A 57671-nucleotide genomic window follows, 5' to 3' on the forward strand; every position below is an offset into this window, starting at 1 on the left:
CGGCCGATCCGAGCATGGATCCGACTGCCCCGGCCGATCCTGCCACCCCGGCCGATCCTGCCGCCCCGGCAGACCCGGCGGCACCCGCCGATCCGGCAGACCCGGGGGCACCGGCCGATCCGAGCATGGATCCGACTGCCCCGGCCGATCCGGCCGCACCGGGGGAGGCCGCACCGTCCGATGAGCCCGGCTTCGGCGATGGCGGCGAGCCCATGCCGAGTCCCGATGCCGGCGCGCAGAGCGATCCCGCGAACGATCCGATGATCGAGGAAGAGAACGAGGAAGAGGAGTGGGAAAACCCCGCAGAGGATGACGAGGACAGCAGCTGGTAACTGGTAAGCGGCTGTAGGGAGCACGCCCCGGTGGTCGCCACCGGGGCACTCCAGGGAAGGAGGCTTCAGGGAAGAGGCTTTTCTTGACGAAACCTCTTGGCGTCGCATGGCGCGGTCGGCGGTCCCGCCGCAATCCCCTCAGCCAACCGCTGACCGAGTTGACGCCCCTGTCGGCCCTTGCTCCCCGCAAGGGCCTTTTTTGGTTCCGGGCGGGCAGGCACCACGCGGGCCGGCCGTCTTACTCTTCCTCTTCCAGGCGGCGATAGAGGGTGCGCCGGGCGATGCCGAGGATATCGGCCGTGCGGCGCTTGTTGCCGCCGGTGGCCTCGAGCACCTTGCGGATATAGCGCTTCTCGACGTCTTCCAGGCTCGGCCAGCCCTGTTGCGCGGCGCTCGGGGCCAGGGCCTGGCTGGCCTGGGCCTCGCTGGCGCTGCGGCGCTGCTCTGCGCCATGGCCACGGATGCGTTCGGGCAGGTCGGCGTGGCTGAGCCGGCCACCTTCGGCGAGTGTCACGGCGCGCATGATGGCGTTCTCCAGCTCGCGCACATTGCCCGGGTAGGGGTAGGAGAGCAGCGCCTGGAGCGCGGTGGGGTCGACCTTGTCGATGGTCTTGCCCTGGGCCTCGGCATGCTTGTCGATCAGCGCCGCGACCAGGCGATCGATGTCGCCGTTGCGCTCACGCAGCGGCGGGATGCGCAGCGAGAAGGTTTCCAGGCGGTAGAAGAGGTCGCTTCTGAAGTTGCCGTCCTCGATCTCCTGCTCGAGGTTGCGGTGGGTGGCGGCGATGATGCGTACGTCCACCGGCTCCTCCCGCTCGGCGCCCACCGGGCGTACGGTCTTCTCCTGCAGGGCGCGCAGCAGCTTGGCCTGCAGCCCGGGTGACATCTCGCCGATCTCGTCGAGGAACAGGCTGCCGCCATGGGCGGCCTGGAACAGCCCCTGGCGGGAGTCGCCGGCACCAGTGAAGGCGCCCTTCACATGGCCGAAGAACTCGCTCTCCATCAGTTCCGCGGGGATGCTGGCACAGTTCACCCCGATGAAGGGGGCATCGGCGCGGGGGCTCTCGGCATGGATGGCCCGGGCCAGCAGCTCCTTGCCGGTGCCGCTCTCGCCGAGTATCAGGATGGGGGCATCGCTTCTGGCCAGGCGGGCGGCGTCGTGAAACAGCGTCTGCATCGTCTCGCTCTCGCCGACGATGCCGTGGAAGTGGTCGGGGGGAGCATCCTGACGGAAGCGGGCGGCCAGTCGGCGATGCTCGAGTACCCGGTAGACCGCCTCGCGCACCCCCTCCAGGTCGAGCGGCTTGGTCAGGAAATCGTCGGCGCCGATCTTCAGTGCCTCTACCGCCTGGTCGATGGTGCCGAAGGCGGTGATCACGATGAAGCCCACTGGGTTGCCGTCCGCCCGTAACTGCTCCAGCAACTGCATGCCGCTCATGCCGGGCAGGCGCACGTCGCTGATCACCAGGGCCACCTCACTGTGGCTGAGGGTGGCGATGGCCTCTTCGGCGCTGCCTGCGCCGAGGGTCGGATGACCGGCGTCCTGTAACTCTTCCTCGAGCAGCTCGAGGATTGCCGGATCGTCCTCGACGATCAGGATGGGGACCGGGGGGGGAGAGGCGTCCTTCCGCGTCACGTCACACTTCCTCGTTCGGTGGTCTCGCTGTGCATGGTGTCGTCCAGCGGCAGGCCGATCTCGAAACCGGCACCGCCCAGTTCGCTGTCGAATACGCCAATGGTACCGCCATGGTCGTTGATGATTCGATGGACCATGGAGAGCCCGAGCCCGCTGCCCTGGCCCACCGGCTTGGTGGTGAAGAAGGGATCGAACACCTTCGACTTGTCGGTATCGAGGATGCCGGGGCCATCGTCTTCGAGCCACAGGCGCAGCTCATCGCCTTCCACCCGAGCGCGAAGCCACACCCGGTGGACTTCGTCGGCCTGGGTCGCATTGCGAAGCAGGTTGGTCAGCACCTGGATCAGCTGCTGGCCGTTGACCAGCAACTGCGGCGTGGGCTCCGGCAGGTCCACCTCCAGGCGAATGGCCCGTCTTTCCAGATCCTCCTCGACCAGCTCCCGCGCCGACTCGATCAGGGCATCCAGCGGCAGGCGCTCCTTCTCGACGTTGTGGCGACGCCCGAGCTCCATCAGTTGACGCACGATCTCGACGATGCGGTCCACTTCGCCGCGGATGCGATCGAGACGGGTACGCTCGTCGTCGCCGATCGCCTCGTGGCGCGCGAGGCGCTGGGCCTGGCCATTGATCACGGTGAGCGGGGCGCCGATCTCGTGGGCCACACCGGCGGCCAGCACGCCCAGCTCGGCGAGCTTGCGGGACTTGCGCAGCCGCTTCTCGAGTTCGATCTCCTTGAGCCGGCGCGCCTCGATATCGGTGTCCTTCTCGGCCATGGCATCGAGCATGCCGTTGAGGGCGCCGGCCAGGCGACGGTACTCCTGGGGGCCGCCGATCACGGCCCGCTGGCTGCGGTCGCCTTCCTCGACCCGGGCCATCACCGCCAGCAGACGGTTGAGGGGTTGCTCGATATGGTGGCGGAAGCCCCACCAGATGCTGAACACGATACCGGCGGCACCGATGATGAAGACCAGCACCGCCAGCAGGCTGATGAAGCCAGTATAGTTCTCGATGCCGGTGTTGAGCCGGTTGACCTGCAACACGCCGCGGATTTCGCCGTTGGGCGTGGTCAATGGCAGCAGGGCCGAGTAGTAGGTCCAGCCTTCGTGCTGGCGGTAGTGGCCGGAGAGCTCGCCGGAGTCGACCACGGCGCGGATGTCCTCGGCGTCGAACAGTGCCCGGCCGAGGCCCAGGCCATAGATCTCCTCGCCCTCGATGTCGAAGACATAGGCGCCGTAGATGCGGTGGAAGGAGAAGGCCGAGTGCAGCGACTCCTGCAGTGATTCCGGGGTGTCGCGTTCCATGGCATAGCCCAGCGAGGTACCGATGGCGTGGGTGATGATCTGGACCTCGGTCTGCAGCTTGGAGCGTACGTTGTCCTCCAGTGACTTGATCGCTACCAGGCTGAAGACGACCAGAATGAAGAACAGCGGCACGATGACCGTGAGGATGATGATGTTGCGCAGGCGCATGGCAGTTTCCGATCGAGTGGGCGGGAGCGGGGCGCGCGGATGCCGGCGGGCAGGCTAGCGGTACGTCGATGGTCAGTCGGCAGGCACCAGCCGGTAGAGGCCGCCGCGCGGATCGTCCTCGAGCAGGTAGAGATAGCCATCATGACCCTGGCGCACGTCGCGGATGCGGCCGATACGGCCGTCCAGGATTACCTCGCTGCCGGTGACGGCGCCCTCTTCCAGATCGAGGCGGATGAGCCGTTCGCTGAGCAGGCCGCCGGCCAGCAGGTCGCCCTGCCACACGGGAAAGGCATCACCGGTTACCTCGGCCAGCCCGGACGGCGCGAAACGTCCCTCGAAGACATGCACCGGATCGCGCATGCCGGGCAGCGAGTCCTCACCGATGGGGGCGCGGGTGGCATAGTCGACCCCGCGGCTCACCTCGGGCCAGCCGTAATTCTCCCCGGGCTCGATCAGGTTGAGCTCGTCGCCGGTGAGTGGACCATGTTCCGTCGACCAGATGGTGCCGTCGGCGGCCACCGTCAACCCCTGGGGGTTGCGATTGCCCAGGGTGTAGAGCTCGTCGAGGGTTTCGTCGTCGTCGACGAAGGGGTTGTCCCCGGGTACGCCTCCGGTCTCGGTCAGGCGCAGTATGCTGCCGGCATGGTCGCTGCCGTGCTGGGCCCTGGGCGGCTCACTGCCTCGATCGCCGATGCTCATCAACAGGGTGCCGTCGGAGAGCCAGGCGAGCCGCGAGCCATAGTGGCGGCCCGGGCCGGAATAGCGGCTCTGGACGAACAGCTCCTCGACCTCGGCCAGTGCCTCGCCATCGAGCCTGGCACGACTCAGGGTGGTGGCGGTGCCGCCGTCGCCGGCCTGGCTCCAGGTGAAGTAGATCCAGTCATGATCGCCATCCCCGTACTGCGGATGCAGCACCACGTCCAGCAGCCCGCCCTGGCCATGGGCATTGACCTCGGGGACGCCGTCGAGGTGGGTGATCTCGCCGTCCTCGTCGATCAGCGCCAGGCGACCGGGGCGTTCGCTGACCAGGTAGCGGCCATCGGGCAGCATCGCCATGGCCCAGGGGTGTTCGAGGCCGGAGGCGATACGCTCCAGGCGCAGGTCATGGTGGTCGGTGGCGATGCGCTCCTCGAGCACCTCGACGGCCTGGGCCGGGGCGGCCAGCAGGGCGCCGGATAGCAGCAGGGCGGCCGACAGTGATGTGGTCGACGGCAACAAGCTCCGCGGCGGCTTCACTGACCTCTCCATTCCGTTCTCCCTTTGCGTGATTTCCATGGCAGCGCGGCGTGCCCCTACCAGCATAGGGACTCCCTTGGGGGCGTGGTGTTCCCGGCTGCCGTCGAGCGGCGGAGCCGGGTCCGCCGGGCGCGCTTCACCGCCGAGCCGAACAGCGACTACCGGGCCCAGGCGGCGCCACCGGGATAGGCGTGGCGCGAGAGCGACTCCGGGTGCATGGTGATGCCGTAGCCGGGGGCTCGCGGGGCCTGGTAGCGGCCGTTGTGGATCACCACGGGATCCACGAAGTGCTCGTGCAGGTGGTCGACGTACTCGAGGATCCGCCCCTCCAGGGAGCCGGAGACGGCGATGTAGTCGAACAGCGAGACATGCTGCACGTACTCGCACAGGCCCACGCCGCCGGCATGAGGGCAGACCGGCACGCGATACTTGGCCGCCATCAGCAGCACCACGATGACCTCGTTGAGCCCGCCCAGGCGGGCGGCGTCGATCTGGCAGTAGTCGATGGCACCCGCCTGCAGCAGCTGCTTGAACATCACCCGGTTGTGGCAGTGCTCCCCGGTGGCGACGCCGATCGGCGCCAGCCGGCGGCGGATCTCGGCGTGTCCCAGGATGTCGTCCGGGCTGGTCGGCTCCTCGATCCACAGCGGGTCGAACTCGGCCAGCTCGCGCATGTTGGCGATCGCCTCGTCGACGTCCCACACCTGGTTGGCGTCCATCATCAGCGGGCGTTCCCAGCCGATCTCCTCGCGCAGGATTCGAGCGCGACGGCGGTCCTCCTCGAGGTCGCCTCCCACCTTCTGCTTGAAGTGGGTCCAGCCCTCCGCCAGGGCCTCGCGGGCCAGGCGCCGGACCTTGTCGTCGGGGTAGCCGAGCCAGCCGGCCGAGGTGGTGTAGGCGGGGTAGCCATGCTCGAGCATCTCCCGCTCCCGCGCTGCCTTGCCGGCGGCATGGCGCCTGAGCAGGGCCAGGGCCTCGCCCGGTGTCAGGGCGTCGGTGACGAAGCTGAAGTCGAGGCAGCTCACCAGCTGCTCGGGCGACATGTCGACGAGCAGCTTCCAGACCGGCTTGCCTTCCGACTTGGCCCACAGGTCCCAGATGGCATTGACGATGGCCGCCGTGGCCAGGTGGATGGCTCCCTTCTCGGGGCCGATCCAGCGCAGCTGGCTGTCGCCGCTGGTCAGGTGGTGCCAGAAGTCCCCCATGTCCCGCGTGATCGAGGCCAGGGTGCGCCCCTCGATCAGCGGCGCCAGCGACTCCACCGCCTTGACGCAGATCTCGTTGCCGCGGCCGATGGTGAAGGTGAGGCCATGGCCCTCGAGGCCTGCCTCGGTGTGCAGCGTGACGTAGGTGGCGGAGTAGTCGGGGGCCGCGTTCATGGCATCCGACCCGTCCAGCGAGCGTGAGGTGGGGAAACGGATGTCCTGTACGTCCAGGCGGGTGATCGAAGTCATCGCGGTTGGCTTCCTTGGTGGTGGCGTCATGGTGACAGCCTAGAAGGGAGGGGTGATAACCCTCCACTCGAAAGTTGTGGCACGCTGCTCGACGAGCGTCGCCGTCGGGTGGCCCGTGAACCTGGCCGGGATGCTCTCCCTTCCACCGTCATGACAGGAGCCACCATGCAAGCCATCACCCCGCGCGACTGCCTGCCCGAGGACCTCGACCGCGCCCTGCTGGTCGGCCGGGTGTGGCGCGACACCCCCACCCCCGGGCCGGCCATCGTGGTGGTCCGCGACGGTCGGGTGCATGACATCTCGGCCCGCGTCGCCACCATGGCGGACCTGCTCGACCGTGACGACGCCGCCGCCTTCGCCGCCGGAGCCGAAGGCGAGGACCTGGGGCCGGTCGAGACCCTGCTGGCCAACTCCCTGGCCGAACCCAGGAGCGCCCCCCGGCTGCTGGCCCCCTGTGACCTCCAGGCGATCAAGGCCTGCGGGGTGACGTTCGCCGTCAGCCTGCTCGAGCGCGTGATCGAGGAGCAGGCCGCCGGCAGCCCCCGGCGCGCCCATGAGCTCCGCCAGGAGATCCAGGCGCTGATCGGCGGCGACCTGTCGCAGATCCGTCCCGGCTCGCCGGAGGCCATGGCGCTCAAGGCCGAGCTGCAGGCCAAGGGGGCCTGGTCCCAGTACATGGAGGTGGGCATCGGGCCCGATGCCGAGGTGTTCTCCAAGGCCCAGCCGCTCTCGTCCATGGGCCTCGGCGACCGGGTCGGCCTGCACCCGGCATCACAATGGAACAACCCCGAGCCGGAGATCGTGCTGGCGGTGGACCCCGGCGGCACGCCGCGTGGTGCCAGCCTCGGCAACGACGTCAACCTGCGCGATATCGAGGGGCGCAGCGCCCTGCTGCTGGGCAAGGCCAAGGACAACAACGCCTCCTGCGCCATCGGCCCCTTCATCCGCCTGTTCGACGACCATTTCACCCTCGACAGCGTGCGCCAGGCGCGGGTCGCGCTACGCATCGAGGGCGCCGACGACGGCTTCGTGCTCGAGGACGCCAGCGACATGCGCGAGATCAGCCGCGACCCCCTGGAATTGGTCGAACAGACCATCGGCGCCCACCATCAGTACCCGGACGGCCTCATGCTGTTCCTCGGCACCATGTTCTCGCCGATCGAGGACCGCGATGGCCGGGGGCAGGGCTTCACCCACCATCTGCACGATCGGGTGACCATCGCCACCCCGAGCCTCGGCGCCCTGGTCAACGTCGTCGATCGCAGCGATCGGCTGCCGCCCTGGACCTTCGGGGTGCGCGCGCTTCTCGCCCACCTGGCCCGCCGCCAGGGTTGAGGCTGCCGGGCGGCGCATGGGCGCTCAGGTCTCCGGCGGCCTCGGGTGCCCGGTCGGGCCGTTTTCGCGCTTAGTACATCAGCAGCGCCAGCAGGGCCGGCAGATAGAGCAGCGAGAGCAGGGTCGAGCAGAACACCAGGCTGGCGGTATAGGCGGCCCCCTGGCCGGCGCGCAGCGCGAAGAGGTAGTTGAACACCGCCACCGGCATGCTCATCTGCAGGATCAGGATGCTCTGGGCCAGCGGCGGCAGGCCGAGCAGCGTGCCGATGCCCCAGGCCACCAGGGCGGCGACGGGAATGCGGATCAGGCTGAAGCCGATGCCCGATTTCAGCCCCTTCACCTGGATGCTGGCCAGCGAGACCCCGAGGGTGATCAACATCAGCGGCACCGTGAAGCCGGAGATCAGGTCGACGCTGTTGTCGAGCCACAGTGGCAGCGCGGTGTCGGTGATCAGCAGGCCCAGCGAGATCAGGATGGCGTAGACCGTAGGCGTCCTGACCAGCACCTTCAGCGGGTTGCCGTGGCTGGCGAGCATGCTGCCGACGGTGAACTGGAACAGCGAGACGGTGACCATGACCGCGATGCCGAAGGCGAAGCCGGCGCTGCCGAAGGCGTAGAGCACCACCGGCAGGCCCATGTTGCCGGTATTGGGGTACATGGTGGGCGCCAGCAGCACCCGCCAGTCGCGCCTGAGCAGCTTCGCCAGCACGAAGGCCGCGCCCGCCATGACGATGAGGACCAGGGCCGTGGCCAGCATGATGCGGCCGAAGCTGCCGGCATCGACCTCGGCACCGGAGAGCGAGGCGAGCACCAGGGCCGGGGTGCCGATGTTGAAGACCAGCCGGGTGACGAACTCCACCGGATAGGGCTGCCCGAGACGGATCCAGGTGAAACCCAGGCCGGCACCGGCCAGTACGGGGGCCATGACGGCAAAGAGTTCGGCGAGCATCGAGCGTCCTTGCGAGAGGGGGAAGCCCATCATTGTCGTGAATCGGCGAGTGGCGATGCAAGCGCCGGGCCGCGCCCGGAAGCCGAAGCGGCGCGCGGCATTGGTGGAGGCGGGCGACTCTCCGGTAAGCTGGTCTCCTTGTCGACAAGGAAACATTCATGCCCTCTACCGCTTCCGCCAACAGCTTCCAGGCGCTGGTGCGCCTGTTGCGCTATGCCCGGGGTTACCGTCGTCGCATCGTCGCGGCGACGACCTGCTCGATCATCAACAAGCTCTTCGACATCGCTCCGGAGATCCTCATCGGGGTGGCCATCGACGTGGTGGTCAACCAGGAGCGCAGCTTCGTCGCCCGGCTCGGTTTCGACACGCCCCAGGAGCAGATCCTGATCCTGGCCGTGCTCACCTTCTTTATCTGGGCCGGCGAATCGATCTTCGAATACCTCTACAAGATCCTGTGGCGCAACCTGGCCCAGCGGCTGCAGGCCGACATGCGCCTGGACACCTACGAGCACGCCCAGCGCCTCGACATGGCCTTCTTCGAGTCGAAGAGTTCCGGACAGCTCGTCGCCACCATGAACGACGACGTCAACCAGCTCGAGCGCTTCCTCGACGGCGGGGCCAACTCGCTGATCCAGGTGGGGGTCACCGTGGTGGCGGTGGGCGCGGTGTTCTTCGTCATCTCGCCGCTGATCGCGCTGCTCGCCTTCACGCCGATCCCGCTGATCATCTGGGGCGCCTTCTTCTTCCAGCGCAAGGCGGGGCCGCTCTACGCCGACGTGCGCGAGAAGGTCGGCGATCTCGCCAGCCGGCTCTCCAACAACCTGGCCGGCATCGCCACCATCAAGAGTTTCACCAGCGAGGCCCGCGAGGCCGAGCGGCTGCGCGCCACCAGCGAGGCCTACGTGGAGGCCAACCGCCGCGCGATCCGGGTCAGCTCGGCCTTCATCCCGGTGATCCGCATGGCGATCCTCGCCGGCTTCCTCGCCACCTTCACCGTGGGCGGCATGCTGGCGCTGCGCGGCGACCTCAATGTCGGCGCCTACGGCGTGCTGGTGTTCCTCACCCAGCGCCTGCTGTGGCCGCTGACGGGCCTGGCCGAGGTGATCGACCTCTTCGAGCGCGCCATGGCCAGTACCCGGCGCATTCTCGACCTGCTGGCGGTACCGATCACCGTGCGCGACAACCACGGCCGGTCGCTCGCGGCGCCGGTGCGCGGCGAGGTGAGCTTCGAGGCGGTGCGCTTCCACTATGCGGCCAGCGGGGTGGGGGTCGACGATGTCAGCCTGCGGGTGCCGGCGGGCCATACCCTGGCGCTGGTGGGCGCCACCGGCTCCGGCAAGTCGACGCTGATCAAGCTGTTGCTGCGCTTCTACGACCCGAGCGCGGGGCGGGTGTGCATCGACGGCCAGCCGATCGATGAGGTGAGCCTGGTCTCGCTGCGCGGGGCCATCGGCCTGGTCAGCCAGGACGTCTACCTGTTCGAGGGCTCGATCCGCGACAACATCGCCTATGGGCGACCGGACGCCGGCGAAGCCGAGATCGTCGAGGCGGCCAGGACCGCCGAGGCGTGGGAGTTTATCCAGGCGCTGCCCCAGGGGCTCGACACTCCGGTGGGCGAGCGCGGCGTGCGCCTCTCCGGCGGCCAGCGCCAGCGTCTGTCGCTGGCCCGGGCGCTGCTCAAGGACCCGCCGATCCTGGTGCTCGACGAGGCCACCAGCGCCGTGGACAACGAGACCGAGGCGGCGATCCAGCGCTCGCTGCGCAAGATCGGCCACGGCCGCACGGTGATCATGATCGCCCACCGGCTCTCGACCATCGTGCACGCCGACGAGATCGTGGTGATCGACGCCGGCCGGGTGGTGGAGCAGGGCACCCACGCCGCCCTGCTCGCCCGGGATGGTCGCTACGCCGCCCAGTGGCGGGTGCAGACCGGCGCGCTGGAGGTGGGGGAGGCGGCTCTTTGAGGCCCTGTGGGGTCAGACCCCGGCGGTGTCGAATCCGCTCGCCCCGTGCCTATGACAGGCCCGACAACTCGGCCGGGGTCTGACCCCATAGGGGCAGGCCTCGGCGTCATTTTCTGCGAACGTGCCGCCATCATCGAGATATTCGGGTCCCATAGGGGCAGGCCTCGGCGTCTCTTGCAGCGACGTGCCGCCATCATCGAGATATTCGTGGGAAGGCCGCAGGCTCGAGGAAGCTATTGCCGAACCAGCATGGCATCGAGACTGACCGGTACCTCGTCGCCGATCCGCTCGTAGCCGAGCAGCAGCAGCACCGAGCGCAGAGTGGGGTCGGCCATCAGCTCCTGGCCGTCCAGCGCCACCCGCTCGGCGTTGGTCACCCGGATCCGGTTGGCGGATTCCCGGGTGAAGCGCACCGCCAGCGGCTCCATGCGCGTGGCATTGCCCGACTGCACCGAGAGCTCGAGCACCTCCACCAGCGACTCGCCCACGGCCAGCTGCTCCAGGCGCTCGGGCGGAAAGCGGGTGGTCAGGGTGGCCATGGGGCGTTCGGTGAGGCCCGAGAGCCAGGGCGGCAGCGGGCCGAGCTTCTCGATCACGTCGCTCTGGTTCAGCCGCAGCGGCAGCTCCAGGGCGCCGCTGGCATCGGCGCTGCCGGCCAGCCGGCGCACCTCGTGATGGCGGGGGACCGGCCCGTCGGGGCCGATCTGCACCACCGTCGCTGCCACCCGCGACTGCGCCGGGTCCAGCTCCCACGCCGCCACGGCCGGCAGCGCCAGCAGCAATACCGCACCGAGCCCCATGCCGAGGCCAAGAAGTCGTTTCGTCACCAGCAAATCTCCAGAGGGGCCATGTCCTGGCATGAAGACACGGGAACTGGCCGGAAGTGCCCGAAGGGGGCGAGAAGGGCGGCCACGGCACCGAGGTTCTGGCCTCGCGCATCGGCATTCGCTATCATACGGCAGCGCTGTTCAGCGCTTTCCGGAAGGGCCTATAGCTCAGTTGGTTAGAGCAGGGGACTCATAATCCTTTGGTCGCTGGTTCGAGTCCAGCTGGGCCCACCAATGAAATCAGTAAGTTATATAGCATTAATGACTTGTTGTCTCTCTCCATGAGATTTGATGTAAGCCTCGTGTAAGCAGATTTCTTCAAACCCCTTTCTTCCTCACTATCCCATCCAAGCCACCAACTGTGCCTAGCTGTAGCGCGTCGCTCAACTTGCGCCGGCGGTTCGCGTAGTTTGCGCCAACCGAGAAGAGGCATTTAACCTCCATTACGACCCTGCCCGTCCCCTCCAGCGTGGAGCGACTCCATGGTATGGAAGGTGCCGGGCCTCATACCTAGGTACCGGCCATCCTTCATCGCCTCCCTGAGCGCGGAGGGTGGGAGCCTGTAATACTTGCGGACCAGGTGGTGAGTACGGGTATTGCGAAACACGACCTTTAGGCCGCTCCCCTCCGACTCAACGGCGACGCTTCTCCACTCATCCTCGGATAACTCCACACCCACCTCCTTGCCCTGTCAGAGACCGAGTTCCGCCTTGAGCCGCTCAAGGGTCGCTTGATTTTCCGGGTCGTCGACCTCGATCAGCAGGATCGCCGGGGTCATGTCGGTACCGGGATGATCGCGGGAGACAATAGGCGGCAACCTCCTATCCGGCTTCACCTCGACGTAGGTGGGGTCCGACTCCAACACCTGACATCGCGCGATGACGCCGATGACGTTATAGCTGGAGGGGTCAATGGTGGAGAGCTTGGCTTCAGAGATCCGGGTGGCCGAATTGATGGTGTTCATGGGATCGATCCTCCGCTGGGTTGGACTAACACTATAGCCGCTCCACGCCGCTCCTTTAGTGAATGACAAACGATGCACAAAACGCCCAGCGGGGGGCCGACGAGGCATCTCAGGTTGGTCGGTGCAGAGGGTAACCTTCCATGGCCGATCCGCTCCCTGCGTGACGCGTGGTGCCATCCGGGCGGCGTTCCCGTTGGGCATGCTGTGTGCGACGTCACCCTCCCGGCGTAGCCTCCAGCGATCGGCGGAGCCCGACGAGAACGCCGCTGCTTCATGTGAGAAATCACTGATGCCAAGGGAGCGACTCATATCACCCTCGCAAGACGAGACCTGACGAGGCTGTCCGTAGTCGTAGCGGCACCGTCCAGGTTCAGATACCACAGCCCGGCATCGCTGCCGTTGGAACAGACGCCACCGCAATGGTCGACACGTTCACCGCTGCCGTTCCAGAGGTGGAAATCCGGCACAGTGGCACCCGCCTCCGAACCCTGCCAGGTCGAGGCGACTAACAGATCAGCAATGGCGGCATCGGCCCTCACCGTATCCATGTAGACAAGCGAGGTGTTCGGGCGATTGATGCCGGTGCTGCCCCACATGCCGTCGTAGCCGCACCGCTCGATGAGTTCATCGGTGTGTCGCAGCCCGTCGGTCCATTCCGAGACGTTGCCCCACAGGGCGTAGATAACGCGATAGCTCGCTGCGGCGCTGTCGGTGAGCTGCACGCTACCGCTGGTGGAGTCGACGATGATGCCCGCGCGCATGACAGGCCCTGCTCAACCAGGCTGGCGTTGATCTCCTCGAGGATCCGCTGGGTCAGCGCATGCTTTTCCAGCAGGTGGCGGAAGCGCAGCAGCGTGGTCGCGTCCTACATGATCTCGATGGCAAGATCGATACCCACGAAGTCGTGCATCGCCCGGCTGACGTAGATAGCATTCTCCAGCGCTTCATCGGCTAGGGCTTACCACTGCTGGAGGAAGTAGAGGCGCAGCATGCGCTCCAGGCGGAATGGCGGTCTGCCCCGCTTACTGGCGGCATTCGGAAAGTAGAACGGCGACAGCGCGTCGATCAGCCGTTGCCAAAGCACCAGGGTCTCCATCTGGGCCAGGAACCGCTCGCAGCGGGTGATCTTCTTTTTGTTCTGGTGCTCAGCCTGGGCAAACGAGATTTGCTTCATCGGATGGCCTTGGTCAGACAGTGGTAGGAGGGCCATCTACCCCGCCAGTGGCTGCCAGGCAGCTGTGGCGGGATTTATGCAGCACTTCATAAGCGCTATAGTGGTGTGATCAGTATTTCTGTGCTCACTTCGATAATGAGTACAAGAAGTATGAAATGATGCAAAAAGGCGGTTACCTTAACATTCTATGAGTAGGTGGGTGTTATGAGCATGGAACTAAAAGTAGAATATCAACTACTAGAAGCCCCCAACAACCACATCATCAAGATCAGCACGGATGGCTACCAGCTTCGTCACACAAAAAAGAAATACGAACTCAATATTACTATCACAAACCTCACAAAAAATAAAAGCTTCAAAATCGATGTAGAGGTTCTGTACGGCTTTAACGACCGTCCGATTTCGGAGCTACTTCCGAGAGAAATAGCTATCGTCAAAAAATGGTTCGTATTCCAAGAAGAACTGCGCGACAACAGCAAGCTTTACGGCATTCATCCAGTCCCCGTAATCAATTGCGTCAAGTCATTCTGTTCGCACTTTGATAATGAATATGAGCTATACGAAATGCCCTAACACGCATTGCCACCAACCTGGGCGAGATCTATCGGCCTCTATTGCCCACAACAATCAAAAATGTACACAAAACCGAAATGAGCACATATTATCCATACCCCGCACCAAACATATTGGACCTTGGGGAATTAGCGACGGTTTTGTAAGGCTGGTGACGATTATGTTTGCATATGTGAGTTGTGTACATCGAGAGGGGGTTGGTTGGGGTAATAAAAAGCCCCGTATAGTGACAGGGCTAGGAGGGTTGGTGGTGATGCTATAGAGACATACCGGGATCTTTATTATAATCTCTGTTCCTTATTGCTTGTCCGATGTCAAAGTTTTCACCTCTTGTCTTGCCGAAGCGCTCACCTATATCATCCTTAACCTTAGAAATGGTTTCTTCGTCAACGCTCGGAATATTAGCACTGACATTTCCTGAGCGGAAGTGACCATAGCTTGATATGCTCGACGTATTCTTGTGACCCATTATAGCCGCTGCAATGATCCTGCCGCCCTCGGTTTCGTATAGCTGACGCTTAAGATTGGAACCGAAAGTGTAGCGAAGAGAGTATAGGCAGAAGTGCTTCACAGTATTGTTGAACATCTTGCGAGACGCCCTGTGAATACGCATTTGTGCTGCCTTTATACGTAGCTCGTCTAGGCCCTTTGACCTCGTCAAGGCATCGTGCAGAGACTTGTTGTACGAGACCGTCAAAATTCTGTCTAATCCGCGAGCCTTGAATTTTTGCTTCTCGCCAATGAGGGTCTTTTTGCTGCCTTTGATCTTGACAGTAATTTCCTCATCTTCGAATGCACTCAAAACCTCAAGGTGTTCTGCCTCACTTGGACGAATTCCCAAAGACTTTCCTAATACGATGAGATCGAGAGAGTCTTGGTCCTTATGCTCAATTCTATCCTTGACGATAACTCTCATAACATCATCTGTTACCTTAACTAGTCTACGACTCTTCTTCGTATTATGAGATCGCTCAGAGACAGGGGCAGGGTTATCTATAGCGCGGATCTCGTCACCGTACTTGCTCTTCCCGGCAGCCTTGTACATGATCGTCAAGGCCCTACGTAGCTTTCTCCATGAATCACTTGTTTTACTATGCGCAGTAGCTTTCAATGACAACATGACAAGAGCGTGATTCTCGGCAAGCATGGCTTTGAATTCTTTTTTGGTCCTTATGCTTGCAATGTTCGTGACGATGACTTTGTTCAGAAACGCTGACGCATCACCAAGGTAGTTGTAGTATGTGGTTTCTTTTAAGATGTCCTTTTTATGGTCCTTGCAGAATTTGTTATAAGTCTTGAATAACTTCTCGTTAAATCTGGTGTGAGTCATAGGTCGTTTAGGATTATATATTTATTATATCATAAATACAATCGTCATGGCTGTTACTAGCAAAAAGGGAATAAGTCAGTGGTCCATTAAGTTAAAATCAAACCTTTAAGCAGATGGGGCAGATATGACCCAGGGTGGTCCAGTAATGACCCAGATTGGGCAAAAGTTGACCCAACAAATTCACTTATATCCTGAAATCTTTGGAATCCCCCATGGATACTAGCTTTTTCGCACTCTGGTAGTGCGACACCTTCTCATGCACGCTCTCGGTGAAAGTGAATCCTGAGCCATATGCTCCCAGCTAGTGCGAACCCTCCCGACCTTCACTCTCTATGCTTGCGACCTTCTACGCATAGCGCTCTCGGCGGGAGCGACCCCTCTGCATCTTCACTTACTCGCCCTGCGCAAAACCCCGCTTGGGCTGCGTCGTTCAGATCCCTCACGGTCGCGGCTCGGTCATCGGAATTGCCAGACTCGCTGACGCTCACTGAATTCCTCGTAGCTTGTCGTCCCTTTTTATTGACACATTCTCGACTCGCTACGCTCGCTCGAACTGAGTCAACAAAAAGCTCCTAAAGCTAACCCCTCGCCATACTCCCACGGTAGTGGGAGTATGGTACCCGCTAACACCATCGCCATTCGTCATCCACCCGGTCTCGCCGCAGCTCGCCGGGGGATTCCTCTTGGCGAGGCTGACGCCCTACACTCGCTTACGCTCGGCAGACCTTTCAGCCAAAACCTTTTGTTAATTGCAAGATCATTGCCACGTGAAATTTTTGAGCGAGTGTGCAATAATGGTGTAAATAGTTGGTACTTTCTGTGAGTGAGCTGAAAATAAATTTAACGAAAGATTTAATTAGAACATCCATGGAGCTTAAAAAGCTATATGATGCTATTGGGCTGTTAAAAGAGGCGCGTATAAAGTGTGAATGTAGCTTAGATTATTGCTTCATGTTGATGCGCCGAGGGGCATTAGGTGATGATGTTGCTGTTAATGCACTTGAGTATGCTATAAAGCAAGCAGCGCTACAGGCGAGGTTGAGTATCATGGCTAGGCCACGGTGGAGAAAAAGGATAGAGGATATCCAGTGTGGTCGTGAGCGAGTAAAAACAATGAGAGTCCTCACTTATCAAGCACTGTACCCATTTGCTATGAAAGAGCTTGAGTGAAGAAAGCCAATCAGTATGTCATAAAAACTGACTCTATTTCATGTGTGGAGATAGCATTCCCTAGTCATCGTGATATAGGAGATGCATTCAGAGCCTAAAGGGTTGCATTTGAACAGAGTCGGATGCTGTGGTTATCTATAAGTGAAACTTTATAGCCATACTCCGGCTCTGTGTCATTAATTCAGAGTTCTGCCCAGCTGGGGATTATTTCTTGGCCTCCTTGTTTTCCGAGTTCAATAATATGAACTGCTGTATGGCAAGTACGACCAATTCAGCAAGCTGTTTGTTTATATCGACACTGTTTATGTCAATGCCTTTCTGTGCTAAATAGGCTAGAAGAGGTTTGGCGTAACCCTCTATCCTAATAGGGCTGTGTTGCCCCCTTTCTACAAAAGCGTATGGGGACATCCCGCTTCTTTCGATGTTTCCATCAGAGTCTGTAAGTTCTATGCTGACATAGCAACAAAATATGGTGTATCTCTTGGTTCCATGAAATGCTCTAACGCCAGCTACCAATGATGTGTTGTATTTTGCCTTCAAGGCCCTAGGGGATGGTGATAATTCATTGAGATATTGGTTAATTCTTACGGACTGTAGTTTGCTCATTTCTGTTTCCTTACTATGCGTTGGTATGGCTTTACTATAGAAGGCTAGGCAGACTTGGCAAGCTAGAATCAAAAAAAATACCTGTCATAATTATTATTGCGAAAATTAAATCAGTCCGGTGTCATCACTATCTTGGTGTAATGTGAGCCCTGTAGTTTAGCTGGTTAGTCCCAGGGCTCTTAGATATACGCGCAAGCTCGCCTTAGGCTTCGGAGCATCTGCCTGGAAAGGGGATAATCATAGCTCGAGAACTTGGCTCAAGGCTCAGGCCCAGCATGGATTTCAGATATTTTGAGCACATACGTAGGGCGTGATGGGGTTCTTCCAGAAAGGCTTCGACTGCCGAGGGATTGACAGCGAGTTTCTCGGACGCTTCTTGCACAGATGGCACTGAGCGCATATTGCTTGCATCTGCACCGGATAGATTCACAGCAGTCTCCACACTCATTTCGAGTAGGTTTTGGATGGGCTCCCCGCGACGAAGGGCCCCATCCTTTGCTGTCAGTTCAACGGCATCTTGTTCCTGTACGATCCAGCTTCCGGCCATGCGGACGCGCTGCTCCTCAGTTACCTCGTGGGGCAGCATGATCCGATCCTCGCCAATGGCATACTGAAAAGCAGGGGATGTCAGGTGAGGCCAGTTGGCTAAGCACACTCTGTTGAATGACGCTATAAACTGTGCCTTGGTGTAGCATGATAAATGCGCATGGTCGTTTTCTCGCATAGCTTCATACAAGTCCTCTGGCCCTTCTGAGAGTGACATGCGGAATTCGTCAGGATAGAGGTCATCATCTCTAGTGAAGAACGAGATAATCCGGGCGTCGAGAAGGGAGATCAGTTGTGCCATGTGGTCGCTCCTGAAGCGTGAAGATATGGGCTGCCCGAAGAGGGCGGCCTGCCGATGTCGTTGGGGTGGCGTTTACGCAGTCTGGTTCGGACTAGAACCAACCAGATAGCTTGCTAGATCGCCAATAATGAATTCGATGGCGGCGACCAACACGACAGAACGGCTGTACAGCCGCAGTCGCTTATCGGTTACAGCTTCAGGTAGTGAACCTTGAAGGTCCTCTTGCCTAGTCACGTTTTGACGCTTCATCATGCAGCGAATAGCGCTGGCATGTGCCTGATCCTGGCGACCAGAGGCAATGCGCTCAAGAATGCGGCGGACGCGACGGTACTCAATGTCGAGAGCAATCAGTTCAGATTCCTCGTCTTGCGTCAGGAGTAGTCCGCGATTGGCGTACAGCAACAGTAGAAGGCGTTCCCGCGATAAGTGCAGGTCGCTATATATCCCGAATAGGGCATCGTTCGAGGCATCCCCAGTGGAAAATTCACGGGGAATAGTCGTCGCTACAGGATGAGAGACGAGGGTGTGCTGCTCCGCTTGCTGTGACGGATGCATGAGCGATCTCCTTTGCTCGTTGTGTTGTGTAGCCTGCCAAGGCTGAACTGTCATGCCAAATGAGAAAGGCTCCTATCTTGTTGGCATGTGGCTGTTGATGGATGAGTTAATTTCTAACGATGCCAAGTCATGGAGGCATCAATGCAACGAGCGTCCCGGTGGAGATCATCCGGGAGGGCATTGTGGGTACAGCAGACCCGGCCCTGTGCTTCTAATAAAAAATTCAATAATAGGTTGCAAAGCCGAGGATCATGCTCTCGTATTAAGCAACGATAAGAACTTTACTCTACATTAGTAATGATTGCAAGAATTTTCGTTGACGTAGCGAAATTTCTCTGCTGCGTGGTTGTGACGTCAGTCGGTGATGGCTCTCGTGTAGCTACTATTCTAGCCAAAGGGCAGGGTAGTGGCGGCTGGACTGGATGAGTGCAATGGCACCGAATCCGTGCGTCATTGCCGATGATGCAGTTTCCAGCTTGCGCCATGGCGTTATCTTGGCTAGAGTCTCTGCATCATAGGCGATGACGTACACATTGGAGCCAGATGAATACCTCCAAGCCCCATCAAGCTCTCTTGAAGGCCCTGGCGGATATCAAGCCAGGCTATCCCTTCCGAGGGGCAATCAGGCACGACCCCAAGGGTGAGGTAAGCGTGGTGCAGGTACGCCATCTCGACCCGGAATACGGCTTCGGTGAGGGCTGTCAGGCAGCTTCGCTCGATCGTGTGACCTTAGAAGGCCGGCGTAAGCCGGATTATCTGCAATCCGGTGACATCCTGTTCGTCTCTCGTGGCGCGCGTTTTTTTTCCGCTGTGGTGCCTCAGGCTATCCCTGAGCACACTGTCTGCACCCCGCCCTTTTTCCTGATTCGGCTCAGCGAATCTGGGAAAGCTGTCATCACGCCGGAATTCCTCGCGTGGCAGATCAACCATCATGAAGCGCAGTCGTACCTGACCAGGCTTGGGCAGGGAACACTGCAACACAGCATCAGCAAGTCCCAGCTCAAGGGTCTGCCTGTGACCATTCCATCGCTTCATCGACAGTCCCTGGTCACCTCACTCCACCGTGCCGCGCTGGATGAGGCTGAGCAGTTAAGGGCGCTGATCGCCAATCGTGAACAGGAAATGCGCGCCCTGGGCATGGCCGTGCTCTCGGAAGCGCGGGCATCCGAACAGGCTCCCGTCCCCGCCCAGAACGACCAGGCCGCAGCTGGCCACCCCTGATTAAGGAGAACACCCATGAGCAACGACGCTACTCACAACGTGGCCATCAAGCAGGAGCGGATCAACAAGGCCGTCTGGAATGCCTGCGACACCTTCCGGGGCACCGTCGATCCCAGCATCTACAAGGACTACGTGCTGACCATGCTGTTTGTGAAGTACCTGTCGGATGTCTGGCAGGATCACTACGACCAGTACAAGGCCGAGCACGGCGACTTCCCCGCGCTGATACATGAGTTGATGCAGAACGAACGCTTCGTGCTGCCTCCAGACGCCAATTTCTACTCGATGTATGAAGCCCGTCATGAGCCGGGCAACGGCGAGCGCATCGACAAGGCCCTTCACGCCATCGAAGAGGCCAACACCGGCAAGCTGGCCGATGTCTTCCAGGACATCAGCTTCAACTCCACGAAGCTGGGCGACGAGAGACAGAAGAACGAGATCCTCAAGGCGCTGCTGGAGGACTTCGCCAAGGATGATCTGAACCTGCGGCCGAGCCGCGTAGGCAAGCTCGACATCATCGGCAACGCCTACGAGTACCTGATCAAGCAGTTTGCGGCGTCCTCGGGCAAGAAGGCGGGTGAGTTCTATACCCCGCCCGAGGTGTCCGAGTTGATTGCCGAGCTGGTGGCACCTATCGAGGGTGATGAAATCAGCGATCCTGCCTGTGGTTCCGCCTCATTGCTGCTGAAGTGTGCCAACCAGGTTCGCAATGCCTATGACGGCTCCAAGCGCTTCGCCCTGTATGGGCAGGAGGCCATTGGCAGCACCTGGGCGCTGGCCAAAATGAACATGTTCCTGCACGGCATCGACAACCACAAGATCGAGTGGGGCGATACCCTGCGCAACCCCAAGCTGCTCGATGGCGAAGGCAAGCTGATGCACTTTGACGTGGTGGTGGCCAATCCGCCGTTCTCATTGGAGAAATGGGGACATGAGGCCGCAAGCCACGATCCCTATGGCCGATTCCGGCGCGGCGTACCGCCCAAGACCAAGGGGGACTACGCCTTCATCCTCCACATGATCGAGACCCTCAAGCCGCGTACCGGGCGCATGGGCGTGGTGGTGCCGCATGGCGTGCTGTTTAGGGGTTCCAGTGAGGGCAAGATCCGCAAGGAGCTGATCGACGAGGGCTTGCTGGATGCGGTGATCGGCCTGCCGGAGAAGCTCTTCTATGGTACCGGCATCCCGGCGGCGATCCTGGTGTTCCGCAAGGACAAGATCGATAGCAAGGTGCTGTTCATTGACGCCAGCAGGGACTTCGTGGCGGGTAAGAACCAGAACCAGCTCAGCGACGAGAACGTGGCCAAGGTCGTGAGCACTTACCAAAAGCGTGAGACAGTCGACAAGTACAGCTACCTGGCCTCCCTGGAGGACATCCAGGAGAACGACTACAACCTTAACATCCCTCGCTACGTCGACACCTTCGAGGAAGAGGAAGAGATCGACCTGATGGCGGTTCGTGCAGAGCGACAGAAGCTCAAGTCACGGCTCGATGAGCTGGACCGCGAGATGGAGGGATACCTCAAGGAATTGGGCTATGTCTCGTGAGCCGGGCGGAAGCGCTCCGCGCGGGCAGGTGAGTCCTCAGCTGGTGGCGGATATCCGCCAGCTGGTCGAGACGGCGCGCCGTGAGGTGGTGCAGGCCGTCAACAGCACGATGGTGCAGACCTACTGGCACATCGGTTGCCTGATCGTCGAGGACGAACAGCGGGGAGAGGCGCGCGCGGCATACGGCAAGCGGCAGCTTCAGCAGCTTTCTCAGACGCTCACCGAGGAGTTCGGCAAGGGCTTCGACGTCACCAACCTGCGTACCATGCGACGCTTCTACCAGACGTTTCCCATTCGAGACGCAGTGCGTCTCGAATTGAGATGGACGCACTACCGCGTCCTGTTGCGGGTGGAGAGCGAGGAGGCGCGGCGCTGGTACCAACAGGAAGCCATCGAGCAAGGGTGGAGCGCACGGGCCCTGGAGCGGCAGATCAGCAAGCTCTACTACGAGCGGCTACTGAGCAGCCATGACCGGCCAGCGGTACAGCAGGAGGCGCAAGAGCGCACTCAGGAGCTGACTGGGCCTGACCCCAAGCACTACCTGCGCGACCCGTACTTGCTCGACTTTTTGAACCTGCCCGGTGAGCGCTATCTGGAAGCCGACCTCGAGCGGGGGCTGATCGACAATCTTCAGTCCTTCCTGCTGGAGCTGGGTAAGGGGTTTGCCTTTGTCGCACGGCAGCAGCGCATCAGCACCGAGGACCAAGACTTCTTCATCGACCTGGTCTTCTACAACTTTAAGCTTAAGTGCTTCCTGCTAGTCGACCTCAAGCTGGGTAAGCTCACCCATCAAGATGTGGGCCAGATGGACAGCTACGTGCGTATTTACGACCAGTACCGCAAGGAGAGCAACGACAACCCCACTATCGGCCTGATCCTTTGCAGTCAGAAAAGTGAGGCGGTGGTGAAGTACTCGGTGCTCACTGACAGCGAACAGATGTTTGCCGCCAAGTATCTGCCGTATCTGCCCTCCGAAGAGGAGCTACGGCGTGAGCTGAAGCGCGAGCGGGCGTTGGTGCAGCAGCAGATTGAACAGGGAATTGATAAGGAGATGGATAATGGTTCCTGAGGGGTGGGATAAAAAGAATCTTCAAGATATAGCCAAAGTAACCTCAGGAGGAACCCCCTCTAAAAGAAATGAGGAATATTGGGGGGGGGATATCCCTTGGGTAAGGACTACTGAGGTTCAGAATTGCATCATCAACTCAGGTGATGTTGAGGTTTTTCTCACGAAAGAAGGTGTCAAGAATTCATCCGCAAAGCTTCTTCCAGAAAAAACTATATTGCTTGCGATGATTGGTCAGGGTAAAACACGAGGCCAAGTTGCTTTGTCAAAAATTAAAATAACGACCAATCAAAACTGTGCGGCAATTATTTTGAGTGAGGGCTTTCATCCAGAATTTTACTATAATTTTCTTTTGTCTCAGTATCAGCAGATAAGAAATTTCAGCAACTCTGCTGGACAAAGTAACTTGAGTGGAGCCTTGGTGAAAAGCATCAAGGTACCTGTTCCTCCATTAGTGGAGCAGCAAAAAATCGCCCGCATCCTCTCCACATGGGATGAGGCCATCACCACCACAGAGCACCTGATTGAGGCAAGTCGGAAGCAGAAGCTCGCCCTGATGCAGCAGCTGCTGACTGGAAAGCGGCGGCTGTCAGGGTTTGAAGGAGAGTGGCTGGAGCACAAGCTTGGCGATCTATTTAATGAAAGAAATGAAAGTGGATGGACGGAGCTTCCACTTCTGGCCGTCACAGGTAGCGCAGGCGTTATTGATCGCGACGACCTGGCTCGGCGTGACACTTCTAGCGAAGATAAAGGGAAGTACAAGCGTCTATGCGTGGGTGATATAGGATATAATACCATGCGCATGTGGCAGGGCGTCTCTGGCTTGTCAGACAAGGAAGGGCTTATCAGTCCTGCCTACACGGTCATAACGCCAACCAGCAAAGTGCGAAGCCTGTTTGCAGCATATCTTTTTAAATTCCCTCGCATGATTCATGAGTTCTACAAACACTCACAGGGGCTTGTATCAGATACCTGGAACTTGAAGTACAAGTACTTTGCCGAAATCAAGGTAAAAGTGCCTGGCATAGATGAACAAAATGCCATAGCGAAGGTGCTTTCACGCGCAGATAACGAGATAGAAACTCTCCAGAATAAGCTCGATTGCCTGAAACAGGAGAAGAAAGCCCTGATGCAGCAGCTGCTTACCGGTCAGCGACGGGTCAATGTGGAAGAAGAGGCGGTCGCGTAGTCGATTCCAGCCAACCGGCAGAACGGGGTGTGGCTGCCCCGTTGGACACCACAATGCCAACAGGAGCAGGCGATGACGTCACATACGCGACTCACCCCCAATACCACGGAGCTGTACGCCTCCCATATCCCAGCACTGGCCACTCTGATCAACGCCGGCTGGGGATATCTGCCACCGTCGCAGGTTACGGAGCTGCGACGCTCCAATCGGGAGGTGGTGATCAAGCCGTTGTTGCACCGGTGGCTCCAGAAGCACCGCTTCGAGTATCGGGGAGAGTGGTACCCACTATCGGCAGACGGTATCCAGCAGGTGATCAACGCGGTGACGTCGCTGGGGCTTGGCGAAGGCTTGATGGTGGCCAATCAACGCCTGCACGATCGCCTGACACTGGGGGTGACGGTCACCGAGTTTATGCCCAGCGGTCAAAAGTATGCCGTCACCGTGCCGCTGGTCGATTGGCATGACGTCCAGGAGAACGACTTCCGGGTGACCGAAGAGTTCGAGGTGCTGTCTGTGCACGGTACTCATACGCGCCGCCCGGATGTGGTGGGCTTCCTGAACGGTATCCCTGTGGTGATCATCGAGGCCAAGCAGGCCGCCTCCGGCAATCCCAACAAGTCGATGATCGAAGAGGGCGTCAGCCAGACGCTGCGCAACCAGAAGGTCGACGAGATCCCGCTGCTGTTTGCCTATAGCCAGCTGGTGATGGCCATCAGCCTCACGGACGGCCGCTACGCCACGACCGGCACCCCGGCCAAGTTCTGGATGCGCTGGATTGAAGAGCAACTCCCTGAGCCTGAATTCGAGCGGCTCAAAAACCGCTCGCTTCCGGTGAAGACCAAGGACGCGCTGTTTACCGACAAGAAGCCCGGCGTCCGCGAGCACTTTGAAACCCTTTGGACGCAGTCGGTTCTGCCCACCGAGCAGGACCGAATGTTGGTCAGCCTCCTGCGCCCGGATCGACTGTTGAAGATGATCCGGTTCTACATCCTGTTCAGCAAGGGCACCAAGATTGTCGCGCGCTACCCGCAGTTCTTTGCCATAGAGGCATTGATCGAGCAGATCACCCAATTCGAGGCCGACGGCACGCGCAAGGGCGGTGTGGTATGGCACACCACGGGATCGGGGAAGTCGTTCACCATGGTGTTTCTCAGCCAGGCGCTCATCCTGCACGATGCCCTCAAGGCCTGTCGGATACTGGTCGTCACTGACCGAGTCGATCTGGAGAAACAGCTTTCCAACACCTTTGCAGAGGGCGGCGCCCTGGGGCTACAGGGTGTTGGTGGTGGCCAGATCGCCAACCGTGCGCGAGCCAGCAGCGGCAAGGAGCTGGCTCGGGAGATCGGCCAAGGCAACCAGCGCGTGCTGTTCACGCTGATCGACAAGTTCCGCTCGGCGGTGAAAGACCCTGCTTGCTACAACCCCAGCGAGAACTTCCTGGTCCTGGTCGACGAGGGGCATCGCGGTCACGGTGGGGAGAACCACGTTCGAATGCGCAATGCATTGCCACGTGCCTCGTTCATCGCCTTCACCGGGACACCGCTGATCAAGCGCGACAAGACCACCACGGCAGAGCGCTTTGGCCCGATCGTTCATGCCTACACCATGCGCAAGGCGGTCGAGGACGGCACCGTGACGCCCCTGCTATACGAAGAGCGGCGTCCCGAGTTGGATGTCAACGAGACCTCGATCGACGCGTGGTTCGAGAAGATCACCCAGGGGCTCTCAGATAAGCAGAAGGCCGACCTCAAGAAGAAGTATGCCAAACGCGGCGCCGTCTACGGAGCGAAGCGGCGGATCCAGCTCATCGCGTGGGACATCTCGCTGCACTTCGAGCAGCACATCAAGCAATACGACAACGGACTCAAGGCGCAGTTAGCCTGCGACAGCAAGCTCTCGGCAATCCGTTATAAGCGCGAGCTGGATGAGATCGGCAAGGTCACCTCTCGGGTAGTCATCTCATCTCCGGACACTCGAGAAGGCCATGAAGACATCGACGAGTCGACGCTGCCGGAGGTGCAAAAGTGGTGGAAAGACAACGTCCCCGGTGACCCGCAGGCATACGAGCGGAAGGCTATCGAGGATTTTGGTACTGAAGGTGAGCCTGACCTACTGATCGTCGTCGACAAGCTGCTGACAGGCTTCGACGAGCCCCGCAATGCGGTGTTGTACATCGACAAGCCGCTCAAGGGGCACAACCTGATTCAGGCCATTGCCCGCGTGAACCGTCTGCACGAGGAGAAGCCGTTCGGCCTGTTGGTCGACTACCGAGGCATCCTCAAGGAACTGGACACCGCGATTCAGGACTATCAGGACCTAGAAGACCAGACGCAGGGTGGCTATGACATAGAGGACATCGACGGCCTCTACGCCAACGTCGACACCGAGTATAAGCGCCTACCGGCATTGCACGAACGCCTTTGGAGCTTTTTCTCATCGGTTAAGAACACCGGGGACCAGGAGGCTTTCCGGCGCGTGCTGATGCCCCACTACGAGCAGGATGGGGATGGGCACGACTACGATGCCAACCAAGCGCTGCGTGAGGATTTCTACGCAGCACTGACCGAGTTCGGTATGTGCCTGAAGCTAGCCTTGTCGTCGCGGAGCTTCTTCGAGGACAAGTCGTTCTCAGAGGCGACCATCAACAGCTACAAGCGAGACCTTCGCTGGTTTGTGAAACTCCGTCAGGTCGCCAAGCAGGATGCCCAAGAGACCATCGACTACTCGGTCTATGAGAAACAAATTCGCAAGTTAGTCGATGACGACGTCACGGCGACCGACATCCAGGTGGGGGATGGCCTGTATGCCGTGGATCAGCTGGGCCAGCAACCTGAAGACGAGTGGAGCGATGAGAAGAAGCGGAACGAGGCCGATCGCATCCGTACTCGGACCAAGAAGACCATCGAGCAGGACCTGGGTAACGACCCCTATGCTCAGATGGTCTTCTCCGAGCTGCTGAAGCAGGCTATCGCCGAGGCGGATGCCCTGTTCGACTACCCCGGCAAGCAGTACGCCCTGCTTAAGGAAGTTGAGGAACAGGTGCAGCAGCGCGAGGTGCCGGGCATACCGTCAGTGCTGAAGGACAACCCGCACGCGCGGGCCTACTACGGTGTCTTCCGTCTCCAACTGGGTGACGAAGCGTTTGAGGCGATGTCGGAAGAGGAGCATCAGGATCTCGTCGACGAGGCAATTGCCATCGACAAGCTGGTTGATCAGCAGGTCGCGGAAAACACGCTCAATCCACAGGGTATTGAGTCTGGGATTCGTAAGGGGCTTTTGCCATCTCTATTCAAGCGGTTTGGCCTTGAGCAGGCCAAGGCCATCATCGACGATGTGATCCATATCGTCCGTGTGGGGCGTCAGCGCGCATGAGCGACATCCAGCACAAGCAGGAGGTGGCCCGTTACTCGGTCCGCTATGGCCAGCGTTCGCTGTCGTTCACTTGGACTCAGGTGGAATCACCGGAGCAACAAGGGAAGAAGCCACGTAAGGCGGTGATCCACGTCCACCCCAATGGTGAGGTCGAGGTGCAGACCCCGGCCGAGACGCCGCTGGCCGAGGTCAAGCAGGCGCTGCTCAAGCGCGCACGCTGGGTTACCGAGCATATGGACGAAATCCGCGAACGTCGGCGACACATCTTGTCGCGTGAGTATGTTAGCGGCGAGACCCTCTTCTATCTGGGCCGTCGTTACGTGCTGAAGCGGATAACCAGCGATACCGAGCATCACGTGAAGCTGCTTCGCGGCCAGATCCAAGTGACTGGACCTGACCTGACCCGTGAACAGGTTAAAGCCAATTTGCGAGCTTGGTATCGGCATCGAGCCCAAGAGGTCTTCCATCGACGCCTGAAGCACGTGGAAGATCGACTGCACTGGCTGGATGAGCGCCCCGACTGGCGGCTACTGGAGATGAAGACTCAGTGGGGTAGCTGTTCGCCCAAGGGTGACGTGCTGCTAAACCCGCACCTGGTGAAGGCGCCGACTGAGTGCATCGATTACGTCATCCTCCATGAGCTATGCCATTTGGAGGAGCACAATCATAGCCAGCGCTTCTATGACCTCCTCAGCTACGCCATGCCTCGCTGGGAGGTTGTGAAGAGCCGGTTGGACGGGATGTCGGAGATGCTGCTGAACGAGTAAGTAATCAGATCCCTAAGTTGAGAAAAAAGATAGAAAAATTAAAGAGATGGCTAATCTTTTCCACTTGCTACACTCATAGGTGCTCTCCATGATAGAATTAGATTTATCAAATCTCACGGAACTCACTCCAATACCATAGGTCATAGCATATGATTGGCTTAGGCCACCTGCCGGCCAGCCGCACTTACTCTATAGACAACCTTCTCAATCTACTGGATCCTGAGTCAGGTCTCAGGGAAGGACGGGATGATGTTGGGTGGGAAGCTATTTCGCACGACAATCGAAATTGATTCTAAACAAAAAGATCGTCAGAATGATCATGTAGTCGGTTGCAATTTGCCACCCTTCCTCCAATCCATGTTGGAACGATTTTTGTGAAGGAACACTATGTCTACAGAGAATGCCATCTCTCAGAAGCTCGTGCCATGGGACCCGGAGAAAGACTTTTGGATACTTTCTCTATCTGGCGGGGGTTATCGTGGGCTGTTCAGTGCTGATATTCTGGAGGAGCTTGAGCGTCTAGCTGGTGAGACGCTAGCCAACAAATTCGATCTCATTGCTGGGACCTCGGTTGGTAGCATCCTTGCATCCGCTGTGGCCAAGGAAATTCCTACTGAAGATCTACCGCCACTCTTCACTGCGCATGGCAAAGAGATTTTCGACCGGAGAAAGCTTTTTGGTGCCTTATGGGGAGGATTAGCCTCAAGATATCGTGCCAATGCGCTACGTGAACTGTTGGAGCATGAAGACCGCCTATCTTCTACGACCTTCGATGACCTGAAGCACCGCCTCATCATTCCAACGGTGAATTTGAGCAAGGGTGGCCCTCAGTATTTTAAAACTCAACACCATCCCAGGTTTTCTCAGGATGGTCGCCGCCAGGTTGTGGAGGCTGTCCTAGCCTCATCAGCTGCTCCGACCTACTTCCCTGTTCACAAGTTCGAGGACAACCGGTACGCTGATGGGGGGCTGATAGCGAACTCTCCTTTGCTGGCAGCCATTCATGAAGCTGTTTACATTTTGAAGGTGCCTCCTGAGAAAGTACATGCTATCTCAATTGGCACCATGGGAAGCCGATTGACGATAGACCCCAAAATGAAGCTTGGAGCTGGGCTGTGGCAGTGGAACATAAAACTTGTTGAAATTCCTATGGCTGCTCAGGAAGACATGCAGGATTACATGGCAGGTCATGTCATCGAAGACCGCCTTATCAAGCTTGATAGAATACAAACGAAGCAACAGTCCAAAAGGGTAGGGCTCGATAGCGTCGATCAACACGCGCAGGAGGTGCTCAGAGGTAACGCTCGCACCGTCATTCAGGAGGATCTATATAATCCACTCATCGAGAAGTGGAAGAATCACAACGCAGTCGAACCAGTTTTCTACAATCGAGGGTAACTGAAGATGGCAAATCTCAATCAGGTATTTCATAAAAAAGCAGAGCCAAAGTGTTATCTGAAACAGCTTGATCCAAGCGAGCAAGACGAAAGGGCGCTTAAGGAAGCGAAATTCAAAGTTCGTGAGGCTTTGCGTGAAGGACTTCATGTTGCGACGGAAATGAAGTTCGGGCCAGGGAAGGGCGTGCGTCCTAGGTTCTTTACGCAAGGTTCGTGGGCATACAAGACTTGCAATGCTCCTTGTCAGCCACATCAGGAAATGGATCTGGATATCGGTGTCTATCTCCCAATGGAGAACTGGGAGGATGAAGAAGTCACTCCTTCTGAAGCGGCTTATATATATTTTAAAATGGTGGAAGAGAGCTTAAAGCCATTAGCAAAACGGGAGGGATGGACGTTTGACAACAAGCCTACCTGTGTCCGGCTTAAACTGAATAACGGCATCAAGGCTCATATTGATGTTCCTCTCTATGTTGCTCCCAAGAAAGAATTTGAGCAAATCAAGGAGGAATATGAACAGCGTGCTGTGCTAAAAAGTTTGAATGTAGCCGATGCCTCAGTGGAATTCTCTGAGCAGGAGTGGTCCGATCTTAACCACATTGCCCTCGCTACGCGGGATGATGGTTGGAAGCTGTCTGATCCAAGGAGAGTGGCAAACTACTTCAAGGCTCGTTATTCCCAAGATAATGGTGCACAGTTACGCAGAATCTGCCGGTACTTGAAGGGGGCTAGAGACCATAGATTTGCAAATGGAGGTCCCTCATCCATCCTGCTGATGGTATGTGCCTCCTGGGATTGGAAAAATCAATCAGATAGAGATGATATCGCCTTACTGAATGTATTGGAGAAGCTAGGTGATCGCCTTCAAGGCGCGGTAATTGAGCCTTCCATAGATCCGGGAGAGGATCTCAACCGCATCCCATCTGATGAAAGAGCCGCTGTGAAGCAATGGGCGAATGGGTTATATCATGCTCTTAAAGGGGTTATCATGAATAGAGAACCCGATAATGCTGCAAGCGACTTGTCCTTGCTCCAAGGCTATCTGGATCATCGCATACCTGATGAAGTGTCATTGATTGTCTGGCTGCCTGACGCTCCAGAGATAATTAGTACACCGTCACGAGTACGCCCTCAGCCCCAGAATCACGAAGTCACGTCAGGATAGATGTCACATGGAAGTACAGATAGCAATAGAAAGATATTTGCTGCGCTGTGGCTTTACTGCTGATCTCAAATCCGGCTCCGAAGGGGGCCGGGTCTTCAGGGGTGTTCTTGATCGGGCAGGTATTGACCCCATCATGGTACTCATATGGATATATGATTGGTCTTTATCGAAGTATCCAGTCATTTATCTGAAAGAGGGCGAGAGGTACTACAATACTGTAAGTGCTCATATTAATTGGGATCGGAGTTTATGCTATATCGCACCAGGAGAGGTCGTGTTAAATGCATTCGCTCCTGAAAGTGCAATTGAGCTTTGCCTTGAGACTGCGTCCAGGCTAATATCACGGTTTGATGCGTGCGATCCTACTTTGTTGACTGATTATCGTGACGAGTTTAATGCGTATTGGTCTAATGATCGTAGTCGAATCTATGCCGTTGATGGGCTTGTCAAATCTCATTACCATCTCCACATTGATAATGTGAAAGAGCGTGGAGTGTGGCTAGTTTCACCAAATCGAAAGGAACACAATCATTTATATGAGTATTTTTCAAATGGGAATGAATGCTTCACGGCATTTAGTGGTGCGTTTGTTATTACTAGTGAAGAGAATTGGCCTAAGGATATAAAGCTCCCGCTTCCTGAAAACTTAAAAGAGTTTTTAGAGTGGGTGAGGATAAATAGCCCAAAAAGCCTGCTGAGTTTAGTTAGACTTTTGTCTCTTTCAATATTTTGGGAGCGGGCTTATCCCACTGTGATATTTAAGACCCAAAATCATTCTTTGGCTGCGATTTTTAAGTTGGATATGGAGTTCATTGAATCGAAAAAGTTGACCGTTGGCTCACTACATGCTCTAGGTGGTTTCAGGCTTTACGTTGATGGTAATCCTTTGGTTAAGCTCCCTATGATAAGATGTAATGTTGAGGACGCAAGTGTGGACGCTGTATATGCAAGAAACGGGAGCCCCTCCTTCCAAGGTAAAAATATTCTTGTTATTGGTGCTGGGTCAATAGGTGGTTTCTTGGTAGAATCCTTAGCCATGGTCGGGGCCGGGTTGGAAGAGGGATGTATCACAATTATTGATGAAGATTATTTGGAGATAGGGAATCTGACTCGCCATGTGCTAGGAGTTGATGATCTTAATCGCTATAAATCGGAAGCGCTTCAAGAAAAAATCGAAAGAGAAATGCCATATACAGGTATCAATGGTATCGTTGGTGATGCACAACAGAATCTCAATTTTGAGTATGACATGATTATTGACGCCACTGGGCAGGAAGCATTTTCCCGTTGGCTTAACCGAGAACATCTGTCCCACCTCATGAAGGGGGGCAATACTCCTATCCTCTATGCCTGGCTCGAAGGAGAGGGCACAGCATGGCGCACGTTGCTGGTCGACAGCCTCGATGATCATGCATGCTGGGAGTGTCTATACATCCATGGAAAGGATGGAGATCGCGCACTCAGGTTCCCGCACAGCAATGAGCCGGTGAACTATCGACATGTCGGCTGCAAAACGATTGTGCCCTATGCGGCCACAGCAGCCATGCAGGCAGCAGCCCTAGCCTGTGAGGCAGCTGTAGATTGGTACCAAGGGCAGCCATCACCACGCTTCCGGGGAGGACATCGATCAGGTAGGGTATATGAGGCTTTCTCCAATCGTGACCTAGAGAAACAGGAGGGGTGTCTAGCGTGCAGCAAGACGTGATACTCCTTCCTCAGGATGAGTGCGCAGTAGAGGCCGTCCTCATCCCAGGTGCATTGTTAGTCGCCTTGCGTAGATACCAGCAGGTTACGACTTCAGATCCTGAGTCAGGCGGTATGATTCTCGGGAGAATTCGGGATCCCTTCTTGGATGTGTCCAACGTAACGTTTCCTGCTTCTGGAGACCGAAAATCGCGACACCTTTTTGTTAGGAAAGATCGTACTCATCACGAAGCGGCTGTATACCTCTGGGAGCATTCAAATCATGAGGTAGGGTATCTAGGTGAGTGGCATACTCATCCAGAGGATCACCCCAAGCCTTCATCAACCGATCTAAAGGGGTGGATGAAGGTCATTCGGGATGGGCACAGCCCTTTCTGCCTCTTTATTATCGTAGGCAAGAAGACGTCTTATTATTGTGTTGGCTATTCATGTGAAGATAAGGTTATCACATTCTTTGAGTTTGGTATGGATGATGCGTCTGCTCAGGTGCTCAGATAGAAATTTTGTTTTCAGTTACAGGCTCATCCGGAAGGAACTCTTCGACCAGAGTTGTTTCACAAGCAGGTAATTAATCGCATGGGCCCGGCAGCTAGCTCTGTTCTGAGTTATAGAAAATTTTCATTTCCGGCAACAACACTTGCGTCATGCTAATTTCGTCATATATTTGATGCAGAAGTTCGTGGGATGACGTGTCGAAACTATCGAATGTATCAATGACGAAGAAGTTGTTGTGTTCCTTGTTAAATATAAGTCTTACTCCTCCGATGTCTAGGGTATCTCCTATATCTGCGGACATTACATCAAATGATATCAGGCTGCCGCAATAGAACAGACCCATTGAATCATGTTCAACGCAACATCTAATAAAATTGTAATCAAGTGTCTCTCCTTTGAATGTTATTGCCTCATATTTTCTAATGGTAATTTCTCTCATATCTCTGCCTATTTGAGTATTGTGAGTTTATGTCTTTTGATAGGTATGTTGTATAAATATCTTCAACTCTCTCCGATTAAGTTTTTCAGTGCTCAATAGTAATGTCAAAGAAATTTATGAATTGAATTTTTCAATGGTTTTATAGCGTGTATAATGATTGCATGGTAATAGCGTCGCAGCAGTATTTATTTTTTGGGATATTAAACTCTCGAAAGCAAGATGCATAAGCAGGCCATGTGCGAGGACGTGGCTTTTCTGTCAGCGGCCGACTGTCAGGTAGATACCATCACACCTCAGACAGTAGGTGACCCCAGATTTAAAAAGGCGACCGACAAAAGCTGTGACGGTAGCAACGACCACGACTATTCCTGTACCGATGGCTAGCGGCCTCCAGAAACACGTCCCTGAGTCGCACGTTGGCAACGATCCTTGCCATCTCCAGTTATAATTGCTCGATCATTGCTTGGTTGCTCAGCTGAGACCAATTCAGTCATTCCGTTCCTGGTCGTTTCGGATCTGGTGGTCTTTGTCCTTGCATTCCCACAAGGCTTTACCCCTCTTTATGCACTCAACCCATTCGATGTCCATTGATGGACAAGCTGGGAGAAGGGTGGTCATCACGTGGCGAGCTACTCAGTAAGGGACAAAGGAGGAGTTCACGCTTCTCACGAGAACTCGCCGTATTCAATCTTCCCCAACACATCACGAATCCAGTCACGACCACAAAAAGTATCGAGGAGGTCGACTGGCTTGGCCCCCGACAACGCTGGCACTTGGCACCGCAGCCACTCATGGGCCACCTTGCTATCACCAAATACGAGGATGGCATAGTTAAGGACACGAAGTGCATCGAGGATCCCTTCGCTCTGAGAGCGGCTCAGAGCTTCGCGTTTGTAGAAGCGATGTAAGTTCCCTGGCGTAGTCTCGAGCAGTCTGACGAACATCTCTCGATCTCCATCGAAGGCCCCAATGGCTTCGACCAGCACCTGGCCGGGGATACCCTTCCTCACTTGTTTGATGAACGCGACGCTGTCCGTGAAGACCTCTTTTGGCAGGCTCAGCTCTGCCAGTAAGCCAGGATCAACGGCTTCGTTGCGATCGTACACTTGACTCAAGTCGTCACCTCTTCCCATTCCAATACTCTCACCAAAAACTCTACATCAAAACTATAATCTGTGCACTGAAATAATGCAGGGTGTAAATGATACTATAATTACTTGATGTCATCTGGCTCGGGATAGCTATCCAACGATAGTCTTTCCGAGATGAGCGTTATGGGTGTTATCTTTTGATGGTGACATCTCGACATACGCTATCTGTGGCTGGTCATGATCAACCATGTGATCTGTGACATGGAGAAGTGAAACCTCCCCAATGCAGACGACGGCGACCCTCGCACCATGAGGCCATCCTCCAGCCCGGTAGGACTGGATAGCCAAGAAATCCACGGCTATTTCACGCTACTACTTCCATTCCCATGCACACCTTAGCCCTCACAGACGAGGCAGTACAGGATAATTCCTTTGTAATCAAATGCATGGAATAGACATGGTCCGCGTGATGCCCCCCACTGATCACACCTTTTCCTGCCTTGTTACCCTAAATTTGACTATGCAAAGCTCAGGATTCTTGTCTAGGCTCCATTGTAATGGTATGTATCAGAATGTATCGATACCGTTCCTATATGGCAACGGTTGTCATTCGCAGATGACCAAAATTGCGGAGTCAGTCGTGACATCGCCTGGCGGTAGCGTGGCGGCAGGGAAAGTCAGTGGGGGGATCCGTGAGCTTGAGGCCATGTGCTGAACCTTTATACAGCGAGCTTAGGCCTCTGACAAAAGGCAATAGTGATGTGTCTCGCCGGGGCAGGACTCGGATACACGGAACTTCATCCCCATCATGGAGCACGTACATCTACCAGGATCGACGGCGCGGCCTCCGTGACACGGCGCCTCCTAGAGTAGGCATGGACGCCATGACCAGCCAGGAGACAAAAACTTAAAGGAGATGCGAGGTCCTTTGTAGCCTTAGGCAACGGGCGACAGCGCACCCCATAGAGCTATCAAAAGGACCAGCTCAAAGAAATACATAAGATCAGATATTTATACATTGATTGCCAACCCATCTCAAACGCATGGATCCGGATCATGTAGGGAATCAAGGCTACCTTAAATACCCATGCATCCAGCCTTTTTGAGGACTGACTGACCTTTATCGACCACGATGTTAGATCAAATCGCTTTTACCCTGATGCTGGCAAGGGATATAAGACCAACAACACTCCATCGATTCAAGCAGGGGAATGACATGAAAGAATTAAAATCTATCCTTATCTTCTCTATCATCATCCTGGCGGGATGTGCGACGGATTACGGAAAGCAAGACAGTTCGTCAGTGGCTAGTGCGGTAGAGATTTTGAGTTCTGACTTTGATAAAGGTACGACCTATGTAGGCCCCAAGATCCTTAATAGTCATCTTTTAAGCTCTGAGAGCATTCGCCTAGCACGAAAAATCGGATCGGGTGAGGGCAGCTCAGAAACCATCCTCGTAGTCGATTTTATGAACACAGGAGGCGGGTGGGACTTCTATCAAAGTGTAAGCTTCCTGGGTGGTGATCTGAAGGAACTCTACGATGTTCATCGGAAAGTTCTCGGTTGCACTTCAGCAGCATGCACGCATCTTGAAGAAACCATTCTGATCCTACCCCATGGATATATTGAATCGAAAGCCAGCAGTGGTTTTGATATTAGGTACAATTCAAGGAACTCTGGAGGGAAAGTTATCAGCATCCCAGCGAACTATATACAAGGTTTCCTTGCGGCGGTCCCTGATTGACATTTTGTGTGGTCCCCGCACATGCGGGGCCTTGCATTTTCGATAAATAAATAAGGTAGTTACCCGGTTTTGCCGGAGGACTTCTCGAGGTTTGACCGTGTGATGCGGTCAAAGGGAATCTCCAGTCTCGACCTAGAGGAGGGATGTTCCCAATGAGAGAGTGCCAGAGTCTTTCCCATACAACATGGAATTACAGGTAGCATGTTGTTTTTATATCAAAAAAGAGAAAGAAATTGATTCTCGAAGGGATAAGCAAGCACCTTGGGGAAGTGTTCCATAAGCTAGCAAGGAAGAAGGAGTGCCAGATCGTGGAAAGCCAACTGATGCACGGTTATGTCCACATGTGCATCAGCATTCCACCAAAGCATTCTTTGTCACACGTGGTTGGCTACATCATGGGAAAAAGCGCGATGAAGTTAGCCGGAGTATTATGGGTAGGACGAAGAACTTTCAGGCGAGTTTAATGAGGCCTGCATGGTCAAGCGAAGAGCTGCTTCGTCTATGTTTAACTACTGGGGTAATAACAATGAAAGCAATTCAGTTTCTGCCTATTGCAGCAGTATTGTTAGCAGGCTGCGCGACTTCTCCATTACCATCAGAAATGGCCAGTCCGGTGCCCAAAGCCCGTCTAGTCGCTTTCCAAGATGCTAACCATGGTGCGTCACGACTTGTGATCACTAGGGATAAAGGAGTTACCGGTTCCGGATGTAGAACTAATACGTTTATAAATGGTGTTCATGCTGCTGAGATCGGAGCCGCCGAAAGCGCTAGCTTCTTTCTCCCTCCGGGCCGTCATTTTATTGGGATAAACACACGTGGTATTTGCTCAAGTGGGATGAAGGAAGCCGAAATAAGTCTGGTGGAAGATGAGGAAGTGCGCTACCGAATTTCAATTGACAATACTGGCAGTCTTCATCTTTCACCCACCGCTTTCTAAGGGGAATTGAGGTGTTTTCAACGTGTAGATAGTTTAAGCTGTAATGGATGCTTGCGTTCTCCTTGGTACTGGGAATATCAGGCTTTTTAGGATATAGATTTGCTTCTGTTCTATGGCCTCAATCTTGAAGCTATCTGCATTAATAAAATTAAAGATTGGAGGTGTGTTGATGAACGCCAAAAATGTACTGGTTTCAGCTTTTTTCATCAGTTTGCTTGGTTGTGCCACTACCCCGGTTCCCACTGATTCAGCACGTGAAGTTTCAAGCACGAAGATCATTAATTCTACCTTTCTGGAGTATAAAGATGGCCTTGGTCAAGTAATAATAAAAAGAGACAAAGGCTTGTCTGCTTCGGCATGCAATTCTCGAGTTTATGCAAATGGCAGCCCTGTTGCAGACATCGCACCAGGTGAAAAGGTTACCTTTTATTTGCCAGAGGGTCAGCAGATGCTTGCTGCTAAGTCAGCGGGTATCTGTATTGGAGGACTGGTGGAAACTGTGGCGCTTGTGCACCGAACCACTCCCGCTGTATTTCGCATCAGTTACGGAAGTAGCGGCGAGTTTTCTATCCATCCAACAGCATTTTAAAAGACCATCGAATTTTCCATGTGGGGGCTAGGTTCAGGAGATTGCGATCTGATATAGCATTGCACAGTTTAAAAATTATGATAGCAGGTATCATATGAAAACAAAGTTCTTTTTTAAACCGGTAACTTTAGGCCTGTTAAGCGCGTTTGTCTTAGTTGGTTGTGCCGAGTCAGCGGAACTTCAAGATTATTCGGAATATACCGCAAGGTGCCATGATAACGTACAAGCTTCAGCAATGTACCAAGCTGAGGTGTTAAGCACTTCAGTAGAGAGAGTTAATAAGCAAGGAGGCCCATATAAGGATAGCCCTTACAAACGTATACAAGTGAGCGGAAGGGCTAAGCTCCAGAATGGCTTTGGTGCTTGGAGCAACTATAGATACAAATGCGTAATGGTTACGGAATGGTCGAGTGACGTCGTGCTTTTGGAGGGTTATCGATAATAAATAACGTTTAAGTGCCGGCGCATCAATGAGCTTCGGCAACGTACGCGCTTACTAGTAACTACTACGAGTCAGGGTCGTTTTTTTCATTCGCATTAAAGCGATGAATCCATTTGGGTAGTGTATGAGTGCTGCTGCGGTTTGTGCGGTGTGTTTTCGCTGGAGCATGTTATGATCGAAACTTAATTCCACGTTCAAGAAGTCTATATGTACGATCTCATCGGCGACATCCACGGCTACGCTACGTCCCTCAAACATCTATTGGAAAAGCTCGGCTACAAGGAGAAGCGTGGTGTTTGGTCTCATCCTGAGCGTAAGGTGATCTTTCTCGGTGACTTCGTCGATCGCGGACCCGAGCAGGTGGAGACCGTCCGTATGGCCCGGTCCATGGTCGAAGCCGGCCAAGCCCTTGCCGTCATGGGCAACCACGAGTTCAACGCCGTGGTCTGGGCCACCGAGGACCCTGATCATCCAGGCGGCTATCTACGGGCCCACAACGAAAGGAATCATCGTCAGCACCAGGCCTATCTAGAGCAGGTGGGGGAGGGCAGTGCGCTGCACCAGTCACATATTGCCTGGTTCAAGACCCTGCCGCTCTATTACGACCTCGAAGGCCTACGCGTCATTCATGCGTGCTGGCACCGACCGTCACTGGCTGTCCTGTCCGACTACCTGGACGATCGGCAGTGCATTCGTGCGAATGCCTGGCCGTCCCTGGCTCGCGAGGACACAGCTGCCTTCGATGCCCTTGAAACCGTGCTCAAGGGGTTGGAGATACCCTTACCCAGCGGGGCGGAGTTCGCTGACAAGGACGGCAATGTGCGACGTCATGTCCGCGCCCGCTGGTGGGAGCTGGAGAGGTTCACCTACCGAGACTTGGCGATGGTGCCCGCCGAGGCCATCGAAGCGATGCCTCATGTTCCCATTCCCGACGATGTGTTGCCCGGCTACGAGGCCGACAAGCCGCTATTCGTCGGCCATTACTGGCTCACTGGAACACCCGAGCCATTGACCCCCCACATCGCCTGCCTGGATTACAGCATTGCTGCCGGCCACATCGGGGGTGGCGGAAACGGCAAGCTGTGTGCCTATCGCTGGGACGGCGAAACCGAGTTGGGTGCCGATAAATTCGTGTGGGTCGAATGAATCACTTCCCGCGAGGCGGTGTAGGCGGGTCAACAAGGAGTCGCGTCATGAATGGCACCCTCACCATTGAGGAACGATTTACCGGCTGCCTGTTGGGCGGCGCCGTGGGCGATGCGTTGGGAGCGCCCGTGGAATTCCTCTCCCGCCGGCAGATCCTCGATCGGTTCGGGGCGAAGGGGATCAGCGAGTATGCCCCGTCTTATGGCGGCCTGGGTTGGATCACCGACGACACCCAGATGACCCTGTTCACCGCCGAAGGCCTGCTGCGCAGCTGGGTGCGGAGTACCATACGGGGTATCACGCACTATCCCAGCATCATTTGCCATGCCTATATGCGCTGGCTGCTCACCCAGGGCGAAAAGCCTGCCCCGGAGATGCGACAGCTCATGGCAGATAGCATCGAACAATCCTCCGGCTGGTTGTTCCAGCAGCGGGCGCTGCATGATCGCCGTGCGCCCGGCAATACCTGCCTGAGTGCGCTGCGGTCCGTGAAGGGGCTGGGAGATATTGCCAAGAACGACAGCAAGGGCTGTGGCGGGGTGATGCGTGTGGCGCCCATCGGCCTGTTCGGCCACCGGGCCGGCCACCACCAGGAGGTCTTTGAACTTGGATGTGATGCCGCCGCGATCACCCATGGGCATCCCACCGGTCAGCTTCCGGCGGGCGTCCTGGCGCTGATGATCAACCTGATGGCCGCAGGGCAAACAATTCGACAGGCCCTGGAGGTCGCCAAGGAATGCCTCGAGGCGCGCGACGATAGGGACGACACCCACCGGGCCATCGAGCTGGCCGAAAAGCTGGCGGCCACCGATACCCCGCACCATGCAGCCATCGCGCAGCTGGGTCAGGGCTGGGTGGCCGAGGAAGCGCTGGCGATCTCGATCTATTGTGCGCTGGTGGCCAAGGATTTTCGCCATGGTGTGATGTTGGCCGTCAATCACGATGGCGATTCGGATTCCACCGGTGCGATCACCGGCAATCTGTTGGGCGTTCTCCACGGTGCGAAGGCCATTCCCGATGAATGGCTGGAGCCCCTTGAGCTGCGTGAGGTGATAACCGAGCTAGCTAAGGATCTGGCGAGCTTCCAGCGCTGGGATATCGGTGAGTACGGAGGGACGGACAACGACCGAGTGTGGGAGAAGTATCCAGGCTACTGATGGACTCGAATATATAACGATTTGTCCTTCCATCAAAAGGACTTTCCAGATTCGTCAGTGTCTGAGTTGAACCATCATGAATTAGCTGGACTGGGTGGGCACCCGTTTCATGTCATCAAGACCCCCTTCGGCTACCGGAAGGTTCGCTACAAAGGGCTGGCCAAGAACTAGGCGCAGCTGTTCACCCAGTTCGCCCTCGGCAATCTGGTGCTGGCGGGACGGTGCCCAGAACCCGCTGACGCGTTGAGTGTGCCGCGCTGAACGCTTCAGCCGCTCAGAGACGAATTGAGCAGCGGTTCCTTAGGCAGGATTGATCAGCGATACACTTTGGTGGATCGGCGCGCACTATGACAGACTGACCAGAAGTTTCATGGCCATAGTATACCTTGCTTGAAAAGATCGCTGTCGCAGTGCTGCAATTTCGGAAAAGCCAAAACTAGGGGAGGCTGAGCTATGAGTATTGGGAATGATGTAATACTTGAGAAAATAAAGCGCATCATTGAGTCGAAAGTACCGGGTGCGCAGGTTAAAGAGATTGCTGATAATGGCTACCTTGACATTAGTGTTGTTGTGCAAGGTGTTTCTCCCCGAAATCAGTATTTGATGGTTGCGCGTTCAATATATGAGGCCGATGTGCAAGGAAAACACTATGATGCTAAGATAAAATGCTTTGAAAGCCATGATCATTGGGTGAAAAGCAAAGTGCAAGAAATTATCACCGAGGCTATAAAGCCGGTTGTAGCTGCTTGCGGACGATTTAATACGGATGTTGAAGTTCTCTTGAGCGGTTCTCACCTCGAGATAGTTGTTACAAACTGGGGCATTAGGGAGGGGGCAGTATCCAATAGCATTCACAAGAGAATAAATGGGGTTGTTGACGGAATAAAAAAGTTGTCAAATGTTAGCTATGTCTCAGTGAGAACATCAAATGGTCATCCTCATTTCCCTCAGCACTTGGTTTATGGTGATGACGATATTTGTGACGATTTTACCGTGAACCCAAACTGGCCTAGTAAGACCGGAAACCCATCTGGCAAGGGACGAGGTAACAATCCACCAGGGCGTGGAAGGTGATGGTGAATTTTATGTACCTTCTGATATTTTTAGTTTATGATTAACTGGATTCCAACAACCTCAATCACTTTAATGATTGCATGATTATCAATATTTCCGTATTTATTTTAAACATTTTGCCCCAACAAATTAATCGCTCAGTGCTCATGGCGCACTCCTCTTATACAACTTGTCGTGAAAATTTAAATAAAAGGATAATAGTAGTCAAACAAAAAGAGGCTCGATGAGCCTCTTTTTGTTTTTTCTAGCGCTGTATTTATTGGCTAAGCTTGGGAGCTTCCGCGCTGAATCCGCTAATTCTCCATGCCTCAACACTTGGTGACCCATGTCGCGAGCGATACGTTCCCCAAACAACCCCCATAACATATTTGTATTGCACACCATCCTTCATGGTGATGGTTGCACTGAGAGGGTGGTGGCGTTTATGTTGCTGCATATATGCCTCAGAGTCGTAGGCTTTTGTATCTATCCTTGCAATCCCTGTGTCTTGGCAGGCCTGATGAAACGCGTCGAACTGATCATCGTATTCTCTGAGGTTTAGTTCCTTGCGATTGTGCATGGCAATGTGGAGTTCTTTATCACCATCACAAATGGCTTGAATCGCCGCCTCAGCCATTCCGGTAGCGGTCTCGCTATAGACCTCGTCGGCCAGGGCCGCAGATGACAACGACAGGGCGAGAGCAGCAGTAGCGGTGATCATTGTGGTTTTGATAGACATTCAGATATCCCTGAGTATGGCGTATGGTTTTTTGGTGCTTTGTATGACCCTAAGCATAAGATTTATATCATATCAGAAGGAAGGCAATCCGCAAGATACGTGATTCAAAATAAGAGTATGAATTACGTGGCGTCAGCAATGAGTGGCTGCTGAGCTTAACATTGGTATCGAGCTAGCATACGTATGATTATCATTTCAATCCGACGATGGTGTGGTTGCACCTGAGAAGTGATATAGGCCGTCCCCGGAAAGACTGGCGGCCCATCGTGTGCGAAAAGGTAAATCACACCACAACCAGGGATTGACTTCATACTCTTCTCTCTATCCAGAAGCGCATGGCCCTATCTGTCAACGTAGTTATCAACCAAATGGATTGAGAGGTGTTCCGAAAGCAACCGCTGACGGTTGTTTGGGCCTCGATGATCGCTGCACGTGCATAAAGAAGCCGGACCATGGCCGCTTTCGTCAGCTCCGCTGAGATCCTGGTCGACTGTGCCAATGCTCCTGGGCAAGATCACAGGCCTACCATGCTGTGATCGACGGCGAGTCGAGTTCTAGCGATCGGCACATCTGTTCTCACTGCTGGAGAGCAATGCCGGCTGAGTGGAATTCGAGGCGCGCGACAACGACAAGTGCTTCGTCGGCTCCACCAGGAAGAGAGTATCGCTGTGTGGCGCAAGTAGCTTTTGCTGGTCAGGTAGACGCTCCTGGTGGATACAAAAGGTGGTAGTCGGATCTAATCAGCGCACCAACGCGACGGGCCGCCGATCATTGATCGGCGGCCCGTCGGCGAGAGCGATGGCTGTCGCAAGGCCGGCCAGAAAGCTTACTTTCCGGTCTTTCTGGTAGTTGGCTTCGCCGGCTTGGCGTTGCTCCCGGCAGTCTCGGTAGCCTGCTTGGCGTTGCTCCCGGCAGTCTCGGTAGCCTGCTTGGCGTTGCTCCCGGCAGTCTCGGTAGCCTGCTTGGCGTTGCTCCCGGCAGTCTCGGTAGCCGGCTTGATGTTGCCCTTGGCAGTCTCGGTATCCTGCTTGGCGTTGCCCTCGGCAGTCTCGGCAGCCTGCTTGGCGTTGCTCCCGGCAGTCTCGGCAGCCTGCTTGGTGTTGCTCCCGGCAGTCTCGGCAACCGGCTTGGCGTTGCCCTCGGCAGTCTCGGCAGCCGGCTTGACGTTGCCCTCGGCAGCCTCGGCAGCCGGCTTGACGTTGCTCCCGGCAGTCTCGGCAGCCTCGGCAGCCGGCTTGACGTTGCTCCCGGTAGTTTTGGCAACCTGCTTGGCGTTGCCCTCGGCAGTCTCGGTAGCCGGCTTGATGTTGCCCTCGGCAGCCTCGGTGACCTGCTTGGTGTTGCCCTCGGCAGTCTCGGCAGCCTGCTTGGCGTTGCTCTCGGCAGTCTCGGTGACCTGCTTGATGTTGCTCCCGGCGGCCTCGGTGACCTGCTTGGCGTTGCTTTCGGTCAGCATTTGGCTCTGCTGGACGAAGTCCTGTTGCAGAGCCACGACCTTCTCCAGATCGCCCTTCAGGCGCTCGGTCAGGTACTTGGTGACCTGCTGCTGGCCTTTGGCATAGGCGCGCAGGCCTTCGGCGTCCTGGACGTTCACCAGGCTGCGCAGCTGCGCCAGGCTGGCGTCGGTGTAGGCCTTACCGGCCTCGAGCTGGGTATAGACCAGCTTCTCGGTATAGTCGACGGAGAGGGCCGCGTAGGCGCGGGCTGGGCTGAAGAACATGGATTCGAGCTGATCAGTGAACTGCTTGATGTCGACATTTTGCATGGTTGACCTCCTGGGGGTGTTAAGGATGAGGAAGGCCCTGCCTGTCTGCCACTGCCTTCTGCGTATCTGATGCAGTGCATCAATAGCAAAGATATTTGTGCAGTGCAACATAAGCTGACGTGAGGAAGGAGGTGGTGAGCACCATCCGCGCTTAATGGCTGAGTCCATCGTCTCCGTATGCGCTGACGCTAGGGCTGAGAAATACGCCTAATTCCTTGATGTTCAACGTATATTGATGGTCGCACGAGGGCGGTGCCCACTTGACCGGGACCTGAAGAGCTACTTCAACTAATACAACATCAGCAGACCACTTCAGGGCCTAGAGGACAGGCGGTAGAGGAGATGTACTTTGTTTCACCACCGCCCCGGTCGGCTTGACGCTTGGTGACAACCCGGTCAAAGCGTAGATCGCCTCCGGGATGGTCCAGAGGATAGGGGCCTCTTCTTGCCTCGTGGACCCATGCTTCTGCCACAGCCTCTGGTACCTGCCTCATCATCTATTCGTCACAATTACCCAAAAATCCCCACGCAGATAGAAGAAAGATTGGCTAGGTTATAGTGTAAAAGCATGTATCTGCGTAATGCCTCGGCGTCGCCGTTTGGCAACGTATCATGCAGAAATTGCCAGGGAAGGCGACATTGAGCGCCACTATTCCTCTGGCGGTAGCGTGGCTGGTGCCCGGGATGCCGTAAAGCTCTTGACTAACAACCACCGGGCGTGATGCGGACTTGGTGCAAAATTTTTACCTGTGCGTTCATTTGGGATAGGCTTCCGAGGAATAGTTAATAATGATGAGAGATAGGGTGTTAGTGGTGATCGGGAAGGCGAGTTTACTGACTTGAAAGAGCAAGAGTGTTCATCTGAGAAGACATGCGCGCTACCTAATCACTATTATAATTCGAGGAAGTCATGTCACATCTAGAAAATCTTATAGCTGAATACTATGACTGGAAAGGCTACTTGGTAAAACAAAATATCAAAGTAGGCAAGCTCAGTCACGGGGGCTGGGAGATGGAATTGGATGTGATTGCATTTGATCCCCATGCCGACCACCTAGTTCATATAGAGCCGTCAATTGATTCTGATTCTTGGTTCACACGAGAAGAAAGATTTATCAAAAAGTTCAAAGCCGCAAGAAAGTATATATTCACTGAAATATTTACGTGGCTTGAGTCCAGTATGGAAATCGAACAAATGGCTGTGCTCATCACACATCCTAAAGGAAGAGATGAACTTGCAGGAGGTAAAATAGTTTCCATTGACGAATTAATGGCAGACATACGTCAAAAAGTTGTGGAGTGCGGCATTGTTGCCAAAAATGCAATTCCTGAACAATATCCACTTTTACGCACATTGCAGCTTTCGCACAATGGCTACTACAAAATGTTATAACAAGTTGTTCCAGTTTACGAAGCGGTTTTCGCTCCTTTTTATGTATTCGCTGCGCTCACTCTGTACAAAAATCCACTGCAACTGCTGCTCAGCTGAGCAAAGCGTTATACACAAACCGAGATAGCGCATGCAACGGTACCAATGGAGCCGCCTCAATAAACAGCAGGTAGGGGCTTACACTGAATACTTTGTCAAGATGGAACTCACCATGTTTGGGTTTCAAGTTTACTCGACAGAAGTTGACGATAGGGGCATTGACTTTGTAGCAAGGCTAGACAACGGCCCATTCATTGAAGTGCAGGTGAAGTCCCTCAGGTCAATGGGCTACGTGTTCATGCAAAAGAGAAAATTTTCACTGAATGAGCATCTTCACCTTGCGCTCGGTCTGCTCTGTGAAGGAAAATCACCTCAATTGTTCTTGATCCCATCGACCGTATGGATGTCTCCCAACTCTATGTTTGTTGAACGCAACTATGAAGGTCTGAAGAGCAAGCCTGAATGGGGGTTGAATATATCTTACAAGAACATGCCTAGCTTGGAATCCTATCGTTTTGAATCATCAGTCGAGCGGCTAACCCTCCAATGCACATGACAGCAACAGCTACGCGGTGCCTCTTCTTGAGGCAATTCCGTTGTTTCTGCTGATCTTCCGCTTGTACAGTGCCATATTATGCGCATATGAAGAATGCATCTCCGATGGGGTTTTTCGTCCCCGCGCGTTCTATCGGTGTGGCCTTCAAATCAGATCGCAGAGCAGGATCCAGAAGGTAGTCCAGCTCAGCCGTGTCGGTCACGTCAGGCGACAACCATGCTTCATAGGCATCTTCAGGCAACCACATCGGCACTGACTTCCGGTGGATGCCCTCCAAGGCCTTGATCCCTGGCAAGGTAATGATCGAAGCGGAATAGACGATTTCTCCCGTCACCTGTTCGGTCCACTTCTTGTACAGGCCGCCAAAGGCAATGGCACTGCCGTCAGCAGGCTCCAGCAGATGAGGATGCTTGCCATCCTGGCTCTCGACGAACGCCGTTGCAGGGACGATGCAACGCCGATGCCGATACTCAGGCTTCTTGGGTAGCTTGTCGTAGCGGGTGTTCACCGAGAAGTAGTCCCGATGCGGCTTCAAGCCCTGATCGGTCTGACGCAAGTACAGCCACCAGATAGCCGGACGCGCGACGTGGCCACCCTCGGCACCCGTCACGACGCTTATCGTGCTGCCAGGCTTGAAATTTCGGCTGTAGATGAAGTCATCAGGAGCTACGGATAGACGTTCCGCCAGGCGGACGGCACCAGACGTCTTGACGAGCGCGTAGTTCGTGCACATACTTTATACCTGTATATCTATCCAGGTTTGTCAGGATGTCCGTCACCTTGGTTTCGCGCCGCAAGGCCGAGACAGCCTTTGCTGCGCCTTGCTTGCTGACCCGTATCCGAGCCGGCTTTCCAAGTCCGGCAGAGGACTACATGGATCGAAAAATAGATCTAAATGAATACCTTATCAAGCATCCTGCGGCAACCTTCTATTGCTGGACCGAGGGTGAGTCGATGCAAGGGATCGGGATTTTTGATGGTGACTTACTCATCGTAGACCGAGCAGAGAAGGCCCGTCACGGCGATGTCGTTCTGGCCAGCCTCGATGGCGAAATGACTTGTAAAATACTCGACATACACCACCGGCGCCTGCTCGCCGCCCATGAGGACTTCCCTCCGATCCCTATTCCTGAGGGGGCCAGCTTCGAGATCGAAGGGACGGTCATCAGCTCTGTGAGACTCTTCCGTGATCGCCCTCGTTGATTGCAACAGCTTCTACGCATCGTGCCATCAGATCTTCCGCCCCGATCTGCGAGGAAAGCCTGTAGTGGTTTTGTCGAACAACGATGGCTTTATCGTAGCAAGATCAAAGGAGGCCAAGGCCATCGGCATCCCGGACCTGGAGCCTTTCTTCAAAATCGAGCATATGCTGCGTAGACACAATGTCGCCATATTCTCATCCAACTACCCGCTTTATGGCGACATCTCTGATCGGGTAATGGTGACGTTGCAAACCTTCAGTCCACGGATCGAGGTATACAGCATCGATGAGATGTTCCTCGATCTCGCCGGAATGCAGGATGACCTCAAGACTCTGGGGCGTGAGATCAAGATCCGCCTATGGGAGCATGTGAGAATGCCGGTCGGTGTTGGCATCGCCCCAAGCAAAACATTGGCCAAATTGGCCAACAAGGCCGCCAAAAAAATCCCCCAGTGCGAAGGCGTCTGCGTCCTCGATGAGCGTCACAAATGGGAGTGGCTTCTGAAGCGAACCCCTGTGACTGGTGTGTGGGGTGTCGCCAAGCGGCTAGCTAGGCGCCTTGAAGACCTACGGATCTACACAGCATGGGATCTGGCCACCGCCAACCCCAAGGTCGTCAGGCGTGCGAGCAGTATCAACCTGGAGCGCACCATTGAGGAGCTAAACGGGAGACCTTGCCTTGCTCTAGAGGAGGTGCCGCCTGCGAAAAAGCAGATCTACTGCACAAGATCGTTCGGTAGCCGGGCAACCACGGTGCTGCCCGTCCTGGAGGCTGTGTCCCTCTACGCCACGCGTGCCACTGAGAAGCTAAGGAGGCAGCACCACCTAGCACTCACCATGCACGTTTTCATGCATACGTCCCCCTTCGAGCCTAATTTTCACTCCGCCAGCACCATAGCCCAACTGCCATTCCCGACCGACGACACACGAGAGATCGTCAGCCTTGCACGAGCTGTGGCAGCAAGGCTCTACAGCTCCGGGCATGCCTATATCAAAGCTGGCGTGGGGCTCATTGAGTTATTCGACAAAAAACACCATCAGTTCGACCTCCTTCAGCCAGGTCAGTCTGAGAAGACCGATAAACTCATGGTGATGGTAGACGAAATCAACAAAAGAAAGGGAAGGGGAACCGTTTTTCTTGCCGCCCAAGGGATAACAAAACCTTGGGCCATGCGACAGAAATTCAAATCCCCTGAGTACACGACTAGGTGGAGTGATTTTCCTGTTGTGCGATCATGAAACCGCCCAAGCAAGGGGCGGAGAACGATTCTCCCGAAGGAGGGGGCAGCATCCGTGCTGATAACCTTTGCCAAGCCTTAGAGTGTGCTGTGATGCGAGGCGAGTTAGTCATAATCGATCATTTAAGCTGCCGAAAAAAGGCCTTGTATATCAGCATGCTAGACGGCGTCGATTTATCGAGGGGCGGTTACAGGGACACATAGGATTCGGACGCAAAGACGCCGCCCGGAGGCGGCGTCGTGCAGTGCGGGGGTCTCATCCCAGCTCGGGGGGTGGCAGGGTCTGCGGGCCAATCGCCTCAATCTCGCGTTCCGCCAGGGGCTCGCCGCGCAGCCAGAACGACCGGGACTCCCCCTTCCCACTGGGCGCACGGCCATGCGTTGCATGCGACGACGCAGAGCGCCGGAGGTGATGTCGGGGTGTGTCGTCATGTCGGTGTCCTCGGTCAGTGTCATTGGGCGCGTGACGCGGCGCGCTTGGTTCGCAGGCAGTCGCGCATCACCTCATTGGCGAACTCGCTCACCGCCTCCAGACGGAATTCCCGTGTCTCATAGCGCGGTTCGTCGTAGGCCCAGACGATGATCTCCTCCAGGTGGGGCTGCCCCTGCTGCCCCTCGACATGCGAGAGCATGTCGGGCAAGGGATAGCCGACTTGGCGACCCTGCATGACTCTTTCGGCGAACAGATAGTAGTCGTTGCAGATGTCGTGCGGGTCCATCGACGGCGCGGCGTGGGCGCTGCCGGCGACCAGCAGGGCGACGGCCAGGGTAATGAAGGGTCGCATAGTCAGACCTCCTAGAGTACGTCGATGGCGCCTAGCGCACGTAGGCCGTCGAGCGTCGTCGGAATCTTTAACTCTCTCGCTATCTCGCCCGGGTCATAGTGCCGGTACGCGAAGCCTTGCAGTGCCTCGTCACGCCACATCATTTCATCGGGAGCCGGTATCAAAACCGGCCATCGTTTCCTAGCTGTATCAGCCCTTGCGGTGTCGAAAAAGGCGTACACGCTGCGATCGAACGGCGGCGAGTCGTCCAGGCGCACCACGTAACGGTCGAGGGTCGGGACGCGGCGGGGGACTCGGTAACTATCCCTCGGGAATAACTGCCCCTCAGGTAACTATTCCCCGGAGGATAGTTAGGCTGAACCTTACTGACAAGCTCTGAAACGCCCTGAAACGGCTTCTCGTTTTGGATCACGAGGTTAAGTGGTTCAGGGCATTTCAGGAAGTTTCAACATAGAGTAATAATCGATGACCATCTGCGGACATGTTGAGCGGCTGCTGATCTGGAACGCCATCGGCTTCCGTGAAGTGATGAGCCACTGTGCCGAGCTTGGTGGGTGAATTCAGCATGATCGCTCACCGTTGGCTGGCGTGATGTGAGGCCGCTGGCCTGGATCGACAAATTCTGCTGCTGTGCAAGCTCAGACCACGAGCCTGTGAACCAGGGCACTATCCCTGGTGGCCTGCGCTTGAGCCGGCACAGCTCGGCCCATGGCCTCCTGAGGCCGGTTCTCCAAACCATGACCATCCCCAACGCCTTCACCACCGCAGCTATCCATCAACACACCTCAGGACCACGATTCGCAATTAGAAAAAAGTTTGATTAAGCTGTAGTGTGAATGTATGTATCTGCCTGATGTTTGTGTGTCTCCAAATGGCGACGTCTCGGGCAGCCACGCAAGGGAAGGCGTCAGCGCATCTGGGTTCCCTTGGCGGTAGCGTGCCTGCTCTCTTGGGCTGGGAGCCGAAAAGCCGCCCTATCGAGTGAAAGGAACTAAGGAACCAAGCAGGCCTGACGTCAATCGATGCACGCATGTATAAAGGGAATAGGGTGCTGAGGCATGCTTAATGTAAAGGGATGGCAGTGGGATACGGTGGCCGAGTAGGCGCGTTTTTGACTTGAAGATACTGGCACGCTCATCCAGTAATAGAGTGTGCGGTCTAATCACTTTTAGGACGACGAACTATTATCTATGACAAATCTTAACCCAGCGAAGCTTCGGGCGGTAGCGGAATTGGCTCGATTTTGTTCTCAGCATCCTGAACTTTGTCGCGACAAACTATTACCTCAAACCCTTGGTATTGCGATTCGGAAGTTACATGATTATGGAGAATCTTCACTAGGAAAAGGGAAGTATCTGGGTCATCCTTACTGGTCTGTTGAATCAAGGGCCTTGCTCGAAGCGAGTGATAGAAGACTTAATGGCCTCACAAGATATCTGTCCCATGAACATGTTATCCCTATCAGTCTATTGGTTAAGAAGCTGCTGAATGTCCCAGGTAACTCTAAGGTGGAGGTATTCGAAGAGATAATTAGGCGATGTTCACTGGTGGCAATAATAACAAGGGATGAGGATGCTGAGCTTCGTAAAGTGAGGGTAGAACGATCCAGAGATCATGATTGGATTGAGAAAGATCCATGGTGGCGATATCGAGAGGCTAAGCTGCTGAATAAAATAGTTGACGATAATGGACAGTGTCTGCCCAAGAATTGGCCTAATCAATAATTTCAGCCCGTTTCAGCCCGTTTCAGCCCGTTTCAGCCCGTTTCAGCCCGTTTCAGGCCAGACGTCCCTCCACCAGACAGCCTTGTCGCCGATTCGCTTTGCCAAGGCCGCTGCTGTGCTCCGTAGGCCCTCATTGCTAATAAGTGATTGGTTCTGAAGGGTAGGCCTGTCCTACTCAAAAAGCTGAGATAACCACCGACAACTGAAGCTCGTGAAATATTCAGGCTAAGGAGGGCTTTGATGGAAATGAGGTCTGAATACGACCTTTTGTTGGTCACGGATAATTTGGTGATCATCGCCGACCGGGGTACTGGCGGTCGCTCAATCGCCCATGATGCCAGGCTTGTCGCTGAACGCCTTGCAATGGATGTTGGTAGGCTGGCTCGTCGTCGTAGAATTTTCTACAGAAATACTGACGGTAGCTTCGGAGAGATCCTCTTCAGACTCAATGAGTACAAAGGTGTGAGAGACTGTAGCGTCAGTCAACAGCTATATATTGATTCTTTGTTGAATGGTGGTGTTGTTGTTGGGTTTGGACAGCGACAAGGCATCTCGAATAACACTGGTGAGAGGGATTAAATCCTTAGCGGTACTGGATATTTCATCGTCGTGAACAAGTTGCTGATGGCCAATAAGCCAAACTGGAGATGGACGAGCCCGAGCAGTTCCATGGCTTCCGGGCCCATCCAAGTGATTAGGAGTATGAAAGCGAATAGCCCATCAGTGGCCTGCACCTCGGCAAGGTGCGTAGTGAGAGGCCAGATATACGTGAGCGATCGATACTTAGAGGTCTGAGGTGGGATGTTAGCAAAGGAGGAGGAGTCTATATACGGTCTCTCAGAAAAACGCCGCAGGCACGTTCATCCAATTATAAGATCGGCCATTTAATAACTATTAGGCACTAAATAGAGATATGAGTATGATCACTGAACATTTTGTCGGGCGTAAAAACGCAGTTAAGCAACTTCAATCTGTTCTGACAGGAGATAAGAAATCAGGTGGTAATCTTGCAATACAGAGTATTGAAGGACCGGGGGGCATAGGTAAGACTTGCCTTTTTGATCATGCAGCCGACGGGGTTGATCTGACAAGCCGCAATTATCTCACATTACGGATTGATGGAAACTCACTTTCTACGGATGCGGTTGAACAAGCTGTTGTAGGTTTAATAGATAGTGCGAAGGCCAATGCGATTCGTAATCACATGCCTAGATACTATTTTCCAACAGTGCAGCGGGTTGTAAAAGAAATCGAAGTTATTCGGAGTGAGGCTGCTGTTGAATTAAAGAAGAAACACGAAAATGAAAATGCTACCGAGGATCTTCAACAATTCCTAGACTGGGTATTCTCAGCAGGAAAAAAAGTCAACGATGCATTCCCTAGCTCTAAGAAGCACATAAACTTTCAAGAGGTAAAAAAACTTCAACCACTGGTTGAAGAAGCCATTCCATTAATGAAAAGCCTGCAAGATGAAAGCCCGAGGTTTTGGGAGCGTTTGGGGCTAGGAGACTCTACAGCTTTGCGAAATGCAATCAAGAAAAATGCGTGTGCTGCACTATCACGCGCGTTGCTTTCAGACCTTGTTACAATTCTTTCTGGTTATCAAAAGAAAGATACATTCAAGGCTACTCACCCTAAGATAAAAGGAATTGACAGGTTTCTTCTTATCCTCGACGACTATGAGAAGCTTCAAAATTCGATTGGAGTATTATTGGTTGGTCATCTACTATCAGGATTGAAATCTGCGGAGTTCGAATCTGTAGTAATTATTCTTGGCAGAGACCAGCTAGAAGCAACAGATCCTGCTTGGGATCAGCACCTTAAGAAACATCTTCTGCCGCGAATAGTTTTGACGCCATTGTCACAGCCAGAAATGAATGAGTTGGTTGAGTCATATGGAGTGCAAGAGTCTGACGAGAAAGAGCGCGTTTGGCGAGATACACAAGGGTACCCATTTTACGTTCAGCTGTGGACCGACGAACTTTCCTCAGGTGGCCGAAGTGCGATAATGCTTAAGCGGTTTCACGATAGAACTACGCGCTGGATGAATGATCAGCAAAAAAAATGGCTTCAGCACATTCTTTTCCTTGATGAGATCAACATCCGTACTTTACAAAGGATGCTCGACGATGAACATGAAGCCTTCGAGGTGTTCAATTGGTTTCAGCACGAAGGTTCTATTAGAGACACTTCCGGTAGTGCATTTCGTGTCCGTGAATACCTACGGTCTCGGCTGATAGACTACATGCAAATCAGTGACCCGGACCGCTGTGATCAGTTACAACGCAAAGGCAAGGTTGCACTTAATGCTCAAGGCTAACAAGGCGCATCACTCGCGGCTGGACTTCCCCCACTTCAGTAGACAAGCATCGCTAACCGCTATGGAGGTGAACGATGCCGGCCATGAATACGGGGAAGAAGACCTCAAAGTACACGATTGAATTCAAGGTCAAGGCGCGCTCAATGTCACAATTTCTCCGTCAGACAATACTGACGAGAAAATCTAACAATGCTGTGAACGCGGACGCATTTTCGTTCGCTGCGTTCGCTTATGAAGCGCCGTTTACAGCAAGAGTTATACAAAAAGGTAACAGATATCGTGACTACCGTATTTATTAGCTACGCGAAAAAGAATGCATCTGATGCGAGACGTCTGTATGAGGACATTAGACGCCACGGCTTTGAGGTGTGGTTCGATGAAGTTAGTTTACTTCCTGGCCAAAGATGGAAGGTCGCTATTCAGGCAGCTATCAAGGAATCGAGATACTTCATTGCTTTGATCTCATCACACTCGACTTCAAAGAAAGGATACGTTCAGAAGGAGCTGAAGTTAGCGGTGGACGTGTTGGATGAATATCCAGAGCATGAAATATTCATCATCCCAGTTCGGCTAGATGACTGCGATATCTTAGACCAAAGGCTAGGTGATTTTCACTTTGTTGACTTGTTCCCTGATTATGACCAAGGGCTTGCCAAAGTGCTGCAAACCTTGAGTGGAACAGACTCGATGAAATCTCAAAGCTATATGGAAGCACAGACCGTACCGCCTAAGGAATTTAGCAATAAGCCAGTTATTCAAAGTGTAGACCTTAGCGAAACTGAGCTATCCGAAGGAGGTGAAATAGAGGTAACGATTCGCGCTAAGTCAAAAGCCCCTGTCAATTGGTTTAATCATAGACTTGATGGGCCAATATCTTGCCTTCATGGGGGAGGAGGAACGAGTAACTTTCATGAAGTTGAACCTGAAATCTGGGAAACAAAATGGATTCACAGAATATCTCGCTGGGCGCCGTCAGGTACTTACCGATTCAGCGAGATATCCGTCAAGAATGAGGCAGAGATTACATCGGACTCCTGGGAAGCGGTGGGGTTTGTCGTAAGAAATAATCAAGAGTCAGCATCACCCGAGATTGAATTCGTCCGACCGAGTTCTTATAAAATCAGGCGAGGAGGTGCGTTGGAGATCACTGTGCGTGCGCGATCTAATGCTCCGATAACCTGGCTAGACCGAGTGCTTGAGGGGCCAACTGGAACTCTGTACGGCGGCGGAGGGACGACGCGATTTACTGAGATCGAACCAGGTGCTTGGGAGCATAAGTGGACTGAGCCAATCTCCGCCTGGGCTCCCTTGGGAACCTACGTATACTCAGAGATTGCTGTTAAGAACGAAGGCGAGCTTAGTTCGGAACCTTGGCAAAATGTTGAGTTTACGGTGGAGAGGTGACCTGGCCCAGACTGTTTCAGGTCTCGCGGACTAACTTGGCCGTTGAGGCTGTAGCAGGCCCCCACCCACTGCCAGTAGGATAGGTAACAGTGAGCAACCAGCATGACTATGTTCAAGACCTATGACTACAACTGACAACGCCGGCACAGTGCGATTGGACTGATCAGTCCCGAGGCCTTCGAGGCCAGGAAAATCGCGTAACCCGGTGTCCACGATTACTGCGTAAGATCATTCCCTTGTTTAGCTGTTATTACATAGCAATTTGCAGTCGATAATATCGTTAAAGCGCCCCCCACCGATTCCCGAGATACGCTGAAGCTGCTCAGCCCGCTCCCACGGGCGTCCGTCGATATTATTATGTATCGGCTCGTGCCTGAGAAAATCCCTCCACACCACTGAACTTAAATCAATGAAACCTAACAAGCCCGTTATGAAAATGCCTGAGTTTTTAGTATTTGCTAAGTTGCTTGCAGTTGGCTTCTTAGGTGCGGAGGTTTGGCGGGCCTCATACTACCTCGGCGCGAATTCCGCCTTGGCATCGGCTGATTTAAACCTCTACGTAAAGTGTGGGCTAATACTGTTCGTGGCACTGCTGTGTGTGACCTACGCCCTCAAGCGGGGTGCACACGTCGCTGCTGCGCGGGTGGGTCGTAGTCTTCGCATCGATCTACTGATCGCTGTAGGCATCGGTATCTGGGTAAATGTGTTGGCCTCGCCCTGGCTAGCCAAGGCACACTCAGCTCTCAAGGGTGCGGATTCTCATTGGGCTACAGTGGTCTTACTTCTTCTTTCCGCTGTGCTGTTGTCGCCCCTTGTTCAACATTCCTGGCCGCGAAATAAGAGATCGGCGCCACAACTTTATTTCATTGCGGACGAAGAAGTCAGAGATGAAAAGGAGGACCTGTTTGCGAGTGAGACACAAGCCAAGTCGTTCGCGGAGACTGTCCTCGCGAGCGGCGCCCACCCGGGTCTGGTCTTTGGGGTCGACGGACCATGGGGTGTCGGAAAGACAAGCTTCATCAACCTCGCTGAGCGTTACTGGAAAAACGCAGAAGACAGGGCTATCGTTTGTCGATTCGAACCCCTCCGGTACGCATCACAGCCCGACCTTGCAGATCGGTTGATTCGTGAATTATCTGCCGCGATTCAACGAAAAGTCTTCGCTCCAGAATTTCGGCCGGCGGTATCGCGCTACTCCCGGCTGATAAAGGGAAAAGCTGACTTTTCGTTCCTCGGCTTCAGGCTTTCGTTTGAGCCATCGCAGGAGACCGTTGATGAATTACTTGATGACATCGATGAAGTTCTTCGGCGCATCGGCCGGCGCGTGATCATCGTCATCGACGACCTTGATCGTTTGGACACAAGAACCACGAACAACGTTTTGTTCGCCACGAAGAGGACGTTCAAGATATCCCAAGCCACTTACGTCCTCTGCTACGACACCGAGATACTTGCTGGAAGCGAGGAAGAGGGGGCGAGGGCGCGAGAGTTTCTTGAGAAGTTTGTGACAGTCAAGTTGAGCTTGTTCGTCGATAGCTCCAGTATTCGAGACTTCTTACGAAGGGACTGGCAACTTGCAGAAAACCACCTGGGCTCGATTCCTTCCGATACGATGGTAAAGCTAGGCGCAGTACTCAATGAGTTGGCAGATATTTTAAACGGTGAGTTGGCAGCTAAGTATTTGCCACTTGTTGGTGATATGCGCAAGGTAAAACGGTTCGTTAACGCCATGCTTCTTATGCAAATAGAGAAAAGCGACTTAGGTAGGACGGACTTCAATAAACGCGACCTCATCAACCTCATGCTCTTGCACTTGAACTACCCTGGATTGTTTAGGCGCATATATGCAGAAGAGACTGAAGGGCGCTCCGGGATATTCTCGGTGCGTCGAGAATACGGAGAACGAAACTTCAAGAACTCATCCGAGTTCTTGAAAATTGTTGAAGAGTCGCGAGAGAATGATGGGTTCCTGTTGAAACAGTTATTTGAAGTGGCAACTTTAAAGCTTGGGGAACCAAGTGATGTAGATGAGGCAGTCCTCTCTTCACGGGCTTGCTTTAATGAGGACTCGTTCAGGAATCTAGAGGGGTACCTCAAGCTCATTGTTCGGTTTGCGACGCCAGAACCTCAGGAGACATTTGTTCTGTACCAGACGGCCGTGGAACGAGTTAGGATGGGGGAAACGATTTCTTCAGTACTGACATCACCTGACTTTCAATTGGAACGAGGGGAGCACGCGCATGATCAGTTCTGGAGGGTACTCGTCAATCAGTCTCATGACTTCACCAGCTCTGTTTCCGAAGATGCTATCGATACACTCGTCGACTATCTGCCTTACTACTCGGCGATCGCGCATAAAGATCGGGGATTGCGGATAAGGTCAATTTACTCACTGCTGCGACTGTTGGACCAAGCTGGTTGGGGGAGGACATCAGGACACCGCCTTCCAAATACCCCTGAAAACATCATCAAGATTGCATGGCGGATCTTCGGCGAACACTCTTACAAGGGGAAGGGGATACTTCAACGCCTTGTCGCCGATGATCGCGGTGTCCTCGGCTGGAGCGATTTAATGTTGTTCAGGCTTCAATGCTCCGCAGATCGTCAGGGGCAGCTCTTCAACTTGCATTCAGCGCTTATTGTCCATCAGGATAATAATGCTGCGACGTCTGGTCCTGTCAGCAGTCTAGCGCTGATAGGGATGAGGAAGCTTTCGCAAAAGGTGTTCGCTTTGTTTAAGCGGACATATATTGATTCGCGACGAAACTTTTTTGCAGAAGTCAATGATACCTCAGCTGAATCATTTCTCGGCGAAGTTTCGTCTAAGCTTGACCGACAGGCTTCAAGCGACGATCAATTCGAGACAAGTGATGCTTCGTTCGCTCAACTTATTTCCTCTGCACGCTCTGTAGTCAAGTCCTTCGTGATCTACCAACTGAGCAATTCTCTTCCCCCACAAGGGTCCGGTATAGGATGCGGGCATTACGATGAGCGTGGGGCTGGTGATGGTGGTGGCATAGCCAAGTTGATGAACGAGTATGCATTTGATGTATGCTTCAATCCCGACCTCCATGAGGACAACATCATTTTCTTCCTCGACCACTGCCTCTCGCATCTGAGTAATGGCTTCTTTTCGGGCAGAGATGAGGAGGGCTACTTTGCGTCTAAAGCTGAACTTCCAGGTGGCCTTGATCCGAAGGAGATGGGGCGTTATTGGAGTCAGCACCGGGATCTTATTCGCCAACGCGTCCCGCTCGTAGAAGAGAGGTGCGTAGTCACGACCAACTACATAGCTTCGTATCGCGACGATTTGGATGGGGTCTTCGCCGTTCTTGATGAATTAGCCATGGCGGTCTCAAGTTTCAACCGCAACACTATTGAAGGAACCTTGGATCGGTGATGGATTTCTCTAGCACCTCGGCATAGATCTTTAGCGGCGTTCGCCAGTCCAGGGTCTTACGCGGGTGTGCGTTCAGTAAATTGACGATCTCGTTGAGTTCGCTCTGTGAAAGGAGAACACCGAGGTACACGACTATGTGGGATGAGGTGCTCAAGGTGTAACTGTGA

The 57671-nt window shown here is 55.0% G+C and carries 46 protein-coding genes, 1 tRNA gene and 3 pseudogenes; 32 read left to right on the forward strand and 18 right to left on the reverse strand.

Annotated features, from left to right (window positions below):
• Nucleotides 1–332: pseudogene (locus C1H66_RS22755) on the forward strand (hypothetical protein); the annotation flags it as partial.
• 238 nt (nt 333–570) lie between these two features.
• On the opposite strand, the gene C1H66_RS01240 reads toward C1H66_RS22755, so the two are convergent.
• From C1H66_RS01240 to C1H66_RS01255, 4 genes are all read right to left on the reverse strand, one after another.
• Entirely contained in the window at nt 571–1968 is a 1398-nt protein-coding gene (locus C1H66_RS01240; RefSeq protein WP_102626109.1) for a sigma-54-dependent transcriptional regulator, read from the reverse strand.
• Nucleotides 1965–3437, reverse strand: a complete 1473-nt coding sequence (locus tag C1H66_RS01245; protein ID WP_102626110.1) for a sensor histidine kinase — start codon at nt 3435–3437, stop codon at nt 1965–1967. Before C1H66_RS01245 ends, C1H66_RS01240 begins: the two co-directional genes overlap by 4 nt.
• Nucleotides 3438–3509: 72 nt before the next feature.
• Nucleotides 3510–4685: a PQQ-dependent sugar dehydrogenase gene (locus C1H66_RS01250; protein WP_102626111.1), complete on the reverse strand. Its 1176-nt coding sequence runs from the start codon at nt 4683–4685 to the stop codon at nt 3510–3512.
• 146 nt (nt 4686–4831) lie between these two features.
• Entirely contained in the window at nt 4832–6127 is a 1296-nt protein-coding gene (locus tag C1H66_RS01255) for an L-fuconate dehydratase (protein WP_102626112.1), read from the reverse strand.
• A gap of 165 nt (nt 6128–6292) precedes the next feature.
• Here C1H66_RS01255 and C1H66_RS01260 point away from each other — a divergent pair, with 165 nt between their 5' ends.
• Complete coding sequence (locus C1H66_RS01260) at nt 6293–7462, forward strand: fumarylacetoacetate hydrolase family protein (protein ID WP_102626113.1); 1170 nt, start codon at nt 6293–6295, stop codon at nt 7460–7462.
• 70 nt (nt 7463–7532) lie between these two features.
• On the opposite strand, the gene C1H66_RS01265 is transcribed toward C1H66_RS01260, so the two are convergent.
• Nucleotides 7533–8411 (reverse strand): AEC family transporter, encoded by an 879-nt coding sequence (locus C1H66_RS01265; RefSeq protein ID WP_102626114.1) that lies wholly within the window; start codon nt 8409–8411, stop codon nt 7533–7535.
• A 158-nt stretch (nt 8412–8569) separates the two neighbouring features.
• Between C1H66_RS01265 and C1H66_RS01270 the strand changes: the two genes are divergently transcribed.
• Entirely contained in the window at nt 8570–10375 is a 1806-nt protein-coding gene (locus C1H66_RS01270) for an ABC transporter ATP-binding protein (protein ID WP_102626115.1), read from the forward strand.
• 233 nt (nt 10376–10608) lie between these two features.
• Here the strand turns inward: C1H66_RS01270 and C1H66_RS01275 are convergent, their stop codons facing one another.
• Nucleotides 10609–11202: a hypothetical protein gene (locus tag C1H66_RS01275; RefSeq protein ID WP_240618178.1), complete on the reverse strand. Its 594-nt coding sequence runs from the start codon at nt 11200–11202 to the stop codon at nt 10609–10611.
• Between the two features lie 157 nt (nt 11203–11359).
• On the opposite strand from C1H66_RS01275, the gene C1H66_RS01280 reads away from it, so the two are divergent.
• Nucleotides 11360–11436 (forward strand) — tRNA-Ile (locus C1H66_RS01280).
• 457 nt (nt 11437–11893) lie between these two features.
• On the opposite strand, the gene C1H66_RS01290 is transcribed toward C1H66_RS01280, so the two are convergent.
• Together C1H66_RS01290 and C1H66_RS01295 are read right to left on the reverse strand one after the other, a co-directional pair.
• The gene (locus tag C1H66_RS01290) at nt 11894–12166 is read right to left on the reverse strand and encodes a hypothetical protein (RefSeq protein ID WP_102626118.1); all 273 of its coding nucleotides are present in this window, start codon (nt 12164–12166) and stop codon (nt 11894–11896) included.
• A gap of 731 nt (nt 12167–12897) precedes the next feature.
• A pseudogene (locus C1H66_RS01295) lies at nt 12898–13340 on the reverse strand (transposase); the annotation flags it as partial.
• Nucleotides 13341–13544: 204 nt separating this feature from the next.
• Here C1H66_RS01295 and C1H66_RS22430 point away from each other — a divergent pair.
• Nucleotides 13545–13913, forward strand: coding sequence for a hypothetical protein (locus C1H66_RS22430; RefSeq protein WP_110286094.1), 369 nt, complete (start codon nt 13545–13547; stop codon nt 13911–13913).
• A 256-nt stretch (nt 13914–14169) separates the two neighbouring features.
• On the opposite strand, the gene C1H66_RS22435 is transcribed toward C1H66_RS22430, so the two are convergent.
• The gene (locus C1H66_RS22435; protein ID WP_110286093.1) at nt 14170–15243 is read right to left on the reverse strand and encodes a site-specific integrase; all 1074 of its coding nucleotides are present in this window, start codon (nt 15241–15243) and stop codon (nt 14170–14172) included.
• 819 nt (nt 15244–16062) lie between these two features.
• Here C1H66_RS22435 and C1H66_RS22440 point away from each other — a divergent pair.
• Nucleotides 16063–16413, forward strand: coding sequence for a hypothetical protein (locus C1H66_RS22440; protein WP_146010657.1), 351 nt, complete (start codon nt 16063–16065; stop codon nt 16411–16413).
• Nucleotides 16414–16617: 204 nt separating this feature from the next.
• Here the strand turns inward: C1H66_RS22440 and C1H66_RS22445 are convergent, their stop codons facing one another.
• From C1H66_RS22445 to C1H66_RS01305, 3 genes are all read right to left on the reverse strand, one after another.
• Complete coding sequence (locus C1H66_RS22445; protein ID WP_146010658.1) at nt 16618–17019, reverse strand: hypothetical protein; 402 nt, start codon at nt 17017–17019, stop codon at nt 16618–16620.
• A gap of 202 nt (nt 17020–17221) precedes the next feature.
• The gene (locus C1H66_RS01300) at nt 17222–17866 is read right to left on the reverse strand and encodes a hypothetical protein (RefSeq protein ID WP_102626119.1); all 645 of its coding nucleotides are present in this window, start codon (nt 17864–17866) and stop codon (nt 17222–17224) included.
• Nucleotides 17867–17938: 72 nt separating this feature from the next.
• On the reverse strand, nt 17939–18421 hold the full coding sequence (locus C1H66_RS01305; protein WP_102626120.1) for a hypothetical protein: 483 nt from the start codon (nt 18419–18421) through the stop codon (nt 17939–17941).
• A 543-nt stretch (nt 18422–18964) separates the two neighbouring features.
• Here C1H66_RS01305 and C1H66_RS01310 point away from each other — a divergent pair.
• The 10 genes from C1H66_RS01310 to C1H66_RS23480 all read left to right on the forward strand — a co-directional run bounded on the left by C1H66_RS01310 (nt 18965) and on the right by C1H66_RS23480 (nt 32348).
• Nucleotides 18965–19642, forward strand: coding sequence for a restriction endonuclease subunit S domain-containing protein (locus tag C1H66_RS01310; RefSeq protein ID WP_102626121.1), 678 nt, complete (start codon nt 18965–18967; stop codon nt 19640–19642).
• Between the two features lie 15 nt (nt 19643–19657).
• A complete protein-coding gene (locus C1H66_RS01315; RefSeq protein ID WP_102626122.1) occupies nt 19658–21190 on the forward strand; it encodes a type I restriction-modification system subunit M in 1533 nt (510 codons plus the stop codon).
• Entirely contained in the window at nt 21180–22259 is a 1080-nt protein-coding gene (locus C1H66_RS01320) for a PDDEXK nuclease domain-containing protein (protein WP_102626123.1), read from the forward strand. Before C1H66_RS01315 ends, C1H66_RS01320 begins: the two co-directional genes overlap by 11 nt.
• The gene (locus C1H66_RS01325; RefSeq protein ID WP_102626124.1) at nt 22249–23445 is read left to right on the forward strand and encodes a restriction endonuclease subunit S; all 1197 of its coding nucleotides are present in this window, start codon (nt 22249–22251) and stop codon (nt 23443–23445) included. The genes C1H66_RS01320 and C1H66_RS01325 overlap by 11 nt, the downstream gene beginning before the upstream one ends.
• A gap of 72 nt (nt 23446–23517) precedes the next feature.
• On the forward strand, nt 23518–26817 hold the full coding sequence (locus C1H66_RS01330; protein WP_102626125.1) for a type I restriction endonuclease subunit R: 3300 nt from the start codon (nt 23518–23520) through the stop codon (nt 26815–26817).
• Entirely contained in the window at nt 26814–27584 is a 771-nt protein-coding gene (locus tag C1H66_RS01335; protein ID WP_102626126.1) for a M48 family metallopeptidase, read from the forward strand. The genes C1H66_RS01330 and C1H66_RS01335 overlap by 4 nt, the downstream gene beginning before the upstream one ends.
• Nucleotides 27585–27971: 387 nt before the next feature.
• Nucleotides 27972–28982 (forward strand): CBASS cGAMP-activated phospholipase, encoded by a 1011-nt coding sequence (locus tag C1H66_RS01340; RefSeq protein WP_102626127.1) that lies wholly within the window; start codon nt 27972–27974, stop codon nt 28980–28982.
• 6 nt (nt 28983–28988) lie between these two features.
• Entirely contained in the window at nt 28989–30146 is a 1158-nt protein-coding gene (locus C1H66_RS22450; RefSeq protein WP_146010659.1) for a CBASS cGAMP synthase, read from the forward strand.
• A gap of 7 nt (nt 30147–30153) precedes the next feature.
• Nucleotides 30154–31851 (forward strand): HesA/MoeB/ThiF family protein, encoded by a 1698-nt coding sequence (locus tag C1H66_RS01345; RefSeq protein ID WP_102626128.1) that lies wholly within the window; start codon nt 30154–30156, stop codon nt 31849–31851.
• Nucleotides 31848–32348, forward strand: a complete 501-nt coding sequence (locus tag C1H66_RS23480) for a Mov34/MPN/PAD-1 family protein (RefSeq protein WP_423133060.1) — start codon at nt 31848–31850, stop codon at nt 32346–32348. Before C1H66_RS01345 ends, C1H66_RS23480 begins: the two co-directional genes overlap by 4 nt.
• A 1101-nt stretch (nt 32349–33449) precedes the next feature.
• Here C1H66_RS23480 and C1H66_RS01355 read toward each other — a convergent pair.
• Nucleotides 33450–33890: an antitoxin Xre/MbcA/ParS toxin-binding domain-containing protein gene (locus tag C1H66_RS01355; protein ID WP_240618179.1), complete on the reverse strand. Its 441-nt coding sequence runs from the start codon at nt 33888–33890 to the stop codon at nt 33450–33452.
• A gap of 1201 nt (nt 33891–35091) precedes the next feature.
• On the opposite strand from C1H66_RS01355, the gene C1H66_RS22455 reads away from it, so the two are divergent.
• The 8 genes and pseudogenes from C1H66_RS22455 to C1H66_RS22470 all read left to right on the forward strand — a co-directional run bounded on the left by C1H66_RS22455 (nt 35092) and on the right by C1H66_RS22470 (nt 40964).
• Nucleotides 35092–35619 (forward strand): hypothetical protein, encoded by a 528-nt coding sequence (locus C1H66_RS22455; RefSeq protein WP_146010660.1) that lies wholly within the window; start codon nt 35092–35094, stop codon nt 35617–35619.
• Nucleotides 35620–35831: 212 nt separating this feature from the next.
• A complete protein-coding gene (locus C1H66_RS23485) occupies nt 35832–36083 on the forward strand; it encodes a transposase (protein WP_102626131.1) in 252 nt (83 codons plus the stop codon).
• Nucleotides 36084–36145: 62 nt separating this feature from the next.
• A complete protein-coding gene (locus C1H66_RS22460; RefSeq protein ID WP_146010661.1) occupies nt 36146–36556 on the forward strand; it encodes a YajG family lipoprotein in 411 nt (136 codons plus the stop codon).
• Between the two features lie 169 nt (nt 36557–36725).
• On the forward strand, nt 36726–37145 hold the full coding sequence (locus C1H66_RS22465; protein ID WP_146010662.1) for a hypothetical protein: 420 nt from the start codon (nt 36726–36728) through the stop codon (nt 37143–37145).
• A 649-nt stretch (nt 37146–37794) separates the two neighbouring features.
• Nucleotides 37795–38733: a metallophosphoesterase gene (locus C1H66_RS01365; protein WP_102626132.1), complete on the forward strand. Its 939-nt coding sequence runs from the start codon at nt 37795–37797 to the stop codon at nt 38731–38733.
• Nucleotides 38734–38780: 47 nt separating this feature from the next.
• The gene (locus tag C1H66_RS01370) at nt 38781–39890 is read left to right on the forward strand and encodes an ADP-ribosylglycohydrolase family protein (protein WP_102626133.1); all 1110 of its coding nucleotides are present in this window, start codon (nt 38781–38783) and stop codon (nt 39888–39890) included.
• Nucleotides 39891–39989: 99 nt separating this feature from the next.
• Nucleotides 39990–40151 (forward strand): annotated as a pseudogene (locus C1H66_RS23490) (IS5/IS1182 family transposase); the annotation flags it as partial.
• 192 nt (nt 40152–40343) lie between these two features.
• A complete protein-coding gene (locus C1H66_RS22470; protein WP_146010663.1) occupies nt 40344–40964 on the forward strand; it encodes a hypothetical protein in 621 nt (206 codons plus the stop codon).
• A 256-nt stretch (nt 40965–41220) separates the two neighbouring features.
• Here the strand turns inward: C1H66_RS22470 and C1H66_RS22475 are convergent, their stop codons facing one another.
• Both C1H66_RS22475 and C1H66_RS23460 read right to left on the reverse strand, forming a co-directional pair.
• Nucleotides 41221–41682 carry a hypothetical protein gene (locus C1H66_RS22475; protein WP_110286089.1) on the reverse strand — a complete coding sequence of 154 codons (462 nt, stop codon included), beginning with the start codon at nt 41680–41682 and terminating at the stop codon, nt 41221–41223.
• An 826-nt stretch (nt 41683–42508) separates the two neighbouring features.
• The gene (locus C1H66_RS23460) at nt 42509–43447 is read right to left on the reverse strand and encodes a hypothetical protein (RefSeq protein ID WP_102626134.1); all 939 of its coding nucleotides are present in this window, start codon (nt 43445–43447) and stop codon (nt 42509–42511) included.
• Between the two features lie 910 nt (nt 43448–44357).
• Here C1H66_RS23460 and C1H66_RS01380 point away from each other — a divergent pair.
• Entirely contained in the window at nt 44358–44840 is a 483-nt protein-coding gene (locus C1H66_RS01380; protein WP_102626135.1) for a hypothetical protein, read from the forward strand.
• Nucleotides 44841–44967: 127 nt separating this feature from the next.
• Nucleotides 44968–45432 (forward strand): hypothetical protein, encoded by a 465-nt coding sequence (locus tag C1H66_RS01385; protein ID WP_102626136.1) that lies wholly within the window; start codon nt 44968–44970, stop codon nt 45430–45432.
• Between the two features lie 76 nt (nt 45433–45508).
• Here the strand turns inward: C1H66_RS01385 and C1H66_RS01390 are convergent, their stop codons facing one another.
• Nucleotides 45509–46165, reverse strand: coding sequence for an SOS response-associated peptidase (locus C1H66_RS01390; RefSeq protein WP_102626137.1), 657 nt, complete (start codon nt 46163–46165; stop codon nt 45509–45511).
• 35 nt (nt 46166–46200) lie between these two features.
• Between C1H66_RS01390 and C1H66_RS01395 the strand changes: the two genes are divergently transcribed.
• Together C1H66_RS01395 and umuC are read left to right on the forward strand one after the other, a co-directional pair.
• A complete protein-coding gene (locus tag C1H66_RS01395) occupies nt 46201–46635 on the forward strand; it encodes a LexA family protein (protein ID WP_102626138.1) in 435 nt (144 codons plus the stop codon).
• Nucleotides 46619–47872 carry a translesion error-prone DNA polymerase V subunit UmuC gene (gene umuC, locus C1H66_RS01400; RefSeq protein ID WP_102626139.1) on the forward strand — a complete coding sequence of 418 codons (1254 nt, stop codon included), beginning with the start codon at nt 46619–46621 and terminating at the stop codon, nt 47870–47872. Before C1H66_RS01395 ends, umuC begins: the two co-directional genes overlap by 17 nt.
• Nucleotides 47873–48323: 451 nt before the next feature.
• On the opposite strand, the gene C1H66_RS01405 is transcribed toward umuC, so the two are convergent.
• The gene (locus tag C1H66_RS01405) at nt 48324–48656 is read right to left on the reverse strand and encodes a hypothetical protein (RefSeq protein WP_102626140.1); all 333 of its coding nucleotides are present in this window, start codon (nt 48654–48656) and stop codon (nt 48324–48326) included.
• A gap of 435 nt (nt 48657–49091) precedes the next feature.
• A complete protein-coding gene (locus tag C1H66_RS23350; protein WP_276308811.1) occupies nt 49092–49223 on the reverse strand; it encodes a hypothetical protein in 132 nt (43 codons plus the stop codon).
• 1397 nt (nt 49224–50620) lie between these two features.
• Here C1H66_RS23350 and C1H66_RS22480 point away from each other — a divergent pair.
• From C1H66_RS22480 to C1H66_RS01415, 4 genes are all read left to right on the forward strand, one after another.
• On the forward strand, nt 50621–50959 hold the full coding sequence (locus C1H66_RS22480; protein ID WP_110286085.1) for a hypothetical protein: 339 nt from the start codon (nt 50621–50623) through the stop codon (nt 50957–50959).
• Between the two features lie 340 nt (nt 50960–51299).
• Complete coding sequence (locus C1H66_RS22485) at nt 51300–52700, forward strand: hypothetical protein (RefSeq protein ID WP_146010664.1); 1401 nt, start codon at nt 51300–51302, stop codon at nt 52698–52700.
• A gap of 279 nt (nt 52701–52979) precedes the next feature.
• Nucleotides 52980–54104: a toll/interleukin-1 receptor domain-containing protein gene (locus C1H66_RS01410; protein WP_170064066.1), complete on the forward strand. Its 1125-nt coding sequence runs from the start codon at nt 52980–52982 to the stop codon at nt 54102–54104.
• A 409-nt stretch (nt 54105–54513) separates the two neighbouring features.
• Nucleotides 54514–57504: a KAP family NTPase gene (locus tag C1H66_RS01415; RefSeq protein WP_102626142.1), complete on the forward strand. Its 2991-nt coding sequence runs from the start codon at nt 54514–54516 to the stop codon at nt 57502–57504.
• Nucleotides 57505–57671 lie beyond the last annotated feature (167 nt).

Origin of the sequence: Halomonas heilongjiangensis, from assembly GCF_002879645.1 — a bacterium.
GTDB classification, from domain to species: domain Bacteria; phylum Pseudomonadota; class Gammaproteobacteria; order Pseudomonadales; family Halomonadaceae; genus Halomonas; species Halomonas heilongjiangensis.

What these genes read in the sequence shown, in the direction of transcription:
- C1H66_RS01245 (WP_102626110.1), bottom strand. Translation starts at nt 3,437, where the DNA reads ATGCGCCTGCGCAACATCATCATCCTCACGGTCATCGTGCCGCTGTTC.
- C1H66_RS01250 (WP_102626111.1), bottom strand. Translation starts at nt 4,685, where the DNA reads ATGGAGAGGTCAGTGAAGCCGCCGCGGAGCTTGTTGCCGTCGACCACA.
- C1H66_RS01255 (WP_102626112.1), bottom strand. Translation starts at nt 6,127, where the DNA reads ATGACTTCGATCACCCGCCTGGACGTACAGGACATCCGTTTCCCCACC.
- C1H66_RS01260 (WP_102626113.1), top strand. Translation starts at nt 6,293, where the DNA reads ATGCAAGCCATCACCCCGCGCGACTGCCTGCCCGAGGACCTCGACCGC.
- C1H66_RS01265 (WP_102626114.1), bottom strand. Translation starts at nt 8,411, where the DNA reads ATGCTCGCCGAACTCTTTGCCGTCATGGCCCCCGTACTGGCCGGTGCC.
- C1H66_RS01270 (WP_102626115.1), top strand. Translation starts at nt 8,570, where the DNA reads ATGCCCTCTACCGCTTCCGCCAACAGCTTCCAGGCGCTGGTGCGCCTG.
- C1H66_RS01290 (WP_102626118.1), bottom strand. Translation starts at nt 12,166, where the DNA reads ATGAACACCATCAATTCGGCCACCCGGATCTCTGAAGCCAAGCTCTCC.
- C1H66_RS22430 (WP_110286094.1), top strand. Translation starts at nt 13,545, where the DNA reads ATGAGCATGGAACTAAAAGTAGAATATCAACTACTAGAAGCCCCCAAC.
- C1H66_RS22435 (WP_110286093.1), bottom strand. Translation starts at nt 15,243, where the DNA reads ATGACTCACACCAGATTTAACGAGAAGTTATTCAAGACTTATAACAAA.
- C1H66_RS22445 (WP_146010658.1), bottom strand. Translation starts at nt 17,019, where the DNA reads ATGAGCAAACTACAGTCCGTAAGAATTAACCAATATCTCAATGAATTA.
- C1H66_RS01300 (WP_102626119.1), bottom strand. Translation starts at nt 17,866, where the DNA reads ATGGCACAACTGATCTCCCTTCTCGACGCCCGGATTATCTCGTTCTTC.
- C1H66_RS01305 (WP_102626120.1), bottom strand. Translation starts at nt 18,421, where the DNA reads ATGCATCCGTCACAGCAAGCGGAGCAGCACACCCTCGTCTCTCATCCT.
- C1H66_RS01310 (WP_102626121.1), top strand. Translation starts at nt 18,965, where the DNA reads ATGAATACCTCCAAGCCCCATCAAGCTCTCTTGAAGGCCCTGGCGGAT.
- C1H66_RS01315 (WP_102626122.1), top strand. Translation starts at nt 19,658, where the DNA reads ATGAGCAACGACGCTACTCACAACGTGGCCATCAAGCAGGAGCGGATC.
- C1H66_RS01320 (WP_102626123.1), top strand. Translation starts at nt 21,180, where the DNA reads ATGTCTCGTGAGCCGGGCGGAAGCGCTCCGCGCGGGCAGGTGAGTCCT.
- C1H66_RS01325 (WP_102626124.1), top strand. Translation starts at nt 22,249, where the DNA reads ATGGTTCCTGAGGGGTGGGATAAAAAGAATCTTCAAGATATAGCCAAA.
- C1H66_RS01330 (WP_102626125.1), top strand. Translation starts at nt 23,518, where the DNA reads ATGACGTCACATACGCGACTCACCCCCAATACCACGGAGCTGTACGCC.
- C1H66_RS01335 (WP_102626126.1), top strand. Translation starts at nt 26,814, where the DNA reads ATGAGCGACATCCAGCACAAGCAGGAGGTGGCCCGTTACTCGGTCCGC.
- C1H66_RS01340 (WP_102626127.1), top strand. Translation starts at nt 27,972, where the DNA reads ATGTCTACAGAGAATGCCATCTCTCAGAAGCTCGTGCCATGGGACCCG.
- C1H66_RS22450 (WP_146010659.1), top strand. Translation starts at nt 28,989, where the DNA reads ATGGCAAATCTCAATCAGGTATTTCATAAAAAAGCAGAGCCAAAGTGT.
- C1H66_RS01345 (WP_102626128.1), top strand. Translation starts at nt 30,154, where the DNA reads ATGGAAGTACAGATAGCAATAGAAAGATATTTGCTGCGCTGTGGCTTT.
- C1H66_RS22455 (WP_146010660.1), top strand. Translation starts at nt 35,092, where the DNA reads ATGAAAGAATTAAAATCTATCCTTATCTTCTCTATCATCATCCTGGCG.
- C1H66_RS22460 (WP_146010661.1), top strand. Translation starts at nt 36,146, where the DNA reads ATGAAAGCAATTCAGTTTCTGCCTATTGCAGCAGTATTGTTAGCAGGC.
- C1H66_RS22465 (WP_146010662.1), top strand. Translation starts at nt 36,726, where the DNA reads ATGAACGCCAAAAATGTACTGGTTTCAGCTTTTTTCATCAGTTTGCTT.
- C1H66_RS01365 (WP_102626132.1), top strand. Translation starts at nt 37,795, where the DNA reads ATGTACGATCTCATCGGCGACATCCACGGCTACGCTACGTCCCTCAAA.
- C1H66_RS01370 (WP_102626133.1), top strand. Translation starts at nt 38,781, where the DNA reads ATGAATGGCACCCTCACCATTGAGGAACGATTTACCGGCTGCCTGTTG.
- C1H66_RS22470 (WP_146010663.1), top strand. Translation starts at nt 40,344, where the DNA reads ATGAGTATTGGGAATGATGTAATACTTGAGAAAATAAAGCGCATCATT.
- C1H66_RS22475 (WP_110286089.1), bottom strand. Translation starts at nt 41,682, where the DNA reads ATGTCTATCAAAACCACAATGATCACCGCTACTGCTGCTCTCGCCCTG.
- C1H66_RS23460 (WP_102626134.1), bottom strand. Translation starts at nt 43,447, where the DNA reads ATGCAAAATGTCGACATCAAGCAGTTCACTGATCAGCTCGAATCCATG.
- C1H66_RS01380 (WP_102626135.1), top strand. Translation starts at nt 44,358, where the DNA reads ATGTCACATCTAGAAAATCTTATAGCTGAATACTATGACTGGAAAGGC.
- C1H66_RS01385 (WP_102626136.1), top strand. Translation starts at nt 44,968, where the DNA reads ATGCAACGGTACCAATGGAGCCGCCTCAATAAACAGCAGGTAGGGGCT.
- C1H66_RS01390 (WP_102626137.1), bottom strand. Translation starts at nt 46,165, where the DNA reads ATGTGCACGAACTACGCGCTCGTCAAGACGTCTGGTGCCGTCCGCCTG.
- C1H66_RS01395 (WP_102626138.1), top strand. Translation starts at nt 46,201, where the DNA reads ATGTCCGTCACCTTGGTTTCGCGCCGCAAGGCCGAGACAGCCTTTGCT.
- C1H66_RS01405 (WP_102626140.1), bottom strand. Translation starts at nt 48,656, where the DNA reads ATGCGACCCTTCATTACCCTGGCCGTCGCCCTGCTGGTCGCCGGCAGC.
- C1H66_RS23350 (WP_276308811.1), bottom strand. Translation starts at nt 49,223, where the DNA reads ATGCTGAATTCACCCACCAAGCTCGGCACAGTGGCTCATCACTTCACG.
- C1H66_RS22480 (WP_110286085.1), top strand. Translation starts at nt 50,621, where the DNA reads ATGGAAATGAGGTCTGAATACGACCTTTTGTTGGTCACGGATAATTTG.
- C1H66_RS22485 (WP_146010664.1), top strand. Translation starts at nt 51,300, where the DNA reads ATGATCACTGAACATTTTGTCGGGCGTAAAAACGCAGTTAAGCAACTT.
- C1H66_RS01415 (WP_102626142.1), top strand. Translation starts at nt 54,514, where the DNA reads ATGAAACCTAACAAGCCCGTTATGAAAATGCCTGAGTTTTTAGTATTT.